Below are 46,517 nucleotides of genomic sequence, written 5' to 3'. Positions count from 1 at the left end.
GAGCGGGGTGCCGTCGGTGAGGTCCCAGACGCGCAGCGTCTCGTCGATGCCGCCGGTGATGGCGATGGGTCGGCCGTCGATTTCGGTGCACGCCACCGCGGTCACCGTGCCGGTGTGGCCGGTGTGGCCGGTGAAGGAGGCGCGCAGGGTGCCGTCGGTGAGGTCCCAGACGCGCAGCGTCTCGTCGAAGCCGCCGGTGATGGCGATGGGTCGGCCGTCGATTTCGGTGCACGCCACCGCGGTCACCGTGCCGGTGTGGCCGGTGAGGGAGGCGCGCAGGGTGCCGTCGGTGAGGTCCCACACCCGCGGTGTGTGGTCGTAGCCGCCGACGACGGCGACGGGCTGGCCCTCGATCTTGATGCACGCCACCGCCTGCACCAGGTTGGCGTGGCCGATGAGGGTGGCGCGCAGAGTGGTGCTGGTTTGGGTTCCGGTGGCCCAGCGGGGGCGCCAGGTGAGGTTGTGGGCGAGTTCGGTGGCCAGGGTGGTGTCGCCGAAGCGGGTGGCGTCGATGGCGAGGGTGTGGCGCCGTTGCTGTGGGGTGAGGGCGCGGTGCGGGGTGGTGCGATAGATGGCTCGGGTGCGCAGGGCCGTGTCACTGGTGGTGTGGTGCAGTGCGGGCAGGAGGGTGTCGGGGTCGGCGTGCACGAGGTATTCGGGGTCGGTGATGATCTCGTCGACCCGTCCGGCGCTGGCGGCGTGGGTGGCGAGATGTGCGCGGGCGTACGGGTGGGCGCGGGTCCAGTCGGTTCGGGCCTCGGGTGTGAGGGGGACGCGGTCGAGCAGGACGGTGACGAACGCGTCGTGCACCCGGCGGGCGTCGGTGTCGGTGCGGAGATGTTCGACGAGGGCTTGGTGGTAGAGCCGGTAGGCCGAGCGTCCGTGGTCGGTGTTCTCCACGATGTAGGAGCCGGCGTGGTCGCGCAGCCACAGCAGGTCCTCGTCGGTGTAGTGGCGTCCGGCGATGCGGGAGGCCAGCGGCGCCCAGATGTCCTCCCACGGCAGTCCCTGTCCCCGCGCGAAGGCCAGCGGCAGCAGCAGGTCCCGGGCCCGCTGGGTGTCATCGCCGAGCCGGGTGTCCAGGTCGCGCCGCATCGCCTCGCCGGGCAGCCGGGGCAGCGACTCCCGCCATACCCGGTTGTGGGGGTCGGTGACGACGGGCTGGGAGGCCAGCGTGGTGGCGGTGATCCGCGCGACCAGGAACGACCGCTGCGCCGCCTCGGCGACGGCCTCGGCGACCGGGAGCAGGCGGTGGCGGGGCAGGCCGCGGTAGGAGCTGTCGACGGTGGCGCCGAGCAGGTTGCGCAAGGCGTAGGCGGTGACCGCGCCGGGGTCGGCATACCGCTCGGAGTCCAGGTCCACCACGACGTGTTGATCGTCGCGATGCAGCCTCGGAGCGAGGGCGGGCAGCAGGTGCGGACGTGTGCCGACCAGCAGCCGTATCCGGCCCGCGGCGTGCTCGATCAGCGGTACGAGCAGCCTGCCCGCCAAGTCGTGCGGCGCGGCGGCCTCGTCCAGCCCGTCGAGCAACACGGTGAACAGCGTGCCCGTGTCGCGCTGCCAGGTCTCCAGCCGCTCGAGCAGCTCACCGGGTGTCTCCGCGACACCGCGGGTGCCGGCGGCCAGGGCGTGCAGAATCTGCTCGGTGGTGGCCTGCTGCGCGGTCAACCGCACGGTGATCACGTCGAGGCCGGGCACGGCGGCCTCGGGCAGCCCCAGGCTGTCGATCGGGACGGTGCGGCGTCGATCCGGGTCCGCGAGGCTGGCCAGCAAGCCCAGCACAGCCGATTTGCCTGATCCGGGATCGCCGGTGACCACCCGCAACGGGTGAGCGGGGTCGGGGTGGGTCAGCCAGGCGGTCAGGTTGAGCAGGGCGGTGTGCCGGCCGGTGAACCACCAGCCCCCGCCGGGGGCGTCGTGGCTGCCCATCGCCCGCCGCACCACGGTCTCGCGGAACGCCACCTCCCGCTCGTCGGCGTCAGCCCGCCACTGCGCGGCCCGCTGGATGGCCAAGTCCACCCCGTTGAGCGCCGGGTCGTGCCGCGGGTTGGGCAAAAACCGCGGAGCTTGTCCGGTCATACCGATTTGCTCGATGCCCACCCGCTGGTGTCCGGGGCGGGCCAGGTGCTTGTTCATCTCGCCGACCAGCACCTGCACGTCGAGCGTGTCCGGGCCGTGCCCAGCGGTGGGTATCGCCTCCACTGCGTCGCGCAGCAGCCGGGGGAACATCCCGGTCGCGGCCTCTTCGCTTGGTTGCGCCGAGGCGATCACGACCATGCCGGCGCCCGGTTCCCGCCCCCACGTGTCGGTCAGCCGGGACAGCGCCGCCGCGGCGATCTCGTTACCGCCCCGCCCGGAATGGCAGGTGTCGAGCATCAGCAGCAACCGCCGCACCTTCGTGCCGCGCAAAATCCGCCCCGTCAACTCCACAGTGGACAGTGCTCCGCCGAGATCAGCGGGGTCGGTGTCGGAGATGATCAGCACATGCTCACCGGTCTCGTCCAGCATGAGCCCGTGGCAGGTGATGTAGACCGCGAGCATGTCCTGCTCGCCGATCGGGTCCACCGCGGACGCCGAGCACACTGCCCGCAGCCCGTCGGTCAGCTGATGCCGGGTCGGATCCAGGCCCAGTTCCGTCAGGTGCCGGTAGCCGAACCTGGTGGTGAACAACTCCACGACATCCTGCCGTGCCTTGACCAGCGCGGGCCGGTCCCACGGCGGGTGATGGAGGTGCCGGGTCACCGCGGTCGCGATCAGCAACCGCCTGCCCTCACCCGACATCGCCCCGGTCGCGGTCACGCCAGTCCCTCGGCGATCGCCGTCCCGGTCAGCTGATCGGTCAGGTAGGGCACCACCGCGTGGGCTTTCGCGCCGTTGTGCACCACCGCGTTGCGCACCCGCTCACCGAACCGCGGCCGCAGATCCTTCACCAGCGCCACCACATCACCGGCATCAGCGATATTCGTCCAGACCACGTTGTCGTCACCGGGCCACACACCGCGCCCCGCCACCGGTGAGGGCTCAAGCCGGTCGAACACCAGGTTCGCGATCCCCAACGGCGAACCCAGCGTCACCAACGCCCGCACGCCGTGCCGAGGCAGCGAACACAACGCCTCGTAGGCCACGACCGAGCCGAGTGAATGCGCCACCACCACCCGGGTGTCCGCGCCGATCAGCCGCACCACCCGTTCCCGCGCAGCGACCCGCAGGACGGGATCGGTCAGATACCGGGCCACCTGCTTCAGGTCGAACACCATCGACCGCAACGCCACCCCGGCGAAGAACCGGCTGTTCGACAACTGCGTCAACGCCCGCTGCACCCAGCCCGGCACCGACACCAGCGTGTCCGCATCCGGCCCGGCCACCCGCTCGTCCACCTCGGCCGCGGCTACCCACCACGCCGCCAGCAACTCCTGCTCCAGCCCCGGCTGCACATCCCCAGGGCCCAGCACCGGATCGCCCACCGCCAGGTATGACCCGGCCGGCCGGAACAGGTCACCGTAAAACGCCATGTCCACATCCGGCGAACTCGCCCGATCGGCGACGGCCACGCCGTCTGGGCGTGACGCGGCGGTGTGCCGCGTCAGCCCGTCCTGCAACGCAGGCTGCCAGGAAGCAAGCAACGACTGCTCGCCCAGCCCCTGCTGACCGATCCCGTGGACGCACACCACCATCGCCACCACGCCACCCCCTCGCAATTCACGAACACCAGATCATCGGCCCTCGCGTCCCGGACATTGCACGGACGACAGGGATACACCCGATCGGGGCATCCGATGCGCCCGCGCGAACCGCAAGCAAGCGGAATGAGATGACGTTGACCCGGCACGACGACAACGCCACAGGTGCGGTCAACGGAGCTGAGCAGCGCCGCATACGCGAGCTGAACCAAAGCGCACCCGAGTCACAGCACGCGGCGACCCCGCTCGCATGCTGTTGGAAATCAGAGTGAGTTCGGTGTGCGCAACGCCGGGATTCTGTTCGACAGTGGCGGCGATGACGGCTGCCGGCGCGATGCACGAGTTGCCCGCCGATCTCACCTTCGAGGCGCCGGATGTCACGCAAAGTCCCTCGGGTCGACCCCCAGGGTGGTCGCGGCGGCGCGCAGGGTCGGGCGGTGCCGCTGATGTACGAAGGCGGCCAGGCGTTCCCACGGAAGGGAGCCAGCCCGGACCAGCCGCAGCGCGGGCGCGATGGCCGTGGCCGGGTAGGTGGCGCCGACCACGCGCCATCAGCCCACACTTCGTGACGAATCGTCCACACGCGACACAGAGCCGCGTGTTCGCCCGCCATGTGCTCAGGGCGTGTCGCCTGATCGCGCGTGTTCGATCTTCGGTCACCGGATCGGGGCAAGTCCCCGACATCCCCGTTGAAGCCGTTCCGGACCGGGCTCCCCAACCCTGATATTCACGGGTTGCGACAGCCTCTCCGCGATCTCATCGGTGCCGCACGTCGAGGACCGTCACGCGCCACACGCCGTCTCGGTGCACGGGGATCGGCGTCGCCGTCAGCCAAGATGACCACGTGAGTGCATGGTGGACCGAGATGGCAGAGCAGCCGAAGAAGGCCGAGCATCTGTTCGACCTCGTCGTGCACGCCTTGTACGGCGAGCGCGTGCGCACGATCAACGGCGCCGGCGGCGACGGCGGCATGGACGCGTGGGTCGGGGACATCGGCCGGGCCTTGGAGTTCAAGAGCTGGACGACGCTGAACGACTCCCGGCGCAAGCAGGTCGTCCGGTCGCTCAAGACGTGCCTGAACAAGCCGGAGATCCGCTCGTGGGTCCTCGTCGCGCCGGTGCACCCGACCCCCGGTGACCTGAAGTGGTTCCGCGGCCTGACGGAACGCCACCGCGTTCCCTTCGAGATGGTGTTCCTCGACGTGCGCTGGCTGGAGACCCAGCTGATCAACAACCCCGGGATCGCGCGGTTCCTGCGTGGTCACCACCAGGAAGCCCTCGACGCGCTCGTCACGCTGGGCAAGGAGGAGGCCCTGCTCCTGGGCGGCGCACCTGACCTGCTGGCACGGGTCTGCGCGCTGGGTGCCGTGAGCGACGAGGCGTCCCCGGTCTGGGCGATGGACTTCAGCTCGCGCGACGGGCAGGACTCGGTCTACATCCGGCCCAAGCCGAACATCCCTCCTCAGCAGGTGCAAGTCGCGCTCGCCGTCGCCGAGGGCGACGCCGCCGGCGAGCGCGTGGCACAGGACGTCGCCGCGGCCTTCGACTACGGCGCCGGCGCGGTCATCGAACCCGGCCACATCACCCGCGTCGACAACGAGGCCCTCGCCGCGCTGAACCTGCCCTGGGACAAGGTCGGCATGGTCCTGTCCGACCAGCGGTTCACCGCGGGCTTCCCGCACACCGCCACGTTGCGATCCCGTGCGGCCGACGGCACCCACGGCCGCCCGCTGTATGTGACCTTCAGCCACGCGACCGTCGGCACCCGCGGGATGCACGTCCACGGCACCGACCCGACTCGAATGCTCAAGCTGCGGCTGCTCGTCGACCGGCCCGACGGCGACAACGGCTCGAACGTCGGCATGCTGCTGCAGTACGGCCCGGACAACGTCGAGCACGCCATCTCCGCCGACCCGCAGGCACTGCTGCGCACCGTCGAAACCCTCGACGCACTCGACCGCACCCCCGGCATGGTGCTGACGCTGACCGGCGACGTCGAGCCCATCCCGCTCGACGCCAGCACCTGGGAACCGAGCGGGCACTTCGCGCCGCTCGCGACCGCCCTGACCGACTTCGTCGTCATCCGGGAGACGCTCGACGTCGTGCTGCCCCTGCCCGTCACGTGGTCGAGCGAGTACGCGCGCAATGTCGCCGTGCTGGCCGGTCTGCTGCGTGATGAGGAGGTCTCCATGCCGTTGAGCACGGTGGTCTGCCACCAGATCAGCACCGCCGAGGAGGCCCGGACCTACCTCGACTACATCGAGACCGGGCACGGTGCCCGGCTCGACTTCGAGCTCGTCGGCTGGTCGCTGTCCGTCGGCGACGTGCAGATCCCGGTCGGCCCGCTGTTCGTCGCGTTCTCCCGCGCGCGGATCACCAACGCCGCCGAGGTCGTCGCGGCTCTGGACGCCGGCGACGAGCTCGTGCCTGTGGATCTCGCCCCCGCACCCGGCTCCACCGTGCTCGGCCGCAGAACGCCGTTCCCCGGCCTTGAGCCAGCCGCTCCGTGAGGACTTACCCGTGCCGGCACACGGGCACCGAGCTGACTCATCGGTCAGGTGCGGGTGTCCGGCATCTGCACTGTCCAGTATCTGTCCTGTGCAGGACCTTGAACTCGGCAAAGTGATTGCACGATGAGGGACTCAGTCGTCCTGGCGTGGAAACGCGATCAAGAAACCCGCGGCGCCGCAGTGCCGCACGGGCTCAGCCGATCGGTGTGCCCGGCCCTTGGCGGCAGCGGCAAGCGGCACAGAGCCTGTTCAGCAACCCGATCGTCTTGAACAGGTGGGACGACGTCCGGTTCTCTTACGGCAACGGGCAACACCGCGGCCGGGCGATGCGCGACGCCGGCGTCGTGTGCACCATCACCGCCGTTGACGAACTCGTGGAGTGACGAGGCGCCCGCCGGGCCGTTCCACGCGGTAGAGGCATGACGGTCGTGGCGACTACGCCCCGTTCCGCTGGCCTCTCCTGGGCCAGCCCCGCCGTCACGGCGCTGTGTCCGGCAGCCACATCGATTCATCGTTGAAGGCGTCCGGCGTGAGGTGGCTCCGCTTCCAGCGGAGGACGGGGTGCTGCTGTGTGGCCTCGGCGCTGCCATCGTTCCCGGCCTTCTCGCCGGCGTCGCGCTCGTCGCCGGTCTTCACCTCCCGGCTGGGGGCGGGGGCCGGCATCTGCCACCACACCTCGTCCGGATCCCGCCACACGTACCAGCGGCCGCCGACGAGCACCCGCCCGCTTCCGGTGTCGGGCTTCTGGCGGAACACTTCGGCCTTCGACACGTCCAGCTCACTGGGCAGGACCTCGACTGGCTGCCACGACACATTCCTCACGAGCACGAATCGTAGCCGCGGCGGCAGGCGCCACCGACTACATCGACTCGTACAGGCCGTCGGCCTGCGAATCCTCCAGCAGCAGAGACACCAGCTCTCAGCCGCCGGATCGGCCGGCCAGTGACCGGCATACGCGGGCGGATCGCCTCGTGTGTCACGACCCCGACCCCGGCGCGGATCCGACACGCGGTGCTGACCGCGAACCGTAACGTCGTAGCGGCAGCCGCCGAATGTACGAGTGCCGGTCCGGGATCCCTCGCGACGTCCCAACGAAGCACCTCCCGGACCGGCGCCTTCCGGCAACACCACCTGGGCCGGCCGGAGGGCCGCCGCATAGGTGTTGCACACGGTGACGTTCCGGCGACGTAGAGGCATGACCGTCGAAAAATCCCCGGCCCGATCACGCTGGCGCCGCGCTGTGGACAGGCCGCGCCCAACCCGCTCAGATCCGGAAACCGACAAGCGGCTGCCGTGGTCCGTGCTGGTGCTGGCGCTGCTCGTGCTGGTGGGCGTGGTCAGTGGGGCGTTGTACCTCGTGCTGGACTGGGTGGACGGCGTCGCCGGCACGCAGGTGAAGCCGGACGCGGCGATCGGCGGCAAGGACTTCGTGGCCGCGAAGCTGGACGCGGTCAAGATCGCGTTGAGCGCCGTGGCCGGCGGGGTCGCGCTGTTCGCGCTCTACCTCGCGGTGCGCCGCCAGATGACCGCCGAGCGGGACCTGCGAGCCCGGCTGGACGCCCAAGCGCACACCGAAGACGACGCGAAGGCGCGCCGGGTCACCGAGCTCTACACCAAAGCCGCCGACCAACTCGGCTCCGACAAGGCCCCGGTCCGGCTCGCCGGCCTGTACGCGCTGGAACGGCTCGGCCAGGACAACCCCGACCAGCGCTCCACCATCGCCAAGCTGTGGTGCGCCTACCTGCGCATGCCCTACACCCCACCACCCGCGCCCTCTGCAGGAGTCACGCGCCCACCTGCAGGGGTGGCGCGTCCGCTGCTGCGCGACCCGTACCGGCGCATCGGCATCCGGATCCCTGGTCCTGACGGTGCAGTACCAGACCCCAAGGCCGCCCAGGCCGACGCGGTGCTGGAACGTGACGTCCGCGTCTCGGTGCAACGCCTTCTCGCCACGCACCTGAGCCCGCGCCCCGACGACAGCGGTCAACCTCACCCGGACTACTGGCCCGAAATCCCGGAACTCGACCTGACCGAAGCGACGCTGATCGACCTCGATCTGAGCGACTGTCACCTGCCGGCACTTCGCATAAACCGCGCGTCACTCATCGGCGACGCCATGCTCAACAGGGTGACGTTCACCGGTGACGCCGGGTTTGTCGGCGCGACGTTCACCGGTGACGCTGGGTTCGACGGCGCGACGTTCACCGGTGACGCCGGGTTCGACGGCGCGTCGTTCGCCGGCGCCGCCGTGTTCTTCCGCGCGACGTTCACCGGCGACGCCGGGTTCAACGGCGCGACGTTCGCCGGCGATGCCGGGTTCGACGACACGACGTTCGCCGGCGCCGCCAGGTTCTTCCGCGCGACGTTCACCAGCGACGCCGGGTTCAACGGCGCGACGTTCAACGGCGCGACGTTTACCGGCGTCGCCAGGTTCGACAACGTGACGTTTGCTGACGACGCTGTGTTCATCGGCGCGACGTTCACCAGCGACGCCGGCTTCTTCCGCGCGACGTTCGCCGGCGGAGCCGGGTTCGACGACGTGAGGTTCACCGGCGCCGCCGGGTTCAACGGCGTGAGGTTCGCCGGCGCCGCCGGGTTCGACGACGTGAGGTTCGCCGGCGCCGCCGGGTTCAACGGCGTGAGGTGCGTGAGGTTCGCCGGCGCCGCCGGGTTCGACGACGTGAGGTTCACCGGCGCCGCCGGGTTCAACGGCGTGAGGTTCGCCGGCGCCGCCGGGTTCGACGGCGCGAGGTTCACCGGCACCGCCAGCTTCGTCGACGCGAGGTTCACCGGCGGAGCCGGGTTCGACGACGAGGCTTTCGCTTCTGCAGCAACGTGTCGCGGGGCTTGAGTTCGACTAACAGTCCGGGAGAGGAGTTCGTGGCCGCGATGCTGGACGTTGAACATGTCCGATCCACGAGTGGATAAGAAGGGCACGTGGGATCGCTTGGTGCCGGTACCTGAGACCCTCGACGAGTCGAGCCGCTGGGATGCGTGGCTACAGCACGAGCGGGTCAACCCCGTCGGCCAGGAGATTGATTAGGTCCTCACCGCCGATGTCATGTTGATGTTCGCTGACCTGCGGGTATCTGGGCTGTCTCACGGTGATAGCAGCATGATCAGTCTCAATCAGCGTGTCACTTCCTCAGGTGCCGTTGATTGCTTCCGAAGCTTGGGCGCTCGAGAGTTACGCCCGCGGCGTAGGTGCAGGCGATGTCGGCGTACGTGTCCCACAGGGTTCTCGGACGACGATGTTGGCTGCCTGCTCGGCGCTCACCTCTTGACGCGGGCACGGATCGCGAGCGCGGCCAAGGCGAGCAGCAGGGGCCCGAACGCGCGGCCGGCCACCACGGTCCACATGCCCGGCTGGGTAAGTTTTTGGTCGGCGTCGCGGAAGATGACCGAGCCGAGCGCGATGCGTACTGCCTTGCCGGTCCGATCGATGGTCCACTTCGGCTCGTTCGACTGAATCTTCGCAGGCGCAGGGACGATCTCCAGTGTCTGCGTCTGGCCCGCGGCAGCGGGCGGAACGGTGACCTGCTGCACCGCGGTGGTGTGGGGCAGGCCCCACCCGGTGAGCAGGACCGTCAGCAGTCCGATCAGCACCATGAGTGCACCCAGCGCGCGGCCGGCCCGCTGGCCGTAGCCGGAGATCGCCCAGTAGGCGGTGAGCAGGGCGCGTTCCCCACAGCCGGTGGACGGGGCGTGGCGACGAGCTTCCATCTCGCCGTAGTAGAAGTCGCCGGCACCGGGTTCGTTCTTGGTGTCCTCGAAGGCCTTGCGCAGCGACCGGTAGAGCACGGCCAGCCGCTCCGGGCCCAGCGGTGGATCGGTGGCAGTACCGGCTAGGTCGGGTAGGGTTGCCTCCCAACCGCGGCCGCGGTGCTGCTCGGCCCGCCAGGGATGTTCCTCAGCCAGTACCCGTCGGCGGGTCCACCGCCGTGCCTGCGGCCACGCCCAACCCCGCTGCCAGCCAGCAGGAGGTAGGTTGAACGGCCCTCGGCCTTCCAGTCGCAGTTGATCCAGGTGGTGCGCGCCAGCGAAACGGCACCACCGCAGGTCCACATCGGCCAGCGTGAGGTGCTCCACGTCGGTCTGCTGCAAGCACACCAGCCACGGCACCCACGGCTCCAAGCTTGTGCCTCCACCGGGGCGGCCGGATGGGCTGGTGTTCCTGCCTGCCACCCACGCGGCGAGCTGGCCCGGGTCAGCCGCAATCACGGAGCCCGCCCTGTCCTTGAACGGTGTGGCTACGCCGCTCACTGACGACGCGGCACCGAATCTCGCACGCCTCAGGCTCATTTGCGCAAAGCGGACCTGCAACTCCACACCCTCATCGAACCGAGCATCGTCCAGAGACAACGCGCCGGCCTCCACATCGACGACCACCCGCTTCGCGAAGACCGCCGCATCAAGGCGCAAGAAGTCCGCCACGAGCGGCCCGACCACCGTCGCCGCCTCAAACTGCGCGCCGTCGAACCCGGCGTCCCCACTGAACTGCGCGCCGCCGAACCCGGCGTCCTTGCTGAACTGCGCGCCGCCGAACCCGGCGTCCTTGCTGAACTGCGCGCCGCCGAACCCGGCGTCCTTGCTGAACTGCGCGCCGCCGAACCCGACGTGCCAGCTGAACCGCGCGCCGATGAATGCGGCGTGCCTGCTGAACCGCGCGTCATCGAACCTGGCGTGGCCCCGGAACTGCGCGCCGATGAACTGGGCGTGCCCGCCAAACTGCGCGTCGCCGAACACGACGTGCCCGCCGAACTGCGCGCCGTCGAACCCAGCCTGCCCACCGAACTGCGCGCCACCGAACCCGACGTGTCCGCCGAACTGCGCGCCGTCGAACCGGGCGTGCCTGCTGAACTGCGCGCCGCCGAACATGGCGTCCCCGCTAAACTGCACGCCGATGAACGCGGCGTCCCCCTCAAAGCGGACACTGTCGAAAGGCGCATACCAGTCCGGAAATCTGCAATGGCTGAAGTCCGTCTGGCCGAAGCGGACGAGGTCGCCATCCGTTGACACAAGCCTCGATTGCACCCGTTTGAGGAGTGCGGATGTCAGAGTGGTACCTCGCAGGTCGAGATCTGCCCCTGGGCGTAGTTCTGCGAGGACAGCGTCGAGGTCGGAATCGTCCAGGTGCGCCAGACAGCGACTGAGTCCTTCGGTCTGTCGGCCTATGCACGGCTCGTTCTCATGCAGGCAGGTGTCCCAGCTTGGGACAACGCTCGGTGCTGTGTCTGCGATGTCTTCGGGCATTGCTCTGTTGTAGGCGACTGCAACCGTTACGCACGCCGCCGCTCGATCTGCCACGACGGCTATCACACGAACGGATTAGCCAACTGAGAGAAACAGGTCGGTCATCGACAGCTGGCCACACGCTCCGACACGCGCTGAGGAAGCCGCACGTGGACCGACGCCGGAAGGATCTTCGACATGGCCATTATGGTGCTCCCGCCGCAGGTGAGCCGCCGACGCATTCCCGTTCTGCACCGCACCACCGCATCCAGGTCCGACGAGGTTCGGGAGTTGCCAAGACCCGCTCGAATGGCCCAGCGATGATCAATCTCAATCCGATGGCGTACTTGCCAATCAGTTGCCAAGATCATTGAGATTTTGTCACGGGAATTGAGACCCTACTGTGCTGTAGAGTCTCGCCGCTCGTGACATGTCGATCTTGTGTGACCTGCGGATCTCCTCGTGTCTCACGGCGATGACACCATGATCAGTCTCAGTCGGCGTGTCATTTCCCCCGGTGCTGCCGCACCATGTGCTGGTGTCCGAGGAGCTCGTGGCGGCGCCCGCCGAGGCTGGGGTGCCGTTTCAGACGCTCGTTAACGACTCGGGCTGAGCGCACGCGAGCGTGGAGGGCTTGGTGCTCGACCTCGGCCGGTGGTGGGACGCTGACTCCGACACCCGGTTCGTCTCGCAGGTCACCTTCAGCGTCACCGCGAGCGAGGCGGGCAGGATCCTGGACGGCGTGTACGTCGAGGGTTACATCTGGGCAGACGGTCAGGCAACGCCCGCCGCGTGGTGCGGTGTCGGCGAGTAGGTCATGTCCAGGCCACGAGCCGACGCCTACCTCGGAGTACCGCGCTCGCCGCGCTTCTGCCGACGGGTGCAGCAGCGCAACGGGACGGCGGCGGTGCTGCTGAGCAAGCGCCCGAAGTTGTTGCCGCTGCTCACAAATGGGTTGCCGCCTGCTGCGGTGCTGCCTAGCGGACGCTCGGGACTGCGGCACCCGTAGAGCCCACACTGGTTTCGACGCCAGATCCAGGTGGTGATGGAAGCCATCAGATGACGACCGAGAGACTGGAGCCGATGTGAGGACCGAGGTCACGCTGCTGGCCGTCCAGGATGTCCAGGAGAGCAGGACTTGATCCTACGGGTCTAGCCGGGTCAGGTTCTGTTCCTCCGGGGGTGCCTCGAAGCAGAAGTCCTTCTAGGGGCAGAGCGGGAACGGCGCCACGTCGGGGAAGTATTCAGTCCAGAAGGTGGCGTCGTCGCCGGCGCCGCGGTGGCATGCGTTTGACGCCGCTTTCGTGACGCTGAGGTCGAGTTGCCTGAGCTGGACCTGGTCGTTGTGCAACACGATCACGAACATCGACTCGCGGCTGGGTGAGACTGTCAGCAGTTCGATCTTCTTGTCGGGCAGCGGGATGGAGAAGACCTTTTTGCGGGCGGCCAGGTCGCGTGGATCCCAGATCGAGATGTCGCCGTCCCAGGTCGTGGCGATCGCGGGGAGACCGAAGTCCGCGTAGTCGTCCAAGAAGGAAGCGGTCCTCATAGCACGGTCCTATACGTGATCGGCATGAACGATGGCTATCGCGCTGTGTGACGCTGCGTACACGGAACGGTCCCTGCCATAGCCGTCACGGTCGTGCACGAGCGACCGATGTTGAAGGACAAGCCATGACATCATTGAGAATTCGACGATGCGTGTGGACGACCCTGCTCGTCGTCATCGTCACGCTGGGTTACAGCACCAGTGCCGGATCTGCCGGTGCGGCGTCGGCTTCCGGCGCTGCGGAAAGCAGCAACCGAACGCAAGCGCCTGCCCCTGGCGACCGCCCGCTGGCGGCCGGTGACCGGCATGTCGCGAAGACCCCGCTGCCGGTCGATGGGCGAGCGCCGAGGTCAGCGTCCGGGGCCGAGTCACGGCGCGACTACGGCGCGCCGGAGGAAGTCCGCGCTCCTGAGCCGCCGTCCATGCGTGATCGCCGATCCGCGGCGGCCGTGTGCAGCGTCGCCGACTTCACCAGCCGAACCGGCTGGGCGCTGGTCGACAAGATCCGGAGCTCGACGACCGACTGCGTGAACTCCTTGTTCAACCTCACCGGGCCGGATGCCTACCACGCGTTCCGTGAAGCACAGATGGTCAGTGTCGCCAACGGGTTGCGCGACAACGGAACGACCTATCCCGGAAACAATTCCACGGGCACGGCGCAGTTGGTCCTGTACTTACGGGCCGGGTACTACGTGCACTGGTACAACCAGTCCACGGTCGGGACGTACGGCCCGGCCCTGCAGACGGCCATCCAGGCCGGTCTGGACAGTTTCTTCGACAGCTCGCGCGCGTTCGAGGTCAGCGACGCCAACGGCGAGGTGCTGGCCGAGGCGATCACGCTGATCGACAGCTCTGAGCAGAACGCGCGCTACTTGAACGTCGTCAAGAAGATGTTGACCGGGTACAACGCCTCGTACGACGCCTTCTGGTGGATGCTGAACGCGGTCAACAACGTATACATCGTCCTCTTCCGCGGGCATCAGGTTCCGGAGTTCGTGTCGGCGGTGCAGCGCGACAACAGTGTGCTGGACACGCTGTACAGCTTTACCTCGAGCCACTTGGGTCTGCTCTCGGGGAAGCAGGGTTATCTCACGTCCAACGCGGGCCGGGAACTCGGGCGGTTCTTGCAGCACTCGTCGATGCGCGTGACCGTGCAGCCCAAGGCCAAGGGCTTGCTCGGCATGTCGTCGATCACAGGTCCGACCGCGCCGCTGTGGGTCGGGGTGGCGGAGATGACCGATTCCTACGACAAGTCGAACTGCGCTTACTACGACACCTGTGACCTGCAGGCCCGGTTGATGGCCGCGGTGTTGCCGGTCAGTCATCGGTGCAGTTCGTCGTTGAACATCCGGGCGCAGCAGATGACTGCCGCCGAGTTGTCCGACACGTGTGCGAGTCTGGCGAACCAGGACGCCTACTTCCACAACGTGGTGAGGGATCCGGGCCCGGTGGCCAATGATTACAACACGGTGCTGGAGGTGGTGGTGTATGACTCCAGTACGGATTACCAGACGTATGCGGGTGCGCAGTTCGGTATCGACACCAACAACGGTGGCATGTACCTGGAGGGCGATCCGGCCGTGTCGGGCAACCAGCCGCGGTTCATCGCCTACGAGGCGGAGTGGCTGCGGCCGCAGTTCGCGATCTGGAACCTCAACCACGAGTACACCCACTACCTCGACGGCCGGTTCAACATGTACGGCGACTTCGGCGCCGGAACGACCACGCCGACGATCTGGTGGATCGAAGGGTTCGCCGAGTACATCTCCTACCACTACCGCAACATCAACTACGACGCCGCGATCACCGAGGCTGGCCGGCGCACCTACGCGCTGAGCACACTGTTCGACACGACCTACTCCCACGACACCACACGCGTGTACCGGTGGGGCTACCTCGCCGTGCGCTACATGCTCCAGTCCCACCCCGCCGACATGACCGCGGTGCTCAACCACTACCGCGCCGGCAATTGGAACGCCGCGCGCACCCTGCTCAAGAACACCATCGGCACCCGCTACGACACCGACTGGTACACCTGGCTGTCGGCCTGCGCGGCCGGCAACTGCGGCGGAGGCGGAAACCGAGCCCCCGTGGCGGAGTTCACCAGCACCGTCATCGGTCGCACGGTCACCCTCTCCGACCGCTCCACCGACGCCGACGGCACCATCGCCTCCCGACGGTGGGACTTCGGCGACGGGACCACCTCCACCGCCACCAACCCCACCAAGACCTACACCGCCGACGGCACCTACACCATCACCCTCACCGTCACCGACAACAGCGGTTCGACGGCGACGGCCTCCAAGCAGGTCGCCATCGGCAACGGCGGCCTGGTCGAATGCGCGGGCAGCGACCTGCGTGCGCTCGGCAAGAACTGCCAGCGCTCCAACAGGTCGGCCGGCAACGGCGACTACGACTACCTCTTCCTGTCCCTGCCCGCGGGCACGCCACAGCTGACGATCACAGCCTCGGGCGGAACCGGCAACTGCGACCTGTTGTTCAGCCCGAGCTCGTGGGCGACCACCGCGAACGCCACTCATCGCTCGGTCAGCGTCGACAACACCGAAGCGATCACCGTGAGCAACCCGTCCTCCGGCTACGTCTACATCAGCCTGAAGGGCGAGACCACCTGCTCGGGCGTCACCGTGGCAACCCAGTACTGACCAACCACCACCTGCCCGACATCACCACCGATCGAAGGTGCGGCTGGACGGGAACACGTTCCCGCCCAGCCGCACCCTCGTCACGACCGGTTCTCAGCACTCGCAGCCGACAGGGCGGTGCGGACCCCTTCTGATAATCTATCCACAAAGGCCATAGCTTTTGGAGCCTCATCGGCGACCGAGCACGACAGCGACGGACACGGGCCCCGACGTTGCCGTTCGCGCTGCCGACGGCCTCGATGACGTCAGTGCCGGGACCGCGTCGGGAGCGGTCGTCTTCGCCATCCCGCCCGCTGTGGCGTGCTGCGGCAGCAATGCAACGGCACGGCCATGCAGCGCTGGGTGATCGGGACCGCGGGTCAGGTCCCGCTGTTGCCGGACATGACCGAGGTCGGTTGCCAGGCGACCACGTTCGGAAGTTTTCCGTCTGACTCCATGAACTGCATGAGCGCGCGGCGTACAACGTCGATCGGGTACAGGGAATTCGCGGGGAAGTCCCTGCGGTTGTTCATGTAGTAGAACAACTGAGCGTCCATCGGGGATCGGGTGGAATCGGGATTCTTGCTGTAGACGCCATCGACATGTTCGTTCCCGGCGTAGCGCAGGGACCCGTGGTCGCCGCAGATCCCGACGTTGAGAATCACCCGGTACGGGGAGGCCGCGTCGAGGGCTTCCAGCAGAATGCCGTGGTCTCCGTAGTCGACGCTCCTGACCCGCTCCAGCACAGCGTCGAGTTCCCCTGGCGTCCGGATCAGCGTCGCCTCGTCGCTGTCCTCCTCGCCCCAAACTTCTAGGTCCACGACGCCGGTGCTCCTCCCGAGTAGGTCTTCCTCATGATCCTGCCGTCTGAAGTGATCCCATGAACAGTCAGGGTGCTGCCCTCGGGGAGCACGACCGGCACCAGGGCGCCACACCCGAAGCGGCCCTTGCAGGGCGTGTTGTTCAGCGTGACCGTAGCGTGCTGAATGCCGTTGCGCGCCATGTGCACGGCCAGTTTGACCTCAACATCGACAACGGTCACGGGCGTGCCCGGTAGGCCCATGTCCTTCAGGTGTTGCTTGGCAGCCTCGTACCACTCGTCTTCACCGCTGGTGAGTTCGCGGACGGGCTCGTCAGAGTTCGTGAACCAGCTGCCATGCGTCTTCTGGCCTGATCGAGGCTGCACTGGTGGTGGCTGGGCGCGTCGTAGTTGTTCGATGTGTTCTCTGCTGCCGCGCTGTGGAGCCGCCGACGCAGGCTCGGCCTGTGGCAGGGCAGCTGGTTCAGTCTGCACAGGAAGCGCGGAGGCTGCCCTGCCGAGTTCGAGACCGTGCAGGATCGCTTCGACACCGGAGATGCCGGCACCAAGAAACGCGTGCAGTTGCTTCGCGCCGCTGACGACCGCGGCGAACTGCGCGTTGGTTGTCTCCACATCGCCTTGCGCGCTGCCCTCCACTGCTGTCAGCAAGTGCTCCTGCGCTTCTTCGGCCAGTTCCGCGGCCTGTTGCAGTGCACCGCCGGCCTGCGCAGCCTTGTCGAGCACCCTGTTCAGGCTCTTGCCGACCTGATCGAGCGATGCCACCCCGGCCCCCCTTATCACGATGGACCGATCGTCGCACCCGCCACCTGCAACCGACGGTTCCGTGGGCTCGCCGGCCTGCGGAACCGTGGTTGCGGATGCCGTCCACCGTCACGCCGACCCGCCACCGCAGGGGGTGTGGTGCGCAGCGGGGCGTCTACAGCGCGTCCGCGGGAGGCCGCCCGGCATTCGAACGTGCCCGGAAGGCGGTCAAGGTCGCCCGGCACCGCGGATTTGCCGCCCACTGGGCCATGGTCTTGGTGTCCCCGTCGATGGTGATCAGCGGAGAACGACGGCCTGCACGGCGCGCCGGTGGCGCTGCCAGCGCTCGACTTGATCGTATGACGGTGCACGAGGCCGCGGGGGCGGACCGCGACTCGGCGGTGGCGCGGCTGATGCTGTCGAGCGGGCTGCGCAAGCACCGCGCCCTCAGCAGCGACGTGCGGCCGACCGTCTCGACCTCAACGTGGCGAACGGCACGCCGGCGGCGCCAACGGCCTCTGCGCTTGTGACCGCGCTCGAGTGGCGCTGCCACCAGCAGGTCCTGGTCTACCAGGGCAGAACCGCATGTCCTGTGGCTGGTGGGCGTTACACCAGGGCTACTGGCAGATGCTGCGCAACCACGACATCTACGTCCAGGTCGCGTTCCCGCCGGACCCTGGCTTCGGCCGAGAATGAGTACGGCGACCACCGGCAGATCGTGCGGCGCCGCGAGGAGCTCGCTGCGGAACCCGATACCGTTCTTCGGCGGGCTCGGGCGCGGGGGCAGCCGCGCCCGAGCCCGTGCTGCGGTCACAGCAGCCCGGCTTGGTGCAGGCGGATCGCTGCGGCGAGCACTCCGCTGCCGCCGAGGATCGCGCCGAGCAGGATCTTGACCAAGGTCACAGCGCGCTGGGCGCGCTCGCGGTCGGTGACCGCGAGCGCGACCGCTGCGGCAGCGCCGGCCGCGGTGAGCAGCACCAGCGCGATGAGCGTGATCAGCGGCGTCCACATGATCGAGCTCCTGTTCTCCGAGGGGCGCGAGCCGGACCGATCGATGCTCGCCACGCACAGCCGACCAGCCCGAGGTGACGTCCGGCACGGGCGCCGTACGGACCCGGACAGCGCCCGCGAGGGCAGGTCGGTGCAACGCCCGATGGCCTGAAAACGAAGCACAGAGCGGGGCCGTGAGTACGGTGTCCGGCAGTTGTACGGCGAGCTCTACCGGACAGCTCTAAAGAAGACAGAGAGGACGGGTGTGGATCCAGCGGACATCAACACCCTGCGTCAACTGGCTGACGCGCTCGATCAGCTTCGCCGCGCCCAGTCGCTGTCGCTGCGCGGATTGACGAATGCCGCGATGAAGCTGCCGACGCGCCACGGACGGCAACCGGCTCTGCCGCACTCGACCGCCGGTGATCTACTCAACGCCAAGTCCGTGCCCGAGCCGGAGACGGTGGAGACGTTGCTTGCGGTGTGCGGGGTTCACAGCGAGGACGCGCAGCGTCCGTGGCTGCTGGCGCGCGACCGGGTCGCCCGCCAGCACCAGCGGCGGCTGCCGGGCTCGGTGCGGGTCCAGGACGCGCGGCCGCGGCTGCTTGGAGTGCACGCCGCGATCGATGTCGAGCAGCCCGCCGGGCACGACCAAGACGGGCGCCGTGACGAGCTGCCGTCGTACGTGCCGCGCGATTTTGACGCCGACCTGCGCACAAAGCTCACCATCGCCGGACAGCACGGCGGGTTCGTACTACTGGTCGGGGACTCCTCGGTGGGCAAGTCCCGCGCGCTTTTCGAAGGGGTGCGGGCGGTGCTGCCGGATTGGTGGCTGCTGCACCCAGGCAATGCCGCCGAACTGCGGGAGCTTTCCTCCCACTCGGCAGGCCGGACCGTGGTCTGGCTCGACGAGCTGCAGGACTACCTCGACGACCCCGGCGGCGTGCCGGTGGGCCAAATCCGCGGATTCATTGAAGCAGGGGCGGTGGTGGTCGCGACGTGCTGGCCCGATGAACACAGCAAACGCGCGGCACTGCCAGCCAAAGATCAGTTGAACCCGTACGCCAACGACCGTCGACTGCTCGATCTGGCTGACACACTGCATGTATCGAGAACGTTCAGCACCGACGAGCTTCGCCGCGCTGAAGATCTTGCCGGCACTGACCGCCGGATCCGGGTCGCGCTCGACACCTCGGACGCCGGTTTTGCCCAGGTGATGGCGGGTGGCCCGGACCTGATCCGCCAGTGGAACCAGGCACCCGCTTACGCTCATGCAGTCCTCACTGCCGCGTTGGATGCCCGCCGCGTCGGCGCCCACGCGCCCCTGACGCGTGAGTACCTCGCCGACGCCGCTCCCGGCTACCTCGAGGACTGGCAGATCGCCACCGCACCCGTGGACTGGCTCGACGACGCCCTGATCTACGCCACTGCGTTGCTGCACGGCGCCACCGCTACCCTCATCCCAGTCCCCACCGGCATGGGACGCATCGCCGGCTATCGGGTCGCCGACTACTTGCACCAGCACGCCCTACGTGAGCGCCGTACCGAACACCTCCCCGACAGCGCCTGGCGCGCCCTGATCCGTCACCACCATTCCGACGACACCCACCGTCTCGCCGACAACGCCGAACGCCGCGGCCGCGCACACGAAACCGTAGCTTTCTGCCAACAACTCGCCGACCACAACGATCATCGGGCCGCCTTCCGGGTGCTGTGTGCGCTACGGGACGGGGGATTGGTAGAAGACCTGCGCGCCCGCGCCGGCAACGGAGACGATCAGGCCGCCTTCCAGTTGGCGGAGTCGCTGGTCGAGCGAGGGCAAGTCGACGAGGCACTGCAGGTTCTGCGATCTCTTGCTGTTAGCGGCAACTACGAAGCCTCCACCCGGTTGGTGAGGCTGCTGGTTGAGCAAGGGCAGGTCGACGAGGCACTTCAGGTGCTGCGCCCTCTTGCCGAACGTGGCGATGAAAACGCCTCCTTCGATCTTGCGATGCTGCTAGCGGACTACGGGATGGTGGAGACGCTGCGCGACAGAGCAGGCAGCGGCGACAGGCACGCCGCCATCGCGTCGGCGTCCTTGCTGGTCGAGCGCGGACAGGTCGACGACGCGCTGCAGGTGCTATACCCCTTCGCTGAACGCGGCGACAGATATGTGTCCACTTCGTTGGCGAGGCTGCTGGAGGATCAAGGGCGGATCGAAGAGGCACTCCAGGTGCTGTACCCCATCGCCGAACACGGAGACAAAGACGCTTCTATCTGGTTGGCGAGGCTGCTGGTGGACCTAGGGCGGATCGACGAGGCAGTCCAGGTGCTGTGCCCCCTCGCCGAACACGGCGACGAAGGCGCCGTCATCCGGTTGGCGAGGCTGCTGGTGGACCTAGGGCGGATCGACGAGGCACTCCACATACTGCGCCCCCACGCCGATAGGCGGGCCCTGAACGTCGTCCTTTGGTTCTCGGGCCTTTTGGCTGACCACGGAAAAGTGGAAGAGCTGCGCACCCGCGCCAACCGCGGAGATTACTTCGCCGATTTATCGTTGGCGGACCTGTTGGCCGCCCAGGGGCAGGTAGAAGAACTGCGTGCGCGCGCCGACCGCGGAAGCGATCGGGCCGCCTACCAGCTGGCGAATACGTTGGCCGAGCAGGGGCAGGTCGAAGAGCTAGGAGCCGTTGCCGACAGTGGCAATTCTCGAGCCGCCACCTTGTTGGCGGACCTGTTGGTTGACCATGGACAGGTGGAAGGGTTGCGCACCCGCGCCGCCAGCGGCGACCACTATGCCGCTCTCCGGTTGACGGACCTGTTGATCGACCATGGACGGGTCGATGAGGCACTCCAGATGCTGCGTCCCCACGCCGACAGCGGAAGCGGTTGGGCCGTATTCCGATTGGTGAAGCTGCTGGTCCAGCATGGGCGAGTCGACGACGGACTCCAGATGCTGCGTACCGACGCCGACGGCGGCAACTACTTAGCTGCCCACTTGTTGGTAGACCTGTTGGTCGAGCAGGGCCGGGTCGAGGAACTGGAGCGGGAGGTGACGGCGGGCACGGCCTGGGCGTTCGAAGCTCTGCGTCGCGCACAGGAACACGCGCCAAGGGGCACATGGCTGCCGTGAAGTGGTGCCGGACATTGCACCCGTCACGCTTGCCATGGAGAAGTCCCTGGTGAAGTCCACCCCACAGCGGTTCGCACCTGCGCGACGAGGGCCTGGTCGCCAAGCCGGCGTCGGCCGAGACCCTTTCTGCCGATCACCTCAGCAGTTCAAGGACTCCCGCTGGCGGCGTGCCCTGAACAAACTGCACCCTTCCCGTCCTCGGCCGACCGCCGACGCGCAGTTGCCGTGGACAGTGCCGGTGCTGGCGGAAATGATCTTGATGCTCGCGGCCGGTGTGGCGTTGTGGGTGACGCCGGGGTGAAGGTCGACCCGGTCACGGCAATCAACGGCAAGGACTTCGTAGCCGCGAAGCTGGATGCGATGAAAATCCTGTTGAGCATCGTCGCCGGCGGCGGCGCGCTGTTCGCGCTCTACCTCGCGGTGCGCCGCCAGCGCACCACCGAGCGGATCTGCGTGCGCGGCTCGATGCCCAGGCGCACACCGAGGACGGCGTCGACCTGCGCGGTGAATGTCGGCGCGATGGCCGCGTTGTCGACCGTGAGCATGCCGCGATAGTCGAGCAGCTTGGCGACCAGGCTGCACTGACCCGCAAGGTTGTGGAGGTGCCAGTCGAGGAGCGGTCACGTTCAGTCCTCACTCTTCAATGTGAAAACTGTACGACTTCAGGCTCGAGATGGCGTACTGACTATTGGAGTCGGCGCGGTGACAGAGTACGACGGAGGCCCTTCGGAGACTTGCTTCCTTCAGTATGATCACTCTGACCGCCGAAGCGATTGGCGTGCACCGGTTGGTGCAGGCAGTGACGCGAACAGCGGATGTCGATGATCCAGTCCGTCAATTCGAAGATATTGTGTTCACCCGAGAAACTGCGGCAGTCACAATCGTTACCGCGCTCAAGGGGCACAACCACGCCTCGCCGGGGAGTTGGCCACATTACCATCAGGTGTTGCTGCACGCGCAAGCTCTGCTCGGGTACTCGAAACCCGCGCCTGACACGCCGATTCTCTGTCACCGTCTCAACGGGCTCGGACTTTACCTGCGAGAACAGTTTTGTATTAAAATCGCGATTGACTACCTCGTGCGAGCTATTGACGAAAGTCGTCCGTGGCGCCACCGAAGAAGTATCCGACGAGCTGGGGCTCATGCGGTCCGGCTGTATCAAGAGTCGGGTCCGAAGCCGGTGATCCGGCAGCTGGCTAAGCCGCGGAGCCAACCACCCGCGCCGGCAATGGTCGAGACCGCGCTCAACAGGTCCGCGATCGCCGTGACAAGGGACTGGAACGCGACGTGGCGACCTGATGCGAGAACAAGGCTGGCACGTCGTCGATGCCGTCAAGGAGACCAAACCGCAGCGCCTCGGCCTGCTGATACTGAATACGGAAATCGACGCCGGTGCCGGACATGCGGACACGGATACGATCTGGTTGACGGAAGCAAAAGATCCCGTCGATGTATACGCGATCCCCAATATCCGGCGACACCTCGACCGTTTCCTCGACTCGTCGAAGAAACGGGGTGGCACCTTGTGGCCAACAATCGAACGACGCGGTACCTAAAAGAATTTCCTGTACGGATGCTGGTCAAACGCGCCGAAAAGATCATGATCTGCCACGCTTAAGATGTACTCGATGCGGTGGGTCAGTTGAATCCCTGAATGTTGCGTCGGTTGTTGATCGTTGCCTTAACCTTCGCTTCCCATGGTAGCGGGGGATCGCTTGCCTGATTGTATGCGGGAAGGTCAGGCAGGGGAGCGCCAAGCTCATAAAGCAACAGTGCCGCCTCCCTCAGGTCGTAACGACGGACATGAGGCTCCCCGTCAGCCCATGCTCTGCGATAGGCCAAGCGCGCATGCATGAGTGCCTTCTCGGACTGACCGAGCGTCTGCCAAATCAGGGCAAGCGGCGCATGCGCTGCTCTGTCTTCGGCGGCGAGGCGGTTCGCCTCCGCTGCTGCTTCAGTCAGTTGGCCTATGTGAGCCCTGGCTAGAACAAGCTTCGCCTCTGTATCCGCGTCGGAAATTTCAGAGGCACGAGCCAAACGCATCGCCACGTCGAGTTCACGAGCGGCGACTCCCCAGTCCTCGAGTTGAATGGCAAGATTTCCCCTCAATCTATGCACTTTCCGACGCAGGGCGGCGCTGTTAGTCGACCTCGCGTGCCGTTCAATCGAGATCAATTCTCTGTCAGAGAGGCGACCGGTGCGCAGCTTGAAGTAAGCGTTCACGATCTCGGCCTGTCCACTACGCTGGGCGGCGTAGTCCCAGCTATGCCGCGGATCGAGTAGAGCCCAGAGCCGTTCAGCCTCAGTCTCCTGTCCTGCGTCGATGAGGCGTTCGACCATCGAGATGCGGGCTACAAACATGGCCCTACCGTTCGGATAGAGACCGGCCAGCTCCAGTGCAAGTCTTAATGCACTGTCAGCCCGGGCAAGCCTATTCAGTCCGTCTAATGTAGTCGCAGTGTTCGCAAGATTAGCCACCGCGCGAATGGGGTTGCCGCTGTCGATGTTCTTCATCAGAGCCAGGCCATGTAACACGAGGGCATGCTCCTGTTCGCCGACACGCAATAACGCACAGGCGGCGTCGGTTGCAAGGGTGGCTACCTGTTCGGCTGTGAGGTCCGGATGCGGCTCAGTCCAAGCAAGCGGAAAAAATGGCTGCAGAAGTAACAAAACTGTCGGAAAAGCCTCAAGCTTGTGTACGAGGGTTCCAGCCATCTCGACGTATCGGATAGCGGCCTCATGCATGCGATTCAACTGCGTAAGCGTCCGCACAAGAGCTATTCCATGCCGCATTTCCTCTACGTTTTTATGCTCGGTCTGTGGTTCTGTCCATCTTGCGGAGAAATAGTCCAACATCTTCTGGACGATGTGGTGCACAGCAGCACTCTCGTCCGCCACGCCAGCGGCCACCAGAACAGCCGACGCGCGATGGACACAGCCCAACGCACTCACAGTCAAACCCCAGTCAGACGCGCCATCGAGCGCAGCATTCAGTCCCGCGTAGGGCTGCTCAGCCATGATCACAAATTGCGGAACATACACTGTCGACCCGCTGAACGCGTTCTCCGCAGGCCTTACGCCCGCAGGGGCGACTTGTGCCGCGGCACGTGGCGCAGGATGTGGTTGCCGAACTCGGTCGGTGATCTTGCTCGTATCGAGGTCAGCTGCTGACGGCCCTCCAGGACGTTACTGCAACGCGGGGTGGTCGATCCGGGGGCTGTCCGAAGTGCTCAGCTCGGCGGGCCACGAGGTGATCAACGACGACCCGGCGTTGCACCCAGCGGCGACGGCTACCAGCGAGGCGACGACGCGGCCGTTCGGTTCGCGATGTTCAACAGAGCAGGAGAACCCGATGCGTTGGTCGACGTGCGCATGGACGCGGCGACGAACGCGTCAGTGCTGTGGGATGCCGCATACGACGGTCAGACCGAGCAGGTGCGGCAGGTGCCGCTGCTGGCGGACGGCGGAGTTGCCAGGCTCAGGGGAGCGCTGCTGCGGTACCGGGTTCAGCTGAACGACTTCACCCGCGAGGTGCGCGCCGGGACCGACGTTCGCATGACGTTCGCATTCCAGCGGGCAGGCGAAATCTCGCTGAACGTCCCGGTGGAGGCGGTCGCCGACCTGGACGGCGCCGCCCAGAGCCGTCACGTGCCTGCTGTGCACCCGCAACGCGTGGAATCACACACCGTAACTGTTTGGAATATTTTGGTAACGCTACGCTGCGCGACCGGTTCGACCTGTCGGGTATCCCACGGGCGTGAACCGAGGGGCGGCCCGGTGTCCGGTTCGGTGTCGCGAGCGGGAGCCGGTGGTGAACGATGACGCGGTCTTGCATGAGAACTCGACGTGGGTGGGCGGGAACGCGGCGGTCGCGCGGGAGCCGGTGGCGACCCGGCGGCCGCGGTGGCGCGGGTGGGCCGGGAGGGTGTTGCCGGAAGCGCCGCCGAGCCCGTGGCCGCGCGGCCGGCTGGCCGTGGGCCACGTCGCGGCCTTCTTGGCCGCCACGGCCTTCCAACTGCTCATCCCCGCCGGGCGGAGCCACTGGACGCACCTGTGGGCGGAAGACGGCGGGATCTTCCTGTTCGACGCCGTCAGCTACGAGTTTCGGACCGCCATCACCCTGCCCTACGGCGGCTACCTGCACACGCGCGCGGTCCTGATCTGCCCGTGATCTTGCAACGGTCCGTCTCGGCCAGATCACTCATCCGGTGCGGCCGCGCGTCGCCCACTCGGGTTCTCCATCGCTCGTGCGCACCAGCCGATACCGCTGACGTGACTAAACCTCAACAGCAAATCGTGGGCCGCGGTAACGTTGCCCAGGCCGCGCCATCGAGGACTGCGGACGTTGTCGGTGCTGGTACGGGTCTTGCGCTGCAGATTTCCGGAAGCCCCCGCTCGACCTGGCTGTGGGCGCCTGACCAAGCGACGGTCGGCCACGTCCGCGACGTACTCGCCTACTGGAGCCCGGTTGAACGCCGAGGCGAAGTGCGGGCCTTGGTCATGGACATCGACATCAGCGTCATGGCCTACGAGACGTGCATGCGGCTCGCCGAATCGGGGTTCACGTCCAGCTGGCACGAGTCCGAACATCCACTCAACCGGGACAACTGGCCGGCGCAGCTGCCCGGAATGCCTGGCCAGAACGGGGCGGCATGATGATTCTCGACGAGACGCCCCACGACGCCGCGCCGCGTGAGATCCAGCGGGTCCTCGTCGTCGCCGGCGTCTTCATGGTGCTGCTGGCCATGCTCACCACGTTGGCCGCCACACGGGCAGGGCTTCCCCACCTCGAGTTTGGGCGGCTCTCCGCTGTCGGCGCGTACATGCTGCCGACGCTGGTTCATCTCGCCAGCGTGCACCTGACCTGCGTGGCGGCCACGACGCCCCTCCGCTCACGGCGCCGGTCTGCGCGACGCGCGCTCTACAGGTTCGCAACGATCATCGCCGTGCTCAACGGGAGCCTGATGGCCGCGGCGGACAGCGGGCTGGTAGGCATGCTGACGGCCGCGGTCTTCGGAGGCCTGGGCCCCTTCTTCCTCGCTGGGCTCCTCGACGAGGAGGCCGGTATCTGGTTTACGCGCACGAAGGCCGGAGTGGTGGACCGTGCCCGTACCGGCAGGAGCACGTGAGCACGCCGAGGTCTTGACGCCACAGGAGGTGCTTCCCCGCCGTGACGACAGTTCAGATCTGACCAGCGGTGTACGTGAGAGGGTGGCGTCCGTTCCGGACGTGTTGCTCGTGCAGGACGAGCTCGGCGGCGCGCCTCGCTCCTAGCTGGTGCTGCACGAGCTAAACTTGTCGGTGCGGACGGCAGACACGTGCTGTCGCAGGTCAAGACCGACGAGCCGTTGTGCTTGATCCCGGTGGGCATGCTGACCCGTCGCAAGCGGAGGCTGACGTGGCGGCCAGCTACGCCAACGCCTACGTCACGAAGGCGCTGACCGCTTCATGGTGTGGGCTGGTCGCCGGCCCGTCGCCGTCAGGGTCGACGATGGTGCCGCTTTCGGCGGCGGGCAGCCGGTGCCAGCCGAGCAGCCGTTGACGCACGGATGGCTCATCTCGGTGAGCACGAGCGCGCCGTCGAGTCCGGGCACCGGTTGCTGCCAGGCGACCGTGCCCTTGTCGCTGCATGACGACGCGACGTTCAGTGCACAGCTGTCGATCATCGAAGAGCACCTGCGCCCGCGTAGTCGCGGCTGATGGTGCCTGCCAGCGTGAAACAGGTAGTGATCGCCGGGATGGTCCTCAAGGCCTTCGCCGTTGGGGAACTCGGTCAGAAGACCACGGGTTTGGGCAGCTGTCTCTTCAGCGCCCGGCTTGTTCGGCGGCGCGGTGCTGAAGCTCCACGCCGACACGGCTCCAGCGCCGTGCTGCTATCCCTGTGACCTGATCGCGCCTGGCGTCGCAAGTCTTGCGGCCCTCAGCAACGTTCAACTGTTCGGGTGATTTCAACGCCTGGCTTCCCCGTCCTAACGCGACAGTGCGTAACAGCGGCAGTGGTGGTCCCGATGGCACGAGCAACTCGAACCACGATCTATCCGTGTTGGCGCCGCGCAGGTTCAGCGGTGCCAGACGAGATAGGGGGTATGCCATGTTCGCCAGCACGCTCTCAGCCATCGGGTCCTTGGCTCTACTGGTAGGGCCGGCGGTTGTTGTGCGCGCCGTGTCCACCATCGCAGAAGGCAGGATCGCGGGTCACATCGGATCTGGTGGTCTCTCGCTCCTCACGGCGTCGAAGATTTCCGCGGACACCAGCAGGAAGACCGGACCGAGGCGTCTCTTTGCCACTGGCGGTCTGAGCTGTTTGACCTCGGCGGACGAAGTAGAGGGTGGTCAAGATGCCCGCGCTTGACGTTTTCTTGTGGGGCACCGCGGGCGGCGTTGCCGGCTATCTGCTGGTCTACGTGCTGCCGCTGGTTCGTGCCCTCTCGTCAGGAGAAGCGAAACTCGGCGAGTTCACCCCCGGCCGGATCGTGGGTTTTGTGGGCCTGGCGCTTGTCTGCATCGCACTCGGCGGCGTCACCGCGATGGTGGTGCAGGCGGGCGACCTCAAGGAAGCCGTCGTCGCCGGGATCGGCTTCGAGGGAATCTTGCGCGGGTCGACGGCGAAGTACGAGAAGTAGCACGCTCCGACGAGACAACGAGGACAGGCGAAATGTCGTGGCTCCGCAAACTTCAGGGGGTGCCCGTGGCGCTGTCAGCTGGAGGGACCCGACTCACCGTCGAGCACCGACGCGCGTAGGGGCGTGTCAGCGTGCGCATGGTCCGTGACGTGCTCGGCCTGTGGCCGCTGCTCGATTTGGTCCAGCTCGGCGCCACCATGCCGAACTAGGCGCGTTGTGTGCTCGACCTGGTCGGCGCCAACCGCTCGAAGTCCGCGCGGTTGGCGCTGGACTACTTCGGCGCGTTCCACCGCGCCGAGACCGGCGCAGGGGCTTGATCTGCCGTCGATGGAAAACCTCGAGGCGGGGTGGCGCGATACCGCCGAGGTGTTGTTACCCGTGACCGGCCCGAGCACCATCAAGCGCCTGGAGCGCTGCTGGGCTCGATCCGCGCCAAGCTGCCGACCGCGCTGCTCCGGCCGTCGCCGCTGCGGCGATGCGACCCGCCGCAGACGGAGGTTGGGACGCCCTGAACGCGGCGATCCTCGCCGACCGGCTCGCGCTGGGCTACCAGCGAATCACCGGCCCGAAGGCTTGCGCGTTCTGCGCGCCTCTTCTGGCCAGCCGTGGCCCGGTCTACGAGTCGCCGCAGTCGGGCTCACGAACCCTGCTCGACGGCAAGCCCGAGCCCTATCACGACGGTTGCGGTTGCGTGGTCGAGGTTGTGTACGACGCGAACACCCCCGCTTCCGGACGCCTCGGCGCGGTCCGCCGCGCTGTGGGAGACCTCGACCAACGACCTGTCCGGCAAGGCGGCGCGCAACGCCTTCCGCAACGCCTACGAACAAGCCCGCGTCACCTGACCGAGGCCGACAGCTCACCGTGAGATGGAGCATGGGCGGTGGTCATGAGCCCCGCCGCCCACTGCTGCCTGCGCTACTACGGCTGACTGATCTCAATCGGGCCCAGGATCAAGTTCAACGGAACCAGCCACAGCGCCCCGAACACCAACACGACGACCAGCGCCACGAGTACGGCCAGCCGCAGGGTCGTGGACCAGTTGGCGATGGCCTGGCCTATCAGCCCCGCCCAATTTTGTGGACGGGTTTCATGCCGTTCACCGACCGGAGCGGGGGCCTCACCCTCTTGGGCTGGCGAGCCGCTTGATCTGCGTCCTACGGTCAAGGTGGTAGATCTCCTTCGTCAGGTGGGCGGTGCAGCGTGGCCGGGTTCCAAGTCGGGTCCACGCCGCACCTGTAGGACCAGCCCCGGCGAAGGTCGCGAACGGCCCCCTTTGTCAGAAGGGGGCCGTTTGTGCTGTTCAAGCCATCGAATGTGCCGAACTACCGGGGCTCGATCACTACCTAAGCGCACGCCGGAGCGGAACGGGGCGTCACAGCGCCCACCGGTGGCGCACCTACGGCGAACGTTGCGCGGTGTTCGTGAGGGCCGATCAGCCTCGCCGAAGGAAACTGGGAGTTTCCGCAGGTCAGCATATGTACATCATACGTACGTTTCGTGCAGCGACTCCGCCAACCGACCGACTGGCACGAGCTGTTCACGCCCGGTTTCCGGCTAACAGGGGACGGGGGCGCGCGGCGAGACCGGCCGGATTCCGGTCCCGCCATTTTTCCCGACACGGCGTGCCGTCCAACGTCGGATAACGACCGCCCGGCGCACAGAGTCATCCACACCGACACCAGTGCCACTCGACCGGTTCCGCGGCTTCCCGTCGCGCCGCGCGGCGGAGCTCCGCGCCGGCCTGTTGAACCGCCGCGTGCTCGCGCCCTCGGCTTCTTCTGCGCGCCAACCACTGCCCGCGATCCACCACGCCCACCTGTGACCCCGAGGAGGTCCGTTTCGTGATCGCACCCGACCCCGCCGCGACCAGCCCGGACGCTGTCGAGCAGGCCCTGGTCGCGCCCGAGCCGCCCGCACCGGCCGCCGCACCCGTCCAGCCGTCCGCCGAGGACACCGGCGACGGGGCGGCGCTGCTTTGTCGACCACGTAGGGGGTTGCGTCGATGATCAGCCGGCGGCTGTGCTTCTCCCGTCGTCCGCCATGATCGGCTAGGCATGTCGGGTCGGGTAGCAGCACATCGAGCTTGTTGGCAGCCCACGTGTGCGGTCATCGGCAGCCCTCGTAGGAGTTCACGTCACCGTCGACCACGCCCGCCTGCACGTCCCTAGGCGTCATGTTCTGTGCGTGCGCTCCAGATTCACCAGCAGGTGCAGACTCGGTGAACATGGCCAGCCTGGACGGATCGAAGCCCGGCACGCGGACCCATGCGTCTGAACGGTACTCCTTGTTCGTAACGCGCAGCGCAGCAAAGTCGCTGTGTCGCACCACCCGTGTGTAGTTGCCGCTGAACGCCGTCTCCAGAGCTTCGGAAGAAACGATGAGTGCGGTATTGGCGGCGTCCTCGTCGCCTTCTTCGCGGCAGCGTTGCAACAGGTTCTTGAACTCTGGTGCGTCCAGCAGCCGGAAGTGAGTGATGCAGGCGCTATCGCAGCCGTCGTCGCCGACCGGCCCTACGTGCACAGCCACGCGCAGCTTCACCTCCGGCTTGTGCCAGCGGTTGTGTTCAATGATGAGCGTGTCCAGGAGAACCGCAGCGTCGAGGACCGCGCCGATCTGGCTGCCGGGCAGCACAACCACGGCGCCGTCGCCCGGCGACTCGTAGGAGAGCACGTCGTCTCGTCCGATCCCGCTCTGTGCCAACGCGTTCTCGACCAGATGCGAAATCGTACCGGGTAGGGCAGCCCTTAGATGGCTGGGCAGCCGGGCCGACCCGACAACGTCAACGCCGAGCAATACGTACCGTTGTGGGACGGCGGTGGAATCAATCTGTTCTTCAGCCGTATCTACCGTGTGTCCACTCTCGCTCGCCTCTCCAGCTGCGGTTTCACATACCGGACCATCAGAGACACGACCCTCGGCGTCGGCTAGCACGTCGGCCAACCAGTCCGCAGTCCACATGACATGGTTGGTCGGCAAACCGGAGAACATCGCCACACTGAGCCACACGTGACGGAGTGCGTTCTGCTCCGCCTGATCCAGTTGTGGAGTTGAGGGCAACAGGTGCGATGCGATGGCCGCCTCCTCACTGATTCTCCGGGAGAATCGTGCCAGCCTTTCTTGCAGCAAAGTATCCCAACGGCTGCGAGCTGAGTCTCGCGTGCGCTCCAAGTTGTCCACGAACGAAAGGCTTGTGCGCACCGGCACGACAAGATCGGTGGCCATCGGCCGTTTGACCTCGATGAGCAGGCGGCGGCACGCGTCGAAATCTCCGGGCGTCCACATGAGCTCCGAAGGACGCTCGCCAACTACGGGCACGGCTGCGGCTGCCGCTGCGGCCTGAGCGTTCGCCACGATGGCTTCAGCGCGCCGCTTGGCCGCAGCAAGGATCTGCTCGGCGCGCTGAAGCGCACTACGAACGTTCTCCGCGACGTCGAGGGTCCGCTCAACGGCGCGCTCGCGCTCGGTGGTCAACTCCGCCTCGTTGTCTGCGAGACCGGTGCCTTCTGCGGTCTGCGTGAGTTCGGGGTCGTTAACCGCGTCCGTCAGCACGGCGACAGTTGTCAATCGCGACCGTGCGTCTAGCGCGTCGTGCGTCGCGGCGATCTCAAACCAGCCTCGAGCGATGTTCAGTTCGCCACGGGACAGGTACTCCTCACCGAGCGCCATCGCTGCCAAACCGACAGCGTGCGCGTCCAGACGTGCCTGGCGTGCGACGCGCTCCTCTGGGCTACGCGCGGACGCCCGTGACCTGATCGCCGCGAGGTCTGGTCCGGCTGCAGTGGTGGTCTCGGGGATGGCGCCCTTCATCGTGGAATCTCCCATGCCTGATGAGCAGTTGTGCTGGACTGCGTTGCCGGCCCACCGGCGTTGTTGTGAGGGGCGGCGGCGTGGCGCCGCATGCTCGTCAGCGCCTTGTGCAGCCGGGCCTGTAGAGCTCGCACGCCAATGCCGAGTTCCGTTGCGGCCTGCTGCTGCGTGGCTCCGTCGACATAGACTGCGACAATCGCGGCCCGCTGCCCTTCCTCGAGGGTGTGGAGCAGAGCACGCACGTGGCGCTTGTCGTCGATGTTGGACAGCAGGGCCAGAATTTCGTGTTCGGGATCGCTGTTCTGATCGAGGTAGTCGAGCAGTACCTCGTCGTCGGCTGCAACAAGGCTGGTGCGTCGTCGTCCCTCCTTCCGACGGTGGTCGTCGATGTCGCGTTTGATGGACTGCTTGAGGATCGCGACAGCCTGGTTCCGAGACATCTCGCCACGCTCGTCCCAGTGCTGAACCAAGTCCGCAGCAGCCTCTTGCACGAAGTCCTCGGCCAGTTCAGGGTCGGTCCACAGACGCCGGTGCGCGTACGCGTGGATCTCACACCAGACCAAAGCCAGCAGCGCAGCCAGCCGATCCTCGCCGTCCGTGTTCGAGGGCAGGTTCACGCGCCCGAGGCCTCCGTCAAGGTGCCAACGGCCGCGGGATTAGGGGTGATGGTCACAGTCCAGTGGCTTCCGTCGCCCTGAACAACGGCGACCTCACCGATTGCGCTCGAGCGGACCAACACTCTGGTGACACCGGTGATGGCCTTGCCCTGCATCCGAGCCCACTTGGTCCGGGAGCGACGATCCATGATCGTCTCGATAAGTCCGGTCACGCTGGTACGCCGAACCCGTGCCCACCCGAACTCGCTGTTGTCCGCATCGCGGCCGGCCACGATGGTCTCCTCACTGCTGATCTGTACCGGCGATGTCGCCGCTACGTAACAACTCGCGTCAGCGAGCCCGAACACGAAACGGTGCCTGATCGAGCGCTGTCATCACCAGCCCGGACACTTCTTTCGAGTGACTGGGGACGTCGAGTGTGGTGCGGGCGAGCAGTCGCGTGGTCTCGACGGCGACGCGTTTGTCGGGGCGGTTCGGGGGAGTGGGGTGATGCGTGTGCGGCCATCGGGTTCGCGGGTGACGATGACCGCGTCCAGCTCGTCCCGTAGCCGCAGCTCGGGATCCTGACCAGGGTCAATAAATGTGATGATGTGATGGTGTGGCCTGTGACCTGCGGGTTTACGGCGGTGGGACCGGTGGACCGGTCAACAGAAAATGTGTTTCGGTGTACAGTTCACATGGTCGAGCGCGGTGCGGCGCTGAACACGCCGCACCGCTCTCAGCGACAGGATCAGGTACCGGAGAGCCAGCCGAGCAACTCGATACCGATCCTTGCCAACCCGATGACGTGGGCCATGTAGGCGATCACGATGGAGTGGCTGCTCCACCGAGATTGAGCCGCTGGCCTGCGTCTCGGACCCTTCTCACGACGCAACTCGCGTCGCTTCTGTACGCGGCGCCGCTGGCGCCGCTTCCGGGGCGGACTCAACCGTAATGCCCTTCTGTAGCAACGAAAGGGCAGGCGGGATGCGCTGCCCACGTGTCGCAGGCATACCGACCTTGGAAGAGCAACCTCGGTGTGGACCTGCCGTCGCTGGCCCACGCTCAGAAGGATAGTGGGGAGCACTGACAGCTTAGGCCGGTCCCTTCCGGCTCCCTGACCTGCAGGAACTGTCTCCTGTTGGGGCATCTACGCAGGTCAGGGCATGTAGCGGATGAAGTTGCCCGAAACGACAAAGAACCGGAAACGAAAGATTATCCGCGTCTCGGACGGTATGCCAGGAATTCTTCCGGGAGCATGGTGGCTTCTGGCAGCGGCCGGTCGGCAGCGGCGGGTGGCAGGCGGCAAACTTCCGGCATGGGCCTGAACGGTGCTTCGTGCCAGCCGGAGCGTCACCGCAATGCGTCGTCGTCTGGCCTCTATCGACACCAAGTTCGTCGGGACGTAGTTCCTACGTGCCGGGAAGCAAGGCTCCTGATTTCATCCGGGAGTAGATCCGCAATGGCCAGGTGTACGAGATGCAGAGCTACGTGGCGATCATCAACGACCCCGATTCGCCGTTCACCGGCTCGCGGGTGGTCACGAACGAGGACGCGTCGGCGGCGTATTTTGCCGGGCTCATGCAGCAATACAATATTCCCGGCGTCGTGCTCGTCCGGCCACAGAAGAAGGTGTGGTGTGTCGTACCTGGTCGTGTTCGACAGCAAGACCTGGCACGTCGATGCGGACGTGCTGCTCGCCGCGCTGCGGGAGGAGTGGCCGGCTGCCGAGATGCAGCCGGCCGCACCGCACATCGCGAGCGAGGTTGGGGACGTGCACTGGTTCTACCGGACCGAAGGCGCCGATGTTGAGGCGTACACGGCCACGGACGGCACCTGTCTGTTTCTGAAGGGCGGCCTCGACTTGGTGGCGAAGTTCGCCATCTGGTATCGGCGGCTCGTGCCGGCCGATATCAAGGTGATCTTTTGCGACGAGGGATACAACTTCGACGGTGTGGTCACGTTGGACTCGACCGAGGAGGCCCTGGTCGAGCTGGCTAGCTGAATTGCAGGACCTATGGTCGGGCCGCACCGGCCTGGCAATGCGTACGCTGGTGTAGGTGCCGAGAAATGCGTCGGTGCAGGTCAGAGAGCATCGGCGGGTAGTGCTTATCGTCAGGGACGATCGCTGCTGTGCTGGTCCGCTTCACCTATCTAAGTGATCAGTTCAGAATGAGTTTGCGCAGGCAGATGATCGAACAGGCAAGGCTGAGCATGGCCTGATGGACGGCGGCTCGTCGTTCGGTGCGCATGCGGAGCCGTCGGAAGCCTTTGAGCCAGTTAAATGTGCGTTCTACCGGCCAACGGACAGTGCCCAGGCCGGAGCCGCGTTCGACGCCGCGGCGGGCGATGACAGGTGTGATGCCGCGGGGGTCCTCCGGCCGTCCGCCAACGTCGACCATGTCTGGTCCTGGTCGGGCTGGCGCCGACGACGCCAACACCAAGCTCCGCCTCAGCCACTACAAACGACGCGGCTATCCACTCACATAAGTGCCGTTGCAGTACCAAGGGTTGCCGATCATTTTTTAATTTGAGCGGCGATGAGCGTGGCGGCGATGGCAATTGTGGCGATGGTCCATGTCACAGTTTGGCGATTTCGCGCTGTTCTGTCCTTTCGGTATTCGTCTCTGGAGAGCGGTGTGATTACACAGCTTGATCCCACTTTTCGGGCTTTCGTGCAGTAGAAGCCTGCCCATGTCAAGGATAGAAGTCCGATGGTGCCGATGATCGCCGTAACCGTGCCGATTCTAAAAATGGTCAGAAAAGTGAATATTCCATATATCAACAGGATGATTGGCATCACCATGAGAGGGAAGTTGGGTGGTAATGAGTCCTCGCTGCCGAGAGTAAAGTAGATCATCTTCCGCAAATTGAGCTTTGCGGGAACGCGGCGTTCATGCAATCTGGACCACTCTTGGATTTTCGGTGCCATGCTCCGAGGCCCGCTGTACAGGGCTCTTCGGTGAGTGAGCTCGACAGTTACGTGCCCTGACTGGATCTTGAAGTAGGCCAGTTCGCGGTCTGCGAGAAGTCGTAAGTCTTCTGCTTTGTCGATGTCGCCACCAATGAATGAAACAGAAGGCTCTTCTTGGGTGTGCGTGCGGATCTGCTCAATAAGTGATTCAAAGTCATCAATTGTCAATAGTAGATGACCTAATTCTAGGGACACCTTCTCGTGATCGTCGCCGCTCGCGCTTGGTCGATGCACCGCCATGACTCATGGTTCGCTAGCCGCCCAACAGGTGTTACCCCTTCGCGCGGATGTGGCCAACTCGAAGGTCATCCACTTCTATGGAGCCAGCCTCGGCGCCCAACTCCTCGCCTGCTCGCCGAACACCCGCGTCATCCACGCACGCGTGATCAGCTCCCTGCCAATCGGTAATCGAGCCGATGATGAGCTTGTTGAGCTCTGCTCGTGCAGCTTGCGACTGGTCGACAGACGCCAACTGCATGAGCAAGTTGGGATGGAGCGTGAGCAACGTGTGGTGTAAGGCCTCCCACAACTGCTTCGGCGAATCACCTGGTTGTGGAGCGTCAGCCAGATGATCCAGGTTGTAAAACCTGCCCCGGATGGCGTATGTACCGAGCACCTCAAGAACCTGGCCAATGTGCGGGTTGCTGTCCACCTTGTCGAGCAGTTCGGCGATGAATGCGGGAGCGGTGCTGCGGGTGGGAGCGTCCTGGACGATGAGCCCTCGTACGTGGCTGTACAGCTTCACGATGTCGTGGCCGATGCCCGTCATCGTGGCCTTCGACGGCCAGCTCCCCTAGGTGTCCAACGCGTGCAAGCCGGTACTGAGCTTGAGTAGTTTCTCTGCTCCACCCGCTAGACAGACGAACACGGTGTCAGCGTCGCGGGCTGCGAAGGTGTAGGTCTCCAGCAGCGCAAGCCCGTGCCGCAGGAGCGACGCGGCGGCGTCAACCTCGTCGCTGAGCGCGATCACCTTGCCGATGGGCATCGAAGCGTCGGTCACGGGCATCATCGTGCGCCGCCGGCCGCCAGGATGGCGAACCGATTACCTGCACACCGCGGAACGGCCGCCGTGCGCTTCGCCGGATGCACCAGTCGTACCCACAGCGTGTGGCGAAGCACGGCTAGACCGTCGGCGCAGGGGGCTGCGTGGGGTCCGGAGCTGCGTTTGTGAGCGCGTGGTGGACCGAGCTGGCAGAGCAGCCGAAGAAGGCCGAGCACCTGTTCGACCTCGTCGTGCACGCCTTGTACGGCGAGCGCGTGCGCACGATCAACGGCGCCGGCGGCGACGGCGGCATGGACGCGTGGGCCGAGGACATCGGCCGGGCACTGGAGTTCAAGAGCTGGACGACGCTGAACGACTCCCGGCGCAAGCAGGTCGTCCGGTCGCTCAAGAAGTGCCTGAACAAGCCGGAGATCCGCTCGTGGGTTCTCGTCGCGCCGGTGCACCCGACCCCCGGTGACCTGAAGTGGTTCCGCGGCCTGCAGGAACGCCACCGCGTTCCCTTCGAGATGACGTTCCTCGACGTGCGCTGGCTGGAGACCCAGCTGATCAACAACCCGGGGATCGGGCGGTTCCTGCGCGGTCACACCAGGAGACCGTCGAGGCGCTCGTCGCGTTGGACAAGGAACAGGCCTCGCTCTTGGGCGGCGCGCCCGACCTGCTGGCGCGGGTCGCCGCGCTCCGTGCCGCGAGCGACGAGGCATCTCCGGTCTGGGCGATGGACTTCAGCTCGCGTGACGGGCAGGACGCGGTCTTCATCCGGCCCAAGCCGAACATCCCCCCGCAGCAGGTCGAGGTCGAGCTCGCCGTTGTCGAGGGCGACGCCGCCGGAGAGCGCGTGGCACAGGACGTCGCCGCGGCCTTCGACTACGGTGCCGGCGCTGTCATCGAGCCCGGCCACATCACCCGCGTCGACAACGAGGCGCTCGCCGCGCTGAAGCTGCCCTGGGACAAGGTCGGCATGGTCCTACGGCCGGCGTGCTGGCAGTGAGTACGCGGCGGCGAACCGTTCGCCGGTCAGCCGATGGTGCTGGAGCTGCTGCGCGACGGCCTGCTCTTCTCGCCAGAGGTCCGGGCCCTGCGCGAGCGCGGTCGCGAACGTGGTCACCGAGGTCTTGAGCTCGGTGAGCTTGGCCGGGGTGATGACACACATGTCGGGCACCGGGACCGCCCGCGCGTCGTAGAGGTCGACGCGGTGCACGAGGATCGGCACTGCGGTCGTGCCGATGTACTTGTCGGCGTTCCACTGGACGCCGCCGCGCAGCTGGTCGGCGTCCTTCTTCGCGATGCCCGTGCAGGTGGGCTTCACGCCGGTCTTGAGTTCGATGACGGCGTTGCTGGTTGCGCTGAGCGTCCACAGGTTGTCCGGCCCGGTGCCGTAGAGCCGCTCCGGGCGGGTGCTGGCGAACCCCAGATGCAGGCCCAGCTTCTCCCAAGCGGCCTCGGCCTGGTCGGTACGGTCTTCGTCCCATTCGATGTCGTCGAGCATCGCGCGCACACCGAGGACCAGGGCGGTGCTGTCGGAGTATGTGGCGCCCAGGTAGCTCGCCGCGGCACTGGCCTGCGCGGCGGCGGGCCGGGTGCGGCGCACGTCAACGCCGATCACCGGGCGCAGCACACCGGGATTCTCACCGATCGCCGCACTGACCTGCTGCTGGGCCGTGGCGGGGTCGGTGAAGTGCAGGTAGCCGGCTTTCAGCTCCCGCAGCCAGCCGCGCAACGCGGGATCAGTGGTGGCGTTGATCGCCTGCTGAACCACATCGGCGGCCTTGCTGGTCTGCCCGGTCACGGCCAGATCAAAGGCAGTGCGGGCGGCGACCGCTTCCGGGCGAACGACGCCGATGTCGTTGTAGCGCACCGAAGCCAGGGCGAACTTGGCGCGCTGCACCCACTGCGGGTGGCGGTCCAGGCAGATCGACACGGCCTCGCGGATGCCCTCAAGCCCATGGCCCTGCAACTGCAGGGCGACGGTGCGGCTGAGGTCGAGCTGGGCGCGGGTAGCGGGGGAGAACAAGTCGAGCCAGGCGCGGTCGTGTACAGCCATGCCGAGCTCAGCGCCGAGCAGCAGCACCGCGCAGTGGTCGTTGACGTCGCGGACGCCGCGGCCCATGCCCTGCTCAATGCGCTGCACGTCGCGGATGCGGCGGGTGGGACTGCCGGTCAGCGCCGCGGCCTCGCGTCGCTCGGCGGCCGACAGCGGCCGCGGGATGCCGTCCATGACCAGCAGCTCGCAGGCCGCTCCGGGCAGGTCGATGCCGTCGTACTTGTTGACCAGCACGACCAAGCCGACGTGCCCGGCCTTGAGCTCGGCGACGCCGCGCTCGAGGTCGTCGACATAGTGGACGCGGTCTGCCAGGGGCCGCCATAGCGTGGCCTTGTGCGAGCTGGGCACGAGCACGACGACGTTGACGGGCTTGGACTCCGCGATGCCGTCGCCGTCGCGGTCGCCCATGGCGAACCGTTTGGCCAGCTGCCGCACCGCGTCGTCGTCGAGGTTCGGGTTGAGTTGTACCGGCGCGAGCACTAGGCGGTCGCCGAGGTCGGCGGCGCTGCCCGGCGTGACGACCTGGCGCAGGTTCGCGGGGTTCGCCTTGAGGTTGGTGACCAGCACGCTGTCGTCGGACAGCGTCGCGGTCAGGTACACGCGCCGGCGCGCGTTGAAGAACGACGGGATCTTCTCGATCGTCGGGCACGGCGGCTCGATCTCGATGCCGCGGCTGCCGAACGTCACGGTGCACAGCTGCAGGCAGTCGCCGATCAGCGGCCACGCGAACTTGAACGCGTCGTCGCGCCGGCTGCCGTACGGGTGCAGGATTCGCCACACCTCGGTCTGTTTGTCCGCCCACGCCCAGAACGGCACCCGCACGACGGCGGTCGTGTCGCCGTCGGTGATGTCCAGGAGTGCCTTGAGGTTCTGGCTCCGCAGGTCGTCGACGAACAGGTCGAACAGCTGCCGGTACGCGTCGTGCACGACGGGGATCGTGAGGCGGAACTGCTCCTCGGTGCGGGCCAGCGCCGCGTGTGCGTCGTCGACCACCACGACGCCGAGGTCGATAGGAAGGTGACGGCCGCCGACGACGCCGAACAGTGACTGGCCGTTAATCAGCTTTTGGAACGTCGTGACGAGGATGGCGTGCTCGGCCAGGAAGCGGGGGTCGTCGTGCTGCTCCGCGGTCGGCAACCCCAGCCGGGCTGCTTCCTCACGTACCCGTGCGGCGAGGTAGGTGTCGGGTGCGAGGTAGACCGCTTTGCCGATGCCCTCGTTGAGGGTGCTCTGCGCGATCAGCAGGCCCTCGACCGTCTTCCCGCCACCGGTGTTCTGCTTGATCACCACGTCGCGATCGTGGCGGCGGGCGAACCAGCGCTCCAGAGCCTCGCCCTGCTCGGCCCGCAGGTACGGCCACGGCTTCGCAGGCAGCGCGGCGAAAATGTCACGCGGCGGCACCAGTGGTGGAGGCGTCGATCCGCCGATATGGTCCCAGTTCAGCATTGCGTGAGCGCCCTTTCGTTTGTCGGAACGAACGGTAGATTCGGTAAGGACGTGCGTCCTAGATGACAGCTGCGCCGTCTGCACTTCAGTGCCGACTTCCGACACCCACTGACGCGGCCAAGAGCAAGCTGAAGTGCACGGCGGAAAGGCATTTGCCTTCCCGCCGTGCAGTTCGTGCAGTGAAGCGAATCCGGCCGCCGCGCGTGCTGGACCGATCTACGCGCTGACCGGGCCGGACGCGGCGAGTGAGTGTGGCCAATCAGCCGATGACGGCCATCGCCGCGCGCCCATCGTGCCGCGAAGCCTGAGGACGTCCGCGCACTTGCCCTCGATCACGTCGAGTGCTTTCGTGGGCGTGAAATCATGCAGGTGCAGGAACCGCAACTGCGCGAACACCTTCTGCCGGGCAGGGTTGGCGTCGTGCTGGCGCATCCGGCCGGCGAGGTCGTCGGCCCGGTTCGACTGTCCCAGCCACCGCACTCGACCCTGAGGATCGGTGATGAGGTAGATCGCGCACACGATGCCCCCTCTGGCCAGCAGCGGGTAGTCGGCGAACGGCATCGGCGTGAGCTGGGCGCGCGTCAGCCAGGGCCCCGCCACTATGGGCAGCTTCGCCACCGCGCGGCCGAGCAGGACCGGCCCCGCGATGAGGCCCGGCTCCGACCTCATTCGGCTGCCTCCTCGGCGTACTTCGCGGACTGCGAGGACTGGAAGTCCGATGCGGTGGCGCCGCCGTACGTCATCGGCGTCAGCAGCGCCATGACGCTCATGATGTCGGCACGGACAGCCACCAGCGCCTTGCTCAACGCCTCGGTGGTCGCGTCGGCGCTGCCGGCCAGCGGAGGGACGCCCGCCTTGTCGCCGGCACGTGTCAGGTTCTCGCCCAGTCGGAAGATCTCGGCCATGACGTCGACGAGGTCGTCGGTCACGGCCTCGACGAAACGGGCCTGCGCCTGCGTGTGCTCGGTGGCCGGGTCGACCGGCTGAGCCGGTGGCGGAGCGGGCGGGGTCGGATCCGACATGCCCGAACCGGACGCCCTGGGCTTGCGGCCGGTGTTCTTGGGGAACGTGGTGTTGAGCCAGTGTCGAGTGGCGGCGGTGCCCTCGACCGGATTGCCGTGCTCGTCGACCTCGCGCGCGGGGAGGTTGAGCTCGGCCGCGTGCGCGAGTTCGCTGAGCAACCCGAAGGCCATCCGTGGCTTCTGCATCAGCGCGAGGCGGTAGTTCGACATGGTCCGCCGCACCTGCCGCTCAAGGCCGGAGTCAGCATCGGGGTCATCGTCGCCACCCGCGGCCTGCGCCCCGATGGATCCGCGGTCGGCTTCGACGAGCCCTGCGTCGGCGAGCCAGTTGATTCCGTGGACGCGCAGGAACTCGCCGAGCGGACCGAAGTCGTTGTCTGCGGCCGCCGAGCGCACGTCCTTCCAGGTCGGCATAATGACCTGGTTCGTGGTCCGGATCGCGTTGGCGGGGAGCGCACCGTCGAGCACGCGCGGGTTCCAGCGTGTGGTGTACCCGTCGGTCACCGCGGCGGCGAACATCCGCAGCCGGTTATTTACGTGCTTGCTCTGAGTCTGGGTGCGGGAGGGCTCGCTCAGCACGCGCCGTGCGAGTCGAGCCTGATCGCTGTCCGGCGGCGGGAACACGATGCCGAACAGCTCGTGGTCACGACGGTCCCGTGCGTCCACAAAAGACTCTCGTGGGCGGGCGTCGGGATCGGGTCCCTCGCCGGCAAGCCACGCGCGCTTCGCCTCGTCGAGCAACTCGTCCGTCTTGTAGGCACGCAGCAGCGCACGAAAGTCAGCGGCGGCCCGGTCGATCAGCCGGTACTCCAGTGGCGGGCGGCGGTGATCACCGCGGTTGGAGTCGAAGACGCTGGAGTGGAAGTCCTCGAGCTTTCCCTTGCCCACCAGCCCGACCACGATCTGCATCGGCACGACGGCGACGAGGGTCGCGTTCCGCGCGGCGTGGTGGCCGTAGTGCGTGGGGTCTTCGTAGGCCTTGCGCAGCAGCTCGGCCAGGGCAGGGACCCAGCGTTCGGGCTGCGGGATCGGCGTCTCCGGCGGAGGCTCCTGCCCCATCGGCCTGCCCGCCGCGATCCACAGCGCCCGCTGCGGCCGGACACCGAAGACGACGTCGAACGGCTTGAGGCCGAACAGCGTCTGCCGGGCGATGCTGCGGTTGGCGCCCTTGGTCGCGGTGAGGTCCACGACCACTCGCTCCCGTCGAGTGCCGTCCTCGGCTGGCTCCCAGATCCGCCGGAGCAACGCCACGTGCGTAGTGGCCTGCTGCTGCCCGACCAACATCATGTCGTCGACCAGTTCGTACTTACGGTCCCCGTTGACCTCGTTCAAAGCGGCGTTCATCGTCGTGAGCAGCGACGCGGTCGTCTCGTACGGGACTGGCTCGGCGGTCGTGATGAACGGAGCGGGGAGCCCCGCCGCGGTCGTGCCGGTGATCAACGGCGGCAGCGTCGGCACCTCCGAGGCGTCGCGACGCAGCGGACTGGTGTAGTGGCTGCGGATCCGTTCGTTGTACTCGCCGGCGTTACCGGCGAAGCCGTGCACATTCGCCGTCAACACCAGCTCTCCGTCGAAGCTGGTGCTCAGCGCGGTGGGCTTCAGCTCGTAGCCCTCACCCTTCTTGATCAGCAGCGACTTCGGGTGCACCACGAACGCCGCGACCCCGCGGCTGACCTCCAGCGGCATGCCCGTACTCACGGACAACGCCTCCGCGAGCCGCTCAGGCCATCCACGCCTGTCGGCGCCGGGATAGGGATTGCGGGAGGACTGGCCGTCCTCGATTCCGTCCTCAAAGGACGGTGAAAGGGTATTCGTATTCGTCATCGTCGTCTCTCGCACTGCGGCCGACCGGCGTGTCACAGGTCATGCCTCGGTGGTACCCAGGCCGACTGGCCAGGGCGGGGGCGCGACGGCCCGACCACCCGCGAGAGGGTGAATCAGTCATCCGATTCCAGCACTCCACAAGCCTTGTGGCACGACCGGATCGGGTTCCCGTTCCGCTTACCTGACCCGGCGCCGCACCTAACTGCCCGTACAGGCTCAGCTAGGCATTGCGGACATCTCCCGACCTGAGGAAACGGCCATTGGGAGAGCGAGAAGGATTACGGCATCGGACCTGATGCGTGGGCTCAGGGTAGATCTCCACGGACCGCGACGCAACTCAACACGTCACCAAGGCGAAATCGCGGCCACCCCCGCCCGGCTCACCCACGAGGTGGCAGATTCCGCTCATGCCCGATGAAGCCGATCACGAAGTGATCATCACTCCTTACAGCCCGAAGTCTCGCCAGGAAGCTGACGTGGTACCTGCCCTCCTGGAGCGCTTCGATGAACCGCCCGCCTTGTCGATCAAGTTCGTACGGTGGGGAGGTTTCAAGGTCGGCCCGTACTCCACCGCGCGGTGGGTGGCCGAGTGCCATGGCGAACCGGTCGGCTTCCTCGCGGCCAGCATCCGGTCGGATGGCGCCCACTACGGCTTGCCTAGTACGCGCTGCGCCCTGTTGGAGGGGATCGCGAAGCTGCGTAAGGAGGACCTGCCGAACTGTCCGCACGCGGACACGCACACCATCGCCTCGAAGCTCATGGACGCGTTCTACGAGTACGCCCGGCAGCGCGGGGCACGCTCGGTCGTCCTCAGTGTCGACCAGGAGGAAACCGGCTTGGCCCGGAGGGAACGAAGGTTTCGCGCGGAGGGCTTCGTCCAGCAGAGCGGGACTACATGGTGGTCGCGCGACACGCCACCCGAGGGCGCCGACAGAGTGAGTGGGTAGAGCCTGGAGTGGCCCGCGAACCGCGGTGGCGAGCTGGGGCACCCGTTGCACGGAAAGGCGTCACGTGGTGCCCGGAGGTGGTTTCTCGCGGACTGCGTCGGTCGACGCTCAGGCTGCGATCGCGGTCGTGCTGCACGCGGAGCACGTGACGTATCCCGTGTTGTGTGATCGCTCGCTGTTACTGCTAGCCTCCCGGCCATGACTTCCTGTGTTCAGATGAACACGGGATCAGTCCCGGGTTTCGGTGTTGGAATGCTTGTTCTTCGGCGACTGCGGCCGCGGCGAAGCCTGAGCCGCACCGACTGGCCAACGGGCGGCATCGCCGAGACGGGCCTAGGGCAAACCCCACGTGCGCGGCATGTCCATCGACACCACGCCGCGCACGGCACCGGCGTCAGGTCCTTCTCGGATGCTCCTGAACGGGTACGTGACTCAGCGTTGGTGTTTCGCCGCGATCGCCGTCAGGTCGAGGCGGAAGAACGCGTCGTCGATCTCCACGGTCACGTCCACGTCGACCCACCTGTCCGCGACGACCCACTGCGGTGACTGGGCGATGTCCGCGGTTCACTACTACTCGGGGGTGCCGCGCGCGATGATCGTCTGATGAGCAGAAGACGCGGCGGGGCGAGTTGGTGGCGACCAGTGCTGGTGATCGTGCTGCCGGTGTTGGCCAGTGCGGCGGCTGCGATCGTGGTGCTGTTCACCAAGCTGGCCCCCAGCACCCCGCCCGACCGGCTCGATACCGTGCGCACCGGGCTGGCCGTCGCCGCCGGGATCGGCGCCCTGATCACCCTGGCGCTGGCCCTACGTCGCCAGCAGGCCACCGAGCACGACGCCACCGAGCGACGCTTGACCGAGCTGTATGTCAAAGCCGTTGATCAGCTCGGGTCAGACAAACCCGCCGTGCGTCACGGCGGGCTCTACGCCCTGGAACGGGTCGCCCAGGACAACCCCGGCCACCGCCAGACCATCGTTGACGTCATCTGCGCGTACTTGCGGGGTCCCTTTACCCTGCCGAGCAGAACAGGCACACCCAGACTCGGCGGACTGCGTGCTCCGAGCCGTCCTGGTCGCGCCGGGCTCGTCGCCCGCCCGACCGCCAAGCCTCCCTCAGCCGTTAGTCACGACGACACCCGTCAGGAACGGGAGGTACGCCTCACTGCACAACGCATCCTGCGCGACCACCTTCAACCCCGCACCCGCACCCGCACCTGGTATCGGTGGTTCCCACGTCCCCGCCAGACCTTCTGGCCCGATATCGACCTCGATCTCACCGACGCCACCCTCATCGACCTCGACTTCGCTTACACCACCGTCCGCACCGCACAGTTCAAGCGAGCGAAGTTCACCGGCGACGCCGGGTTCGACAGGGCTCAGTTCGTCGGCGACGCCGGGTTCGATGAGGCGCAGTTCGACGGCCGCGCCGGGTTCGATAAGGCGCAGTTCGACGGCCATGCCGGGTTCTATGGGGTCCGGTTTGCCGGCGACGCCGAGTTCTACAACACGCGATTCGACGGCGCCGCCAGGTTCGACCAGGCTCAGTTCGACGCCGCCTGGTTCAATGAGGCGCAGTTCGCCGACGACACCGTGTTCAACAAGGCGCAGTTCGCCGGCATCGCCAGGTTCGACAGGGCTCAATTCGCCAGCGTCGCCGAGTTCGGCGAAGCGCGGTTCTCCAGCATCGTCAGGTTCGACACGGCTCAGTTCGCCAGCGTCGCCGGGTTCTCCGAGGCCCGGTTCGACGGCGACGCCGGGTTCATCGAGGCTCGGTTCGCCGGTGCCTGGTTCGATAAGGCGCAGTTCGCCAGCGTCGCCGAGTTCGACAAAGCGCGGTTCTTCGGCATCGCCGAGTTCAACGAGGCCCGGTTCGACGGCGCCGCCGGGTTCGACAAGGCGCAGTTCGACGCCGCCCGATTCAATGAGGCGCAGTTCGCCAGCGTCGCCAGGTTCAGCAACGCGCGGTTCTTCTCCAGCTTCGTCTGGTTCGACAGGGCTCAGTTCGCCGGCGACGCCCGGTTCGACGAGGCGCAGTTCAGCCACACGGTCCCAGAGGAAGTCAAGCCCTACCTACGTCCCAGTAGCGACACCCCACAACAAGACCCGTCCGACAACCCCGACCCCTCCGCTTAGGTCTGCATGGCTGTCCGCTGCACATCCAGGTCTACACGCCGCAGATCAGCGGCTTCTAGACCGCCGACCTAAGCCGAATGAGACGAAGCTGTTCTACTCAGACGAACTATCGATTGCCGGACTAGTTCGTGGACGCTCATGGAACAGACATCTACTGTCCTGTCCGGGCGAACGTGTCGGCGTCCGGACCTAGTTGTCGGTGTGCGGAAGTACTTGTCGGGGCCGAGGGGCTGCCTGGTGAGGATCGGCCCAATGGCCTCACCGCCACTCGCTTGGCCACTGCTTGCGCAACGTGACGCCCAAGGCGTCTACGGCGTCGGCCACGGTGCCGCCCTCCGGTGGGGTACCGCTCAGCGTCCAGGACAACGACCGCCGCCGTAACGTCGCTTCCGCTACCACCCGTCCGATCGCGGCCGGCAGCTGGTAATCCTTGGCGAATTCGATGTCCTGCATGTTCCCGTTCCATCCCCAGACCACCGTCCACAGCGCTGGTGTCAGCTCCTCCGGCGGCAGGCCGGGCTGCTCGGCCGCCTTCTCCGCGAGGTACTCCGCGTCCAACTCTCCACGCATCAACTCGGCCCTAAGCACCAGGTTCGTCATGGGGACACACCTTGCCGTCCAGCGACAAAGGCTCACCCCATACTTCACCCACATATCGCTCTGATCAGCGGCTTTGCCCACGGAATCCGCCAACTGGGCTCAGGCGACTCGATGCCGAACTGTCCGGGCGTAGTTGGTGAGCGCAGGTCAGCGGCGTCGTCTTCCGGCGACCTCGGTCGGACAGGACAGTCGACAACGCAGGAGACGACCATGACGGAGTTCGGCAAGC

Annotated in this window: 40 protein-coding genes and 2 pseudogenes; 19 read left to right on the top strand and 23 right to left on the bottom strand. The window is 66.6% G+C overall.

The features are described 5' to 3' along the window. Positions 1-2,799, bottom strand: a pseudogene (locus ADL03_RS06860) (hypothetical protein); the annotation flags it as partial. Then, positions 2,796-3,674, bottom strand: a complete 879-nt coding sequence (locus ADL03_RS06855) for a GPI inositol-deacylase (protein WP_231641583.1) — start codon at positions 3,672-3,674, stop codon at positions 2,796-2,798. The gene ADL03_RS06855 and the pseudogene ADL03_RS06860, both read right to left, overlap by 4 nt. Before the next feature lie 871 nt (positions 3,675-4,545). Here ADL03_RS06855 and ADL03_RS06850 point away from each other — a divergent pair. Continuing rightward, a complete protein-coding gene (locus ADL03_RS06850; protein WP_053732508.1) occupies positions 4,546-6,189 on the top strand; it encodes a hypothetical protein in 1,644 nt (547 codons plus the stop codon). A gap of 477 nt (positions 6,190-6,666) precedes the next feature. On the opposite strand, the gene ADL03_RS06845 is transcribed toward ADL03_RS06850, so the two are convergent. Further along, entirely contained in the window at positions 6,667-7,011 is a 345-nt protein-coding gene (locus ADL03_RS06845; RefSeq protein ID WP_157528247.1) for a hypothetical protein, read from the bottom strand. Positions 7,012-7,495: 484 nt separating this feature from the next. Here ADL03_RS06845 and ADL03_RS06840 point away from each other — a divergent pair, with 484 nt between their 5' ends. Beyond that, on the top strand, positions 7,496-9,040 hold the full coding sequence (locus ADL03_RS06840) for a pentapeptide repeat-containing protein (RefSeq protein ID WP_157528244.1): 1,545 nt from the start codon (positions 7,496-7,498) through the stop codon (positions 9,038-9,040). A gap of 422 nt (positions 9,041-9,462) precedes the next feature. Here ADL03_RS06840 and ADL03_RS06835 read toward each other — a convergent pair whose 3' ends face one another. Continuing rightward, entirely contained in the window at positions 9,463-11,208 is a 1,746-nt protein-coding gene (locus ADL03_RS06835; RefSeq protein WP_197288156.1) for a pentapeptide repeat-containing protein, read from the bottom strand. A gap of 850 nt (positions 11,209-12,058) precedes the next feature. On the opposite strand from ADL03_RS06835, the gene ADL03_RS06830 reads away from it, so the two are divergent. Further along, positions 12,059-12,235, top strand: a complete 177-nt coding sequence (locus ADL03_RS06830; RefSeq protein ID WP_157528241.1) for a hypothetical protein — start codon at positions 12,059-12,061, stop codon at positions 12,233-12,235. Between the two features lie 390 nt (positions 12,236-12,625). Here the strand turns inward: ADL03_RS06830 and ADL03_RS06825 are convergent, their stop codons facing one another. Next, positions 12,626-12,952, bottom strand: a complete 327-nt coding sequence (locus tag ADL03_RS06825; protein WP_053732504.1) for a hypothetical protein — start codon at positions 12,950-12,952, stop codon at positions 12,626-12,628. Positions 12,953-13,392: 440 nt separating this feature from the next. Between ADL03_RS06825 and ADL03_RS06820 the strand changes: the two genes are divergently transcribed. Then, a complete protein-coding gene (locus ADL03_RS06820) occupies positions 13,393-15,633 on the top strand; it encodes a collagenase (protein ID WP_197288155.1) in 2,241 nt (746 codons plus the stop codon). 359 nt (positions 15,634-15,992) lie between these two features. Here ADL03_RS06820 and ADL03_RS06815 read toward each other — a convergent pair whose 3' ends face one another. From ADL03_RS06815 to ADL03_RS06805, 3 genes are all read right to left on the bottom strand, one after another. Beyond that, positions 15,993-16,433, bottom strand: a complete 441-nt coding sequence (locus ADL03_RS06815) for an Imm1 family immunity protein (protein ID WP_053732502.1) — start codon at positions 16,431-16,433, stop codon at positions 15,993-15,995. Further along, positions 16,424-17,194 (bottom strand): DddA-like double-stranded DNA deaminase toxin, encoded by a 771-nt coding sequence (locus ADL03_RS48205; RefSeq protein WP_063798495.1) that lies wholly within the window; start codon positions 17,192-17,194, stop codon positions 16,424-16,426. Before ADL03_RS48205 ends, ADL03_RS06815 begins: the two co-directional genes overlap by 10 nt. Before the next feature lie 789 nt (positions 17,195-17,983). Next, positions 17,984-18,184 carry a hypothetical protein gene (locus tag ADL03_RS06805; protein ID WP_053732501.1) on the bottom strand — a complete coding sequence of 67 codons (201 nt, stop codon included), beginning with the start codon at positions 18,182-18,184 and terminating at the stop codon, positions 17,984-17,986. 244 nt (positions 18,185-18,428) lie between these two features. Between ADL03_RS06805 and ADL03_RS06800 the strand changes: the two genes are divergently transcribed. The 3 genes from ADL03_RS06800 (at position 18,429) to ADL03_RS46710 (ending at position 22,831) form a co-directional block, all read left to right on the top strand. Beyond that, a complete protein-coding gene (locus tag ADL03_RS06800) occupies positions 18,429-21,275 on the top strand; it encodes a tetratricopeptide repeat protein (RefSeq protein ID WP_053732500.1) in 2,847 nt (948 codons plus the stop codon). A 297-nt stretch (positions 21,276-21,572) separates the two neighbouring features. After that, positions 21,573-21,830 (top strand): hypothetical protein, encoded by a 258-nt coding sequence (locus tag ADL03_RS06795; protein WP_157528236.1) that lies wholly within the window; start codon positions 21,573-21,575, stop codon positions 21,828-21,830. Between the two features lie 743 nt (positions 21,831-22,573). Next, a complete protein-coding gene (locus ADL03_RS46710) occupies positions 22,574-22,831 on the top strand; it encodes a hypothetical protein (RefSeq protein WP_157528233.1) in 258 nt (85 codons plus the stop codon). 82 nt (positions 22,832-22,913) lie between these two features. Here ADL03_RS46710 and ADL03_RS46705 read toward each other — a convergent pair whose 3' ends face one another. Beyond that, positions 22,914-24,293: a hypothetical protein gene (locus tag ADL03_RS46705; protein WP_157528230.1), complete on the bottom strand. Its 1,380-nt coding sequence runs from the start codon at positions 24,291-24,293 to the stop codon at positions 22,914-22,916. 339 nt (positions 24,294-24,632) lie between these two features. On the opposite strand from ADL03_RS46705, the gene ADL03_RS46700 reads away from it, so the two are divergent. From ADL03_RS46700 to ADL03_RS06785, 4 genes are all read left to right on the top strand, one after another. After that, positions 24,633-25,097: a hypothetical protein gene (locus ADL03_RS46700; protein ID WP_231641580.1), complete on the top strand. Its 465-nt coding sequence runs from the start codon at positions 24,633-24,635 to the stop codon at positions 25,095-25,097. Beyond that, positions 25,087-25,446, top strand: a complete 360-nt coding sequence (locus tag ADL03_RS06790) for a hypothetical protein (protein ID WP_157528224.1) — start codon at positions 25,087-25,089, stop codon at positions 25,444-25,446. The genes ADL03_RS46700 and ADL03_RS06790 overlap by 11 nt, the downstream gene beginning before the upstream one ends. 329 nt (positions 25,447-25,775) lie before the next feature. Further along, positions 25,776-25,931, top strand: a complete 156-nt coding sequence (locus ADL03_RS46695; RefSeq protein WP_157528221.1) for a hypothetical protein — start codon at positions 25,776-25,778, stop codon at positions 25,929-25,931. Beyond that, positions 25,928-26,404 (top strand): hypothetical protein, encoded by a 477-nt coding sequence (locus ADL03_RS06785; protein WP_053732497.1) that lies wholly within the window; start codon positions 25,928-25,930, stop codon positions 26,402-26,404. The genes ADL03_RS46695 and ADL03_RS06785 overlap by 4 nt, the downstream gene beginning before the upstream one ends. A gap of 297 nt (positions 26,405-26,701) precedes the next feature. Here the strand turns inward: ADL03_RS06785 and ADL03_RS46690 are convergent, their stop codons facing one another. Together ADL03_RS46690 and ADL03_RS46685 are read right to left on the bottom strand one after the other, a co-directional pair. Next, positions 26,702-26,941, bottom strand: coding sequence for a hypothetical protein (locus ADL03_RS46690; protein ID WP_157528218.1), 240 nt, complete (start codon positions 26,939-26,941; stop codon positions 26,702-26,704). A gap of 139 nt (positions 26,942-27,080) precedes the next feature. Further along, positions 27,081-27,392 carry a hypothetical protein gene (locus ADL03_RS46685; RefSeq protein WP_157528215.1) on the bottom strand — a complete coding sequence of 104 codons (312 nt, stop codon included), beginning with the start codon at positions 27,390-27,392 and terminating at the stop codon, positions 27,081-27,083. Positions 27,393-27,613: 221 nt separating this feature from the next. On the opposite strand from ADL03_RS46685, the gene ADL03_RS06780 reads away from it, so the two are divergent. From ADL03_RS06780 to ADL03_RS46675, 3 genes are all read left to right on the top strand, one after another. Next, positions 27,614-27,898, top strand: coding sequence for a hypothetical protein (locus ADL03_RS06780; RefSeq protein WP_157528212.1), 285 nt, complete (start codon positions 27,614-27,616; stop codon positions 27,896-27,898). 701 nt (positions 27,899-28,599) lie between these two features. Beyond that, on the top strand, positions 28,600-28,740 hold the full coding sequence (locus ADL03_RS46680) for a hypothetical protein (protein WP_157528209.1): 141 nt from the start codon (positions 28,600-28,602) through the stop codon (positions 28,738-28,740). Positions 28,741-29,739: 999 nt separating this feature from the next. After that, a complete protein-coding gene (locus ADL03_RS46675) occupies positions 29,740-29,904 on the top strand; it encodes a hypothetical protein (RefSeq protein WP_157528206.1) in 165 nt (54 codons plus the stop codon). Between the two features lie 100 nt (positions 29,905-30,004). On the opposite strand, the gene ADL03_RS06775 is transcribed toward ADL03_RS46675, so the two are convergent. From ADL03_RS06775 to ADL03_RS06765, 3 genes are read right to left on the bottom strand one after another with little or no spacing between them, the layout of a single operon-like run. Next, positions 30,005-31,705 carry a hypothetical protein gene (locus tag ADL03_RS06775; RefSeq protein WP_157528203.1) on the bottom strand — a complete coding sequence of 567 codons (1,701 nt, stop codon included), beginning with the start codon at positions 31,703-31,705 and terminating at the stop codon, positions 30,005-30,007. Next, on the bottom strand, positions 31,702-32,322 hold the full coding sequence (locus tag ADL03_RS06770; protein WP_053732494.1) for an RNA polymerase sigma factor: 621 nt from the start codon (positions 32,320-32,322) through the stop codon (positions 31,702-31,704). Before ADL03_RS06770 ends, ADL03_RS06775 begins: the two co-directional genes overlap by 4 nt. After that, complete coding sequence (locus ADL03_RS06765; protein ID WP_157528200.1) at positions 32,319-32,594, bottom strand: hypothetical protein; 276 nt, start codon at positions 32,592-32,594, stop codon at positions 32,319-32,321. Before ADL03_RS06765 ends, ADL03_RS06770 begins: the two co-directional genes overlap by 4 nt. Before the next feature lie 1,346 nt (positions 32,595-33,940). Here ADL03_RS06765 and ADL03_RS06760 point away from each other — a divergent pair. After that, positions 33,941-34,306, top strand: a complete 366-nt coding sequence (locus ADL03_RS06760) for a hypothetical protein (protein WP_053732492.1) — start codon at positions 33,941-33,943, stop codon at positions 34,304-34,306. 157 nt (positions 34,307-34,463) lie between these two features. Here the strand turns inward: ADL03_RS06760 and ADL03_RS45120 are convergent. The 5 genes and pseudogenes from ADL03_RS45120 to ADL03_RS06745 all read right to left on the bottom strand — a co-directional run. Continuing rightward, positions 34,464-34,676: pseudogene (locus ADL03_RS45120) on the bottom strand (transposase); the annotation flags it as partial. A gap of 143 nt (positions 34,677-34,819) precedes the next feature. Next, positions 34,820-35,515, bottom strand: coding sequence for a hypothetical protein (locus ADL03_RS46670; protein WP_157528197.1), 696 nt, complete (start codon positions 35,513-35,515; stop codon positions 34,820-34,822). A gap of 31 nt (positions 35,516-35,546) precedes the next feature. Then, positions 35,547-36,044 carry a hypothetical protein gene (locus tag ADL03_RS06755; RefSeq protein ID WP_053732491.1) on the bottom strand — a complete coding sequence of 166 codons (498 nt, stop codon included), beginning with the start codon at positions 36,042-36,044 and terminating at the stop codon, positions 35,547-35,549. 24 nt (positions 36,045-36,068) lie between these two features. Then, the gene (locus ADL03_RS06750) at positions 36,069-36,275 is read right to left on the bottom strand and encodes a hypothetical protein (RefSeq protein WP_053732490.1); all 207 of its coding nucleotides are present in this window, start codon (positions 36,273-36,275) and stop codon (positions 36,069-36,071) included. Between the two features lie 5 nt (positions 36,276-36,280). Further along, complete coding sequence (locus ADL03_RS06745) at positions 36,281-36,862, bottom strand: hypothetical protein (protein WP_157528194.1); 582 nt, start codon at positions 36,860-36,862, stop codon at positions 36,281-36,283. A 29-nt stretch (positions 36,863-36,891) separates the two neighbouring features. Between ADL03_RS06745 and ADL03_RS06740 the strand changes: the two genes are divergently transcribed. Then, a complete protein-coding gene (locus ADL03_RS06740; protein WP_053732488.1) occupies positions 36,892-37,266 on the top strand; it encodes a hypothetical protein in 375 nt (124 codons plus the stop codon). Here ADL03_RS06740 and ADL03_RS06735 read toward each other — a convergent pair. The 3 genes from ADL03_RS06735 to ADL03_RS06725 form a co-directional block, all read right to left on the bottom strand. Continuing rightward, positions 37,243-39,870, bottom strand: a complete 2,628-nt coding sequence (locus ADL03_RS06735) for a DEAD/DEAH box helicase family protein (protein WP_231641578.1) — start codon at positions 39,868-39,870, stop codon at positions 37,243-37,245. The two genes, ADL03_RS06740 and ADL03_RS06735, sit on opposite strands and share 24 nt — an antisense overlap. 111 nt (positions 39,871-39,981) lie before the next feature. Further along, positions 39,982-40,434 carry a hypothetical protein gene (locus ADL03_RS06730; protein ID WP_053732486.1) on the bottom strand — a complete coding sequence of 151 codons (453 nt, stop codon included), beginning with the start codon at positions 40,432-40,434 and terminating at the stop codon, positions 39,982-39,984. Then, positions 40,431-42,485, bottom strand: coding sequence for a hypothetical protein (locus ADL03_RS06725; protein ID WP_157528191.1), 2,055 nt, complete (start codon positions 42,483-42,485; stop codon positions 40,431-40,433). The genes ADL03_RS06730 and ADL03_RS06725 overlap by 4 nt, the downstream gene beginning before the upstream one ends. A 533-nt stretch (positions 42,486-43,018) precedes the next feature. Between ADL03_RS06725 and ADL03_RS06720 the strand changes: the two genes are divergently transcribed. The 3 genes from ADL03_RS06720 (at position 43,019) to ADL03_RS06710 (ending at position 45,688) form a co-directional block, all read left to right on the top strand. After that, positions 43,019-43,558, top strand: a complete 540-nt coding sequence (locus ADL03_RS06720) for a GNAT family N-acetyltransferase (protein ID WP_082372937.1) — start codon at positions 43,019-43,021, stop codon at positions 43,556-43,558. A gap of 358 nt (positions 43,559-43,916) precedes the next feature. After that, entirely contained in the window at positions 43,917-44,162 is a 246-nt protein-coding gene (locus tag ADL03_RS06715) for a hypothetical protein (protein ID WP_157528188.1), read from the top strand. Positions 44,163-44,200: 38 nt separating this feature from the next. Next, on the top strand, positions 44,201-45,688 hold the full coding sequence (locus ADL03_RS06710; protein ID WP_053732482.1) for a pentapeptide repeat-containing protein: 1,488 nt from the start codon (positions 44,201-44,203) through the stop codon (positions 45,686-45,688). A gap of 258 nt (positions 45,689-45,946) precedes the next feature. Here the strand turns inward: ADL03_RS06710 and ADL03_RS06705 are convergent, their stop codons facing one another. Continuing rightward, positions 45,947-46,288 carry a hypothetical protein gene (locus ADL03_RS06705; protein ID WP_053732481.1) on the bottom strand — a complete coding sequence of 114 codons (342 nt, stop codon included), beginning with the start codon at positions 46,286-46,288 and terminating at the stop codon, positions 45,947-45,949. Between the last annotated feature and the right edge of the window lie 229 nt (positions 46,289-46,517).

It is taken from the genome of Nocardia sp. NRRL S-836 (genome assembly GCF_001279525.1).
Classification (GTDB): Bacteria; Actinomycetota; Actinomycetes; order Mycobacteriales; family Pseudonocardiaceae; genus Lentzea.
Note: the sequence above shows the minus strand (reverse complement) of the source record. Positions and strands in the feature narration are given on the sequence as shown.

What these genes read in the sequence shown, in the direction of transcription:
- ADL03_RS06855 (WP_231641583.1), bottom strand. Translation starts at nt 3,674, where the DNA reads ATGGTGGTGTGCGTCCACGGGATCGGTCAGCAGGGGCTGGGCGAGCAG.
- ADL03_RS06850 (WP_053732508.1), top strand. Translation starts at nt 4,546, where the DNA reads ATGGCAGAGCAGCCGAAGAAGGCCGAGCATCTGTTCGACCTCGTCGTG.
- ADL03_RS06820 (WP_197288155.1), top strand. Translation starts at nt 13,393, where the DNA reads ATGCGTGATCGCCGATCCGCGGCGGCCGTGTGCAGCGTCGCCGACTTC.
- ADL03_RS06805 (WP_053732501.1), bottom strand. Translation starts at nt 18,184, where the DNA reads ATGTGGACGCCGCTGATCACGCTCATCGCGCTGGTGCTGCTCACCGCG.
- ADL03_RS46710 (WP_157528233.1), top strand. Translation starts at nt 22,574, where the DNA reads ATGCGAGAACAAGGCTGGCACGTCGTCGATGCCGTCAAGGAGACCAAA.
- ADL03_RS46705 (WP_157528230.1), bottom strand. Translation starts at nt 24,293, where the DNA reads ATGGCTGAGCAGCCCTACGCGGGACTGAATGCTGCGCTCGATGGCGCG.
- ADL03_RS46695 (WP_157528221.1), top strand. Translation starts at nt 25,776, where the DNA reads ATGGACATCGACATCAGCGTCATGGCCTACGAGACGTGCATGCGGCTC.
- ADL03_RS06785 (WP_053732497.1), top strand. Translation starts at nt 25,928, where the DNA reads ATGATGATTCTCGACGAGACGCCCCACGACGCCGCGCCGCGTGAGATC.
- ADL03_RS46690 (WP_157528218.1), bottom strand. Translation starts at nt 26,941, where the DNA reads ATGATCGACAGCTGTGCACTGAACGTCGCGTCGTCATGCAGCGACAAG.
- ADL03_RS46685 (WP_157528215.1), bottom strand. Translation starts at nt 27,392, where the DNA reads ATGGCTGAGAGCGTGCTGGCGAACATGGCATACCCCCTATCTCGTCTG.
- ADL03_RS06780 (WP_157528212.1), top strand. Translation starts at nt 27,614, where the DNA reads ATGCCCGCGCTTGACGTTTTCTTGTGGGGCACCGCGGGCGGCGTTGCC.
- ADL03_RS06775 (WP_157528203.1), bottom strand. Translation starts at nt 31,705, where the DNA reads ATGAAGGGCGCCATCCCCGAGACCACCACTGCAGCCGGACCAGACCTC.
- ADL03_RS46670 (WP_157528197.1), bottom strand. Translation starts at nt 35,515, where the DNA reads ATGGCGGTGCATCGACCAAGCGCGAGCGGCGACGATCACGAGAAGGTG.
- ADL03_RS06755 (WP_053732491.1), bottom strand. Translation starts at nt 36,044, where the DNA reads ATGACGGGCATCGGCCACGACATCGTGAAGCTGTACAGCCACGTACGA.
- ADL03_RS06730 (WP_053732486.1), bottom strand. Translation starts at nt 40,434, where the DNA reads ATGAGGTCGGAGCCGGGCCTCATCGCGGGGCCGGTCCTGCTCGGCCGC.
- ADL03_RS06720 (WP_082372937.1), top strand. Translation starts at nt 43,019, where the DNA reads ATGCCCGATGAAGCCGATCACGAAGTGATCATCACTCCTTACAGCCCG.
- ADL03_RS06715 (WP_157528188.1), top strand. Translation starts at nt 43,917, where the DNA reads ATGTCCATCGACACCACGCCGCGCACGGCACCGGCGTCAGGTCCTTCT.
- ADL03_RS06705 (WP_053732481.1), bottom strand. Translation starts at nt 46,288, where the DNA reads ATGACGAACCTGGTGCTTAGGGCCGAGTTGATGCGTGGAGAGTTGGAC.